The organism is Uliginosibacterium sp. sgz301328, assembly GCF_041807905.1.
Taxonomy (GTDB): domain Bacteria; phylum Pseudomonadota; class Gammaproteobacteria; order Burkholderiales; family Rhodocyclaceae; genus JBGVSA01.
In genome coordinates, this window is the sequence record NZ_JBGVSA010000017.1 from 54,621 (window position 1) to 98,575 (window position 43,955).

Below are 43,955 nucleotides of genomic sequence, written 5' to 3' on the forward strand. Positions count from 1 at the left end.
GTGGGCTGGCTGGTTTCCTGCGGAATCATGTCTCTACTGGTCCCGACGGGAATCCTGGCGCCGATGTTCGCCAAAGGCGTTGCGGCTGCAGGCTCGTTCTTCTGCAATTACGGGCTGCGCAAAATCCTGCTATTCAAGGGAAAGTAAATGGAAAAGACCTTCGACGTCGTGGTCATTGGCGCGGGGCCCGCAGGGCTGACCGCAGCATATGAACTCGCGCGCGGCGGAATGATCAACATCTTGGTGCTGGAGTCAACGAACGACATTGGCGGCATCTCAAAGACGGCCAATTACCAGGGCAATCGCATCGATATTGGTGGGCATCGTTTCTTTTCCAAATCGAAATGGGTCATGGATTGGTGGCAGGACATCCTGCCAATCGACGCTGATGCCGAACTGGAAATCGCCTACCACAATCGCAAGACCGTCGTGCAAGGGCAGGGGCGTCAGGCGCCCGATGACGACAATGTGATGCTGGTGCGCAACCGGCTTTCGCGTATCTATTTCGACGGCAAGTTCTTTGACTATCCGCTGAAGGCATCGCCCGCGACGGCCATGAATCTTGGGCTCGCCCGTTGTGCGCAGTTCGGGCTGGGCTATGCCATGGCTCGTGTGAGTCCGATTAGGGAAGAGTGTTCTCTAGAGGATTTCATGATTAACCGCTTCGGGCGGCCGCTATACAGACAATTTTTCCGTGATTACACCGAAAAAGTGTGGGGCTTGCCGTGCAACCAGATCAGCGCGGAGTGGGGCGCTCAACGCATCAAATCGCTGTCGATTGGCAAGGCGCTGCGTCATGCGATGACCGCTCCGGTACGGATGCTGAAAAAGGACCGCTTCTCGGCAAAGGAAACCTCGCTTATCGAGCATTTCCTGTATCCGAAGTTTGGCCCGGGGCAGATGTGGGAGCAGGTTGCCGAGCGCGTGCGCTCGTTCGGTATCAGCATTCGCCATGGGGTCTGCGTCGATGGTGCGGTATTGTCGAGCGGCAAAGTGACGTCACTACGCGTGAGGGAAGCGGGCGGGGTGACCTATGAGATCAAGGCGCGCAACGTCATCTCGACCATGCCGGTGCGTGATCTGATCGGCGGTCTCCAAGGGGAAGTGCCGGAGACGGTGCGCGACGTCGCCAGCGGTCTGCTCTATCGCGACTTCATCACCGTGGGGTTGCTCTACAAGCGCCGTCTTGATGGTGCCACTGACGGAATGAAGCTCGTGCCGGACAACTGGGTCTATATCCAGGAGCCGGGTGTCAAGGTCGGCCGCCTGCAGTTCTTCAATAACTGGTCTCCGTACATGGTTGCCAATCCCGATACCGTTTGGGTGGGCATGGAGTACTTTTGCTCTGAAGGCGACGAGCTGTGGGGCATGAGCGAATCGGATCTGCTCGAACTGGGCCGCCGCGAGATGCAGAAGCTCCGGCTCGCTTCGGCGGCGGATTGCCTGTCGGGCACGGTCCTGAAAATGCCCAAGGCCTATCCGGGTTATTTCGGCAGCTATGATCGTTTCCAGGAAGTACGCGACTGGACTGACACCATATCCAACCTGTATCTGGTCGGCCGCAATGGCATGCACCGCTACAACAATCAGGATCATTCGATGCTGTCGGCCAAAGCCGCGGCCGATGCGATCCTGACGCAGTCGATGGCTAAGTCCGACATATGGGCGATCAACGTCGACGATGAGTATCACGAAGAACAGAAGGTCTCTGCCTGATCATTTGCCCGCAGTGGTACCCCGTGCGCAGTCCGCACCGCCTGCCCTATGCGGTCGCCCGGCCTCAAATCATGTCCCGCGATGTCGCCTGACCGCCGCCGGCCCCTGATCCGCACCTGCGGGCAGCCTGCCCCTCATTGAGCGCGGTCAAGCGAAACGATTACGCTAAGATGCGTGCTCTCGGCGACCGCCATTCCCGCACATCGGTTTACTGAATCACCCATGCTCTCCCGCCTCCATCGCCCGCTGTTGCTGATCGTCCTTGCCGTGGCCTTGCTGGTGCCGACCTTGCTGCCCCAGCATCGTTATCCGCAGACGGTCTTCTTTCACGAGTGGGGCGCGGCGCTGGGGGCGGTGGTGTTGTTTGGCCTGGCTGCGTTGAGTCGCGAGGGGCTGCGCTGGAAGCTTTCCGGGGCCACCGGTGCGATCGTACTGTTGATGATCTGCATGCTGCTCAACGTGGTGGTCGGGCCGTTCTGGTCGGTGGCGCTGGCGCAGTTCTGGATGGCGGCCTTGTTGCTCGCGGTGGCATGGGCAGTGGCAGAGATCGTCCGGCGCCACGGCGCGGAAGTCGTCGCGCGCGCGGCTGCCACGGGCATCCTGACCTGCGCGGTGGCGCAGACGGTCATATCGGTCGCGCAGCTTGCCGGCTGGGATGCTTTTGGGCTGGTCATGCCCAAGCTGCTCAATTCCACTTACGGCAACATCGCGCAGCCCAACCACTACGGCAATCTGCTCTGGCTGGGGATGGCGTCCGGCATGTACCTGTGGCTGCGCGGGCGCCTGCCGGGCTGGCTGGCGCTGATCCTCGCCATCGATCTGTCGATCTTCTCTGCCTTGTCGGCGTCCCGCGCGGTGCTGCTGTACACGGTCAGCCTGCCGGCGCTGGCTCTGCTGTTCTGGCGCGGCTCGGAGCGTGAGATCTACAGGCGTGTCGTGCACGGTGCGGTCGTCATCTTCGTCCTGTCTTGCCTCGCGCAGACATGGGTGGCCTTTGGCGGGGCCTCGCAATTGCTTGGCGTGGCGTCGAGCTTCGGGCGGCTGGACGATCCGGGTTCCAACACGCAGCGGCTCTTCGATTGGGCGGTGGCGGTAGATACCGCCTTGCATCATCCGCTCACCGGTTCGGGCGTCGGCTCGTTCGCGTGGCAGACCGCGGAGCGATCCGTCGGGCTGTCGCCTGCGTTGTTCGTGCGCGTGGGTGAAAACGCTCACGACACGCCGCTGCATTTTGCTGCCGAACTCGGCTTGATCGGTGCCGCGTTGGTGCTCGGCTGTTTCCTGGTCTGGTTGTGGGGTCGCTTGCGCGAGGAGGCTACGGAAGAACGCTTCTGGGCGCTCGGTCTGCTCGTAGTGATCGGGGCGCACAGCCTGGTCGAATACCCCCTGTGGTACGCGTATTTCTTGCTGCCGTTGGGTGTGGTGATCGGCGTGCTGGATGGCCAGGATGACTCGCTGCCCACGTTCGAATTCTCGCCCTTGCTGGCCGCCTTGCCGCTGGTCGTGGGCATAGCGTTGTTGACAGGGACGATGCAGGATTACCTTGCGCTGGAAAAAGGCTACGCGATCATCAACAGGGATGTGACGGTCACGCCCGAGGACCAAGCGCAGGTCCGTGCGCTGGCGGATGGCGTCAGCTCGTATTCGATGTTCGCCACGCACGCCGGCATCCTCAAACTGCGGGCGTGGCAGGGTGCCGATCCTGGCTCGGCCCGCGAGATGGCTGCGTTGTGCGACAGCGCAGCGCGTGCCAAACCGTCGTACTCGGTGCTCGAAAAATGTGTGGGCGCGTACGCGTTGCGCATGCGGCGGATCGACGCTGCGCACACGATCGATGTCATCTGTGGTGCGTATCCCGCACCGGTTCGACGGAATCTGCCCGCCATCGCGCAGTACTACTGGCAACGCAACGGCTGGACGCCGCTGAATCTTCCCGGCTGCGTCTGAATGCGCATGCTTTGCCGGTGGCTGGGGCGCCCGTATACTGGCGGGCGCTCAGACCTTTCCATCCCGACCTCTCATGGCGTTCATCGATAAATCCGGCGCGTTGTCGTCCCTCGGACGGGGCGAGCGCAATGCGTTGGAACTGGGTTGCGGCGCTCGCAAACGGCATGCGAACGCCATTGGCGTAGACGCGCTGGACTATCCTGGCGTCGATCTGGTCGGCGACGTCTTTGCCGTGCTCGAAGCGATTCCGGCGGGGACGGTACGGACAGTGCATGCGTACCATTTCTTCGAGCACGTTGATGATCTGCCGCGTTTGTTGTCGGAACTCGCGCGCGTCATGGCGCCGGGTGCGCTGCTCGACGTCGAGGTGCCGCACTTCGCCAACCCGTATTTCTATTCGGACCCGACGCACGCCAAGTTCTTTGGCTTGTACACCTTCAGCTATCTCGCGCGCGAGACCCTCTTCCGCCGCAAGGTCCCGCAGTATGGCCTGGAGCCTGCCTTCGAGCTGCGCGATGTGCGCTTGCAGTTTGATTCGCCGTTCCCCTTTCGCGGTCTCTTCAAGCGTGCCGTCGGGCCGATCTTCAACGTCACGCGCTGGCTGCAGGAATTCCACGAAGAGAACCTGTGCTATCTCTTTCCGTGCTACCAGCTACGTTTCGAGCTGATACGCCTGTGACGCGGGCGGGTATTCACCCATGAGCGCGCGCGCCAGCGTCATGTACCTGCTTGCACGGGTGTTCTCGGGTGTGCTGTCGGTGGCCACCATCAGCCTGTTCGCGCGCGGCATCGGCCCCGAAGGCTATGCGTGGCTCACGTTGGTGACGGCGGGCAATTCGTTGTTCTCGGCCGTGTTGATGCAGCCGGTCAATCAAAGCCTTGCGCGATTCCTGCCGCGCGCGGGGTTTGGCAATCTGCTGTCGACACTGGTGCGCGTGGTGGGTGTGGCGAGCTGGCCCTTTCTGCTGCTGGCGCTGCTCATCGAATGGTTGCGCCCGGGCTGGTTGCCGCCCGGCGTGGCGTTCGGCGTGTGGGCACTGCAAATGGCCCAGGGCCTGTTCGATCTCGCTTGCCAGCATGCCAATACCACGTTGCACGCGCGTCGCTATGCGTGGCTGTACATTGGCAAGGCGGTGCTGGTGTTCGCGTTGGGTGCATTGATCCTCCAGGTTCCTGCGCGCGCCGACGGCATGCTCGGCGCAATGATTGGCGGCTTCCTTTTCTCTGCATTCATCATTGGCTGGCCGACATGGCGCGAAGCCGTACGCGGTGCATGGCAGCCGTCCCTGCTGCGCCAGGTCAGGCCGTACGCGCTGCCGCTCACCGGCACCTTGTTCCTTGGCGCGGTGCTGTCGTGGTCCGATCGCATTCTGCTGACCGCCATGTCCACGCCGGAGCAGACCGGCGGCTTTGGTGCTGCGTCGGATCTCGTGCTGCAAGGGCTGGTGCTGATGAGCAGCGCTTTTTTCCTGGCGTGGTATCCGCGCATGGTGATCGCCGCCGAACACAAGGATGCTGCCGAAGTCGAACGCCTCGCCGGTCGTTACCTGTTGCTGGCATTGTCGCTGCTGGTGCCCGTGGCGCTTGGCTATGCGCTGGTGCGGCACAATCTCGTCACCGTGTTGCTGGGACACGAGTATGCCGATGTATCGACGGGCGTCATGCCGTGGCTGGCCTTGTCGGCATTGCTCGCGGGTGCGCGTTCGTATCTGTTCGACATTGCCATCCATCTGGGCGCACGTATGCGCGCCCAATTGCGCAACCAGGCACTGTGCGCGGTGTGCAGTCTGGTGCTCAACGTCGTTCTGATTCCGCGCTTCGGTGCGATGGGCGCAGCGCTGGCTTCGGTCGCCACGCAGGCATTCGGCTGTCTGTTGTCGCTGCACGCCGGCCACGGCGTGCTGCGCTGGCGGATTGACGGGCGCGGTCTGTCGATGGTGGCGCTCGGCTGCATTCTGATGACGGTCGCCGTGATGGCCGTGCCGCTCACCGGACTGCTCGGGCTACTTGTGCAGTCGTTCGTCGGCGCAGTCGTGTATTTGGTCGTCATGCTGGCGGCTAACGTCGCCGGTTGCCGCGATGTCATCGCCAATCGATTGAGGAGGGCGCATGCCGGCTGACTTGCGGGTGGCCGCGTTCACGCAAGGACTCGACGTGCCATCGGCGCGTTTCCGCGTGCGTCAGTACGTTTCCGCACTCGCCGAACGTGGCGTGGCACTGGATGAATACCCCGCAGCTTTCGGAAGCTATCCGCCGCCCGGTCTGTTGGAGCGTCTGCAATGGCTGCCTCGCGCGGTGATCGAGCGCCGGCGTACCGTCGCGCACACCACAGCGGACGTGGCGCTCGTGCAGCGCGAAATGGTTTCCACGCTCGCTACCGCCGAATCGGTCTGGCGGGGGCCGATGCTGTTCGACGTCGATGACGCGGTATGGCTGCATCAGCGCCTTGGTGGCGCAGACCGCATTGCCCGTCGCAGCAACGCTGTCATCTGCGGCAACGCCTTCATTGCCGAACATTTCGCACCGTTTGCCCGCACGGTCATCCTGCCGACGGCGGTGGATACCGGGCGATACGTGCCGGGACCGCGCGCAGCCTCGCCAGTACTGTGCTGGTCCGGCAGTTCGAGCGGTTTGCCCTATCTCGAAGCGCTCGCGCCTCAACTCAGACAGCTCATGCAGGCCATACCCGACGCCACGCTGCGCGTGATCAGCAACGCGCCGCCCCGGCTGGAAGGCGTGCCGCGCGTCGAGTACGTTCGCTGGTCTCCCGAGACGGAAATCACCGCCTTGCAGGGCGCATGGTGCGGGTTGATGCCGATGCCCGACACGCCATGGACGCGCGGCAAATGCAGCTACAAGATGCTCACTTACATGGCGTGCGCGGTGCCGGCCGTCGTGTCCCCGTGGGGCATGAATGCCGAGGTGCTGGCGCAGGGCGACGGGGCCGTGGGCGCCCGGGATCACGAATGGGCCGATGTCCTCACGTCGTTGTTGCGCGATCCGGCACGCATCGCGCCGATGGGGCAGGCCGGCCGCGAAATCGTGCAGCGCTCGTACGCTGTCGACACGCTTGCAGGGCGGCTTGCGCAGACGCTGCGCGAGGTCGCTGCCGAAGGAGCCGCCTGATGCGCGTGCTGCTCTTCGCGAACACCGATTGGTTTCTGTTCAACTTCAAACTGTCGCTCGCGCGCGCGTTGCAGGCGGCCGGGCATGAACCCGTGCTGGTCAGTCCGCCGGGGCTGTTCGGCCCGAAGCTGCGCGAGATGGGCCTGCGCTGGGAACCTTTCGAACTGTCGCGCAGCGGCATCAATCCAATGATCGAAGCCAGCGCGATTGCGCGGCTGGCGAAACTCTATCGACGGATCGCTCCGGACGTCGTGCACCACTTCACCATCAAGTGCGTGATCTACGGCTCGTTCGCCGCGCGCCGCTCGCGTGTGCCCAGGACCGTCAATTCCGTGACGGGGCTGGGGTTCGCTTTGCTGGCCGACACCTTTAAGGCACGGCTCATCCGGCCGGTCGTGGTCGCGCTGTATCGGCGTGCGTTGATGGGCACGCACGTTGTCTTCCAGAACCACGACAACATGGCCACGCTGCGCGCGCTCGGCGTGCTCGAGCGCAGCACGGTGGAGGTCATCCCGGGCGACGGTATCGATACGGCCCGCTTCACGCCGCCGATCGATCGCCCACCCGGGCAGACCGTGCTGATGATGGGTCGCCTGCTGTCTTCGAAGGGCGTGGGTGACTTTGTCGAGGCGGCCCGTCTCGTGCATCAACAAATCCCGTCGGCGGCGTTCCAGATGGCGGGTGCGCCGGACCCAGGCAACCCCGAAAGTATCGATGAGGCGACGCTGGCAGGCTGGCGTGCGGCGGGCGACGTGGAATTCCTCGGCCAGCGCAGCGACGTGCTGGCCTTGCAGCAGGAGTGTGATGTGGCCGTGCTTGCCAGCACGCAAGGCGAAGGCATGCCCCGCGCGTTGCTTGAAGCGGCTGCCTGCGGCAAGCCGATGGTGGCGACCGATGTACCAGGCATTCGAGAACTGGTGCAGGACGGTGTCAACGGCATGCTGGTGCCGCCGGGGCAACCCGTGGCGCTGGCCGAGGCCATCATCGCGCTGCTGCGCGACCCGGCGCGCGCGCTCGCCATGGGGCGCGCCGCACGGCGGGCCGCGGTGGACGAATTTGCCGATGAGTGTATCGTTGCGCGCACGCTCAGCGCCTACGGCTTGGCTCCCCGCCCGTGACCCTCAAATACCTGCTTTTCCCGTTCGTCTGCTCGCTGCTGGCGTGCCTAGCGCTGGCACGCCTGGCGCCATGGCTGTCGCTCATGGATCGGCCGGACGCGCGCAAGCAGCACGGGCGCGAAGTGCCCGTGGTCGGCGGGATCGCGATACTGATTTCGTACGTGTTGGCGCTCAAGCTGCGAGGCATTGCCGGCAACATGGTCGATGCCATGTTGCCCGTCGGACTGATGCTGACGGTCGGGCTGATCGACGACGCGCGCCCCATGCCGGCGCGCTTCAAGCTGTTGTGCCAGATTGCTGCCGCATGGATGCTGGTGCGAACCACCGGCTTCGTGGTGCAGGGCATTCCCTTGCCCGGCGTTCCGGGGGGCATCGCGCTCGGCGAGCTTGCCATGCCGTTTACGGTGCTGACTTTCGTGGCGGTGACCAACGCGATCAACATGTCCGACGGCGCCGACGGCCTGGCCGGCGGGCATGTTGTCGTCGCACTCGTATTCTTTGCCCTGATTGCCGTGGCCACGGGGCAGGCGGTCACGCTGCTGCTGATCGCAGGGCTGATTTCTGCGGTGCTGGGTTTTCTGGCCTGCAACGCACGCCATCCTTTGATGCCGCAGGCACGGGTATTCCTGGGCGACGCCGGTGCGCTGTCGCTTGGCGTGCTGTTGTGCTGGATCGGACTGACCCTCGTGCGCGGCAGCCAGGGTACCGTGCCGGCAATCATGATCCTCTTTGCCGTGGCGCTGCCGGTGTTGGACATGTTTACGGTTTCCATCCGCCGCGCGCTCCGGGGCACAAGCCCGTTCACCGCCGATCGCACGCACCTGCATCATTTGCTGTGCCTGCGTGGCATGTCGATCGAATTGAGCGTGCCGCTGCTGTGGGCGCTCAACGTCGGCATGGCAGGACTGGGCCTGCTGCTCTGGCGCAGGGGCGTGACGCCTGCAGCCATGACGGGCGTGTTCTTCGCGTTGCTGCTCGCCAAGATCGTCTGCCTGCGGGTGTGGAGCGTGTCCAGTGCGAGGTCGGATGGGTAAGGACAATTCCGCCAGCGGCCCGTTGCGCGTCTGCTTCATCATCACCGCGCTGGGCATCGGCGGCGCGGAACACGCGTTGCTGCGCATCTTGTCGCGACTGGATCGCACGCGGATCCAGCCTTCGTTGATCGTGCTGGGGCGCGAAGATGCGCTGGCCGAGGCATTCCGCGAGATTGGCATCGAGCCGGTCATGTTGGGGCTGCATGCGGGCCAATGGCCGCTCGGGCAGATCGCGCGTTTCGTGGATGAAGTGCGGGCGACAAGACCGGACATCATCCAGGGCTGGATGTACCACGGCAACCTGGCGGCATCCTTTGCCGCGGCTCGACTCGGCGTGCCGGCCTGCTGGAGCATCCATGACACGCCCGACGCTGCCCATGCGCACAGCTTTTTCACGCGAGCAGTGATCCGGCTGTCCGGCTGGTACGTCGGGCGGGTGGCGCGCATCTTCAATGTCGCTGCGCGCAGTGCCGATTATTGCGCCGCTCATCTGGGCTGGCCGCGCGAACGCACTACCTTGCTGCCCAACGGTGTCGATACGGAGCGCTTCCGGCCCGACGCCGCGCGTCGGCGCGCTGCGCGTCAGCGCTGGGCGGTGAACGATGCGCAACCGGTCATCGGCATGGTGGCGCGCTGGGCGCCGGTCAAGAACCACGCCCTGTTCATCGAAACCGGACGCCGCTTCGCCGACATGCACCCGGATGCAGTGCTGGTGCTGGTGGGCAAGGGGCTGGATGACGCCAACACAGAGCTTGCCGCCTTGATAGCCTCCCAGGGGCTCGGCGGGAACATGCGGCTGCTCGGTGCGCGCAACGACGTGGAGGCGCTGGTGCCTGGCTTCGATATCGCCACGCTCACGTCGCGCAGCGAAGGTTTCCCCAACGTTCTGCCGGAAGCCATGAGCTGCGGCGTGCCGGCGGTCAGCACCGATGTGGGCGACGCGCGATTGATCATCGGTGATACGGGCCGCATTGCCGACGCCACGCCCGAGGCGCTCGCTGCCGCATGGGATGCCGTATGGGCGTCGGATCGGGCAGCGCTGGGCGAGGCTGCAAGAGCGCGTGCGATCGAATTGTGTGCGCTGGATTCGATCGTTGCCCGTCTGCAGGATGCGTATCTATCGATCAGCAACGAGCGGGCGGGGTGACCGAACGCATCTTCGCGCGCAGCCGCCGCAAGGCGCTCAAAGTGCTGATCATGGGGATCGGCATGACGGCACTGTCGGCGTGGCTGATCGCCAGGCACCCTTGGGTTGGCTGGATTGGCAGCATCGCCGGCGCAGGCGCCAGTCTTGCCATTCTGTGGATGGCAGTCCGGCCTGACTCGCTGGCGCTGCGGCTTGACGAACAAGGTTTCGCCACGCTCAGGGGAGGGCGCCCGACCCAGGTCACGCGGTGGAGCGACATCGAAGGATTTGGTTTCGTGCGGCTGCACGGCAGTCGCATGATCGGCGTGGTCTATCGGCCCGGCTACCAGCACCAGCGTGCGGCGCGGGGCGTAGTGCGAGCGCTGGCAGGCGTCGAGGGCGCCATCGGAGACCATTACGAGGTATCGCTGGACGAAGTCCTGAACGAGCGGGTCTCGTGGCACAAGCGGTACGGGGCGGTGGAGCAGGGCTCTCGGGTATAATGCCCGGCTGACCCCAAACCCCTCAGAAGCTTAGTCATGAACGCCCTGACCGCACTTTCCCCCCTCGACGGCCGCTATGCATCCAAAGCCGAAGCGCTGCGCGAGTATTTCAGTGAATACGGCCTGATCCGCAATCGCGTGCGGGTGGAAATCGAATGGCTCAAGGCGCTGGCCGCCAATCCGCAGATCGCCGAAGTGGCGCCGTTCTCGGCCGCGACGGTGGCTGAGCTGGATGCCGTGATGGCCGGGTTTGCCGTGGCTGACGGCGAGGCGGTCAAGGACATCGAGGCCACCACCAATCACGACGTCAAGGCGATGGAGTACTGGCTCAAGCGCCGCTTCGCCGCCAATATCGAAGTCTCCAAAGCGTCGGAGTTCATCCACTTTGCCTGTACGTCGGAAGACATCAACAACGTCTCGCACGCGCTGATGTTGCGCGACGCTCGCGACGGCGTGCTGCTGCCGGCGCTCGACAAGGTGCTGGCGCGCTTTGTCGAACTGGCTCATCAACTGGCCGACCTGCCGATGCTGTCGCGCACCCACGGCCAGCCGGCCAGCCCGACCACGCTGGGCAAGGAGATGGCCAACATCGCGTATCGCCTGCGCCGTGCGCGCCGCCATATCGCCGATGTGGAACTGACCGCCAAATTCAACGGCGCCGTGGGCAACTACAACGCGCACCTGTCGGCGTACCCCGAGCTGGACTGGGCGGCGTTCAACCAGCGCTTCATCGAATCGCTGGGCCTGGCGTTCAACCCGTACACCATCCAGATCGAGCCGCATGACGCGATGGCCGAGCTGTTCGACGCCGTCGCCCGCGCCAACACCATCGTGCTGGACGCCTGTCGCGACATCTGGATGTACATCTCGTTCGGCTACTTCAAGCAGAAGCTCAAGGCCGGCGAGGTAGGCAGCTCCACCATGCCGCACAAGGTCAATCCGATCGATTTCGAAAACGCCGAAGGCAATGTCGGCGTGGCCAACGCTCTGCTGCGCCACTTCTCGGACAAGCTGCCGGTCTCGCGCATGCAGCGCGACCTGACCGATTCGACCGTGCTGCGCAACATGGGCGTGGCCTTCGGACACTCGCTGCTGGCGCTGGAATCCTGCCTGCGCGGCCTGAACAAGCTCGAAGCCGAGCCGGCACGTCTGGCAGCCGACCTGGACGCCACGTGGGAAGTGCTGGCCGAGCCGATCCAGACCGTCATGCGCCGCTACGGCGTCGAAAACCCGTACGAACAACTCAAGGCGCTGACACGCGGCCAGGGCATCACCCGCGAAGCACTGCAGACTTTCATCGGCACGCTGGCGATTCCCGAAGCAGAAAAGACGCGCCTGCTGGCCATGACGCCCGCAAGCTACATCGGCACCGCCGCCGAGCTGGCCCGCAAGATCTGATCAAACCCCTCACGAGGAAGCGAGCAACACTGCCATGAGCGATCCACGCCCCGTCGGAGTATTCGATTCGGGTGTGGGCGGCGTGTCGGTGTTGCGCGAAATCCGTTCGCTGCTGCCGGGTGAGGATTTGTTGTACGTGGCCGATTCCGGCCACGCCCCCTACGGCGAAAAATCCGCCGATTTCATCATCGCCCGTTCGCGCGCCATTGCCGGCCATCTGCTGGAGCAGGGGGCCAAGGCGCTGGTGATCGCCTGCAACACAGCGACCGCCGCCGCCGCCACCGAGCTGCGTGCGCAATGGCCGGACCTGCCGATCATCGGTATGGAGCCCGCTGTCAAACCCGCCGCCGCGGCGACGCGCAGTGGCGTGGTCGGCGTGCTGGCGACCGTCGGAACCCTGCATAGTGCGCAGTTTGCTGCTTTGCTCGATCACTTCGGCCGTGGCGTGAAAGTCGTCACCCGGCCGGGCGTCGGGCTGGTGGAATGCGTGGAGCGCGGCGAGCTGGACTCGCCCGCCACCCGCGATCTGCTGGCCCATCACCTCGAACCCCTGCTGTCGGCCGGGGCGGACGTGGTGGTGCTGGGCTGCACGCACTATGTTTTCTTGCGCCGGCTGGTCGAAGACATCGTCGGCCCGGACGTGCGCGTCATCGATACGGGCGCCGCGGTGGCGCAGCAACTTCGCAGGCGGCTCGGCAGTCTTTTGTCCGATGCCACGACAGGCGCCGCCCGCTTCTGGGCCAGCGGCGACAACGCCGTCGTCTCTCGCACCATCGGCATGTTGTGGCGGGCCGATATGCCCGTTGAGGTTTCCCCTCTGCACGTCTGATTATTCTGACGTTATGCTGCGCGCTGTGTTCGTCACGCGCGGCAGGGTGTCATGAATATCGCCTTTCTGTGTGTTCTGATTGCATCCGTCATGCCTTTCGTGCTGTCGGCGTCCGCGCGCGCGGGGGCCATCGGCGCGGGCATGACTTTCGACAACCATCGACCGCGCCAGTCGGCCGAACAGCTCGCCGGCTGGCCGCAACGGCTGGACTGGGCACAGCGTAACGCCCTGGAGACGCTGCCGATGTTCATCGGCGCGGTACTGATGGCGAGCTACGCCCGCGTACCGCAGGCAACCATCGATCTGTGGGCGATGCTGTACGTGGCGATCCGGGCGGTCTACGCCGCGTGCTATCTCTTCGACCTGGCGACGCTGCGCTCCATGGTGTGGGCAGCGTCGATGCTCGTTGTGCTGCGGCTCATGGTTGCCGCGCTCTGAGGCCCGACATGCCGAACGCATTACCGTGGTTCGCCGAGCATGACGGCCAGTTCAACGAGGTCCGCGCCGAGGCGCTGATCGCCGATCTGCTGGCGGCCTTGCCACCGGACTCCGTCGTACATGATCGGGAAGGGCTGCGCACCTTCGAGTGCGACGGCCTTACCGCCTTCCGGACGACTCCACTGGTCGCCGTCTTGCCCGAAACCGAGGCGCAGGTACAGGCGGTGCTGCGCATCTGTCTGGCGCATGGTGCGCCCATCGTCGCGCGTGGCGCCGGGACGGGGCTTTCCGGCGGGGCGATGCCTCATGCGCAAGGGGTGCTCTTGTCGATGGCGCGTCTCAAACGCATCGTGCATATCGATGCCCTGGCGCGCACGGCGACCGTGCAGCCCGGCGTGCGCAACAAGGCAATCTCGGAGGCCGCAGCGCCCTTCGGCCTGTACTACGCACCCGATCCGAGTTCGCAGGTCGCCTGTTCGATCGGCGGCAACGTGGCCGAGAACGCCGGTGGCGTGCATTGCCTCAAGTACGGACTGACCGTGCACAACGTGCTGCGGCTGCGCGCGCTGACCATCGATGGCGAGATTCTCGACATCGGATCGGAGGCGCTCGACGCTCCCGGCTACGATCTGCTGGCGCTGCTGACGGGCTCCGAAGGTCTGCTCGCTGTCATCACGGAGATCACTGTCCGGTTGCTGCCAATTCCGCAATTGGCGCGCTGTGTCATGGCCAGCTTCGACAGTGTCGAGCAGGCGGGCGAGGCGGTGGCAGCCATCATTGCGGCGGGGTTGATTCCCGCCGGGCTGGAGTTGATGGATCAACCCGCGACCGCCGCCGTCGAAGACTTTGTCCACGCGGGCTACCCGCTCGACGCGGCGGCGATCCTGCTGGTGGAGGCCGACGGCACGCCCGAATCGGTGGCCGAAGAGATCGGGCGCATCGAAGCCGTCCTGCGCGCGCACGGCGCGACGCGCTGCCAGGTGTCGCGCGATGAGTCCGAGCGGCTGCGCTTCTGGGCCGGACGCAAGGCCGCGTTCCCCGCTGCCGGGCGGCTCTCGCCTGATTACTACTGCATGGACGGCACGATTCCGCGCAAGCGGCTCGGCCGCATGCTGCAGGACATCGCCGCCATGGAGCACACATACGGACTGCGGTGCCTCAACGTATTCCATGCGGGTGACGGCAATCTCCATCCGCTCATTCTCTTCGACGCCAACGATGCCGACCAGCTCGCGCGTGCCGACGCATTCGGCATTGCCATCCTCGAACGTACCGTCGCGCTGGGCGGGACGATCTCTGGTGAACATGGCGTCGGCATCGAGAAGATCGGCGTGATGTGCGAACAGTTCAGCGTTGGCGAGCGCACGTTGTTCTTTGGTCTCAAGGCGGCGTTCGACGCCTACGGACTGCTCAATCCTGCCAAGGCCATTCCCAGCCTGCACCGCTGCGCCGAGTTCGGCCGCATGCACGTGCACGGCGGACAATTGCCGCATCCTGACCTGCCGAGGTTCTGACCATGACAGGCGACATCGAAGATGCGTTGGTCGAACAAGTGCGGGTGGCGTGCGATGGCCGCACTCCACTGCGCATACGGGGTGGCGGCAGCAAGGACTTTCTCGCTCAGTCTCTGGCGGGCGATATGCTCGACACGAGCAAGCATCGCGGCATCGTGGCCTACGAGCCCTCTGAACTCGTCATCACCGCGCGTGCCGGCACGCCGCTGGCCGAGATCGAAGCGGCCCTTGCCGAGCACGGACAGATGCTGGCTTTCGAGCCGCCGCACTTTGGTCCGGCGACGCTTGGCGGCTGCGTGGCGAGCGGCCTATCGGGGCCGGCGCGCGCGACGTCGGGGGCAGTGCGCGATTTCGTGCTCGGCGTAAAGATCATCGACGGGCAGGCGCGGGTGCTGCGTTTCGGCGGCACGGTCATGAAGAACGTTGCCGGCTTCGATGTATCGCGCCTGATGACGGGGGCATGGGGTACGCTGGGCGTGATGCTCGAGCTTTCCATCAAGACGCTCCCGGCCGCGCCGGCGACCGAAACCCTTGTCCTCGATGTGCCGGCCGCGTCGGTCGTGCATTGGATGAACCGGCTCGCCGGGCGACCGTTGCCCATTTCGGCCACGTTCTGGCATCGGGGTGTGCTGCATGTGCGGCTCAGCGGCGCGGCGACGGCCGTGGCAGCGGCCCGACGGGAAATCGGTGGCGATGCGCTGGCGGCGGATGCTGCCGCTTCGCTGTGGCAGCAGGTGCGCGAACAGAAGCATCGCTTTGCCACCGACGCGGCGCCGTTGTGGCGCCTGAGCGTGCGGTCCACGGCGGATTTGCCGCAGGGGACCGACATGGCGCTGGAGTGGCTGGGCGCGCAGCGATGGTGGGGGACGTCGTTGTCGCCGGATCAGGTGCGTGCGGTCGCGCAGGCGGCGGGCGGGCATGCGACGGCGTTTCGTGGCGCGCCGCGCGGCTATTCGGTATTCCATCCGCTGACCAGCGCCATGCTGGCCGTGCAGCGCCGGATCAAGCAGGCATTCGATCCGGCGGGCATTTTCAATCCGGGGCGCATCTACGCGGAGCTGTGAGCCATGCAGACCGAGCTTGCCGATTTCATCCGCGATACGCCCGCCGGGCATGAGGCAGAAGCCATCCTGCGGCGCTGCGTGCATTGCGGCTTCTGCCTTGCGACCTGCCCCACATACCAATTGCTGGGCGACGAGCGCGACAGTCCGCGCGGGCGCATCTATCTCATCAAGCAGATGCTCGAAGGCCAGCCGGTCACGGCAACCACGCGAACCCACCTCGATCGCTGCCTGACCTGCCGCGCCTGCGAAACGGCGTGCCCCTCGGGAGTGGAATACGGACATCTTGTCGACATCGGTCGCGCGGTACTGGCCGAGCGCGGTCCCGAACGTCCCGCGCAGGAACGCGCCGCCCGTTGGGCCTTGCGCGCCGGTTTGCCGAACAAGGGATTGTTCGGCTCGGCGATGGCCCTGGGCAAGTTGGCGAGACCCGTGTTGCCGCGTCCGCTGGCGGCCAAGGTGCCGGCGCATTCAGCACATTCGGCAATGGTGGCGCCGCGCCACGCCCGCCGCGTGCTGGCGCTGGCCGGGTGCGTGCAACCGTCGATGGCGCCGTCGATCAATACTGCCGCCAGCCGTGTCCTCGATGCGCTCGGTATCTCGTTGGTCGAAGTGCCCGGTGCGGGGTGTTGCGGGGCCATGCGCTTTCATCTCGATGATCAGCACGGTGGGCTGGATGACGCGCGCCGCCTGATCGACCGGTGGATCGGGCCGATCGAGCGCGGCGAAGCAGAAGGCATCGCGATGACCGCGTCCGGCTGCGGTGCGTTCGTGCGCGACTACGCGCACCTGTTTGAAAACGACCCCGACTACGCGTCGCGCGCGGCGACCGTGACGCTCAAGACCCGCGATCTGGCGGAAATCGTGGCAGCCGAACTGGACCGCGCGCCACAGATATGGCGAGCGGAGCCCGCCGGGACGCTGGCGTTTCATTCGCCCTGCACCCTGCAGCATGGACAGAAGGTGGTGGGCACCGTCGAGCGCATCCTGGCCGCGGCGGGCTATGCGCTGACGACGGTAGCGGATGCGCATCTGTGCTGCGGATCGGCCGGCGCTTATTCGATCCTGCAACCGGCAATCGCGACCAAACTGCGCGATGCCAAGCTGCTGGAACTGCAACGGCACGGTGCGGCCGGTATCGCCAGTGCCAACATCGGCTGCATCAGCCATCTGGCAGGCAACGCCAATGTGCCGGTCCGCCACTGGGTGGAGTGGGTGGCCGACCGTCTGCGTCCGGCGTGACGATTTCAGGCGACGAGATCGCGCCGTCGCGCCCAGCGCAGCAACCACGCCAGCGCCATGCCGGCGAGCGGCCAGCGCGACCAGGTAATGTGCCCGTGCTGCGAGAAATCGAGCGCAAGCAGGAACACCCCTACGCACAGAGGAACCCAGCCTTGGCGGAAACGGCGATGTCTGCGGACGGGGTCTGCGACGGACATCGGCGCGATCGTTGATTCAGGTGCGGGTGCCCCGGTTTCGGGCGCCGTGAGCCGGGCGGCGTCGATGCCCAGTGCGGCGGCCAGCGCCAGCTTCGATTCGGGCGAGCAGGCGCCGCTCGCCTCGATCCGCTGGACCGTGCGCAGGCTGAGTCCTGCAGCCTCGGCAAGATGTTCCTGCGACCAGCCGCGTATTTCGCGCAGTTGGCGCAAGAGCGTGGTGTCGATCTTCATATCCATGATGGGGCGTCAGCGTGAGTCGGGTTGGACTCACTGTGCCCGCGTCGGCCAATTCCGGCCACGACAGAGATGCGCCAACTATACGACAGGCGCACGCCACGACGCGCGCCGTTGTCGGTTGGCCCGCACGCCACGCTGCCGCCGGTCCGAATCCTGTTGTGGGGGGATTGCGAAGCGTTAAAAATCCGAAATTCGACAAGTTCCCGCAGCGACCGACATCCCATGCCAATCAGCATTGAGACCTGTGCCGCCATGCACCAGGGTGACCGCAACGAGCAGCAGGACCGGGTCAGCATCTTTCCGCACCCGAACAAGCCTGGCTGTCTGCTGGCGGTACTGGCCGACGGTATGGGGGGGCACAGTGGCGGCGCCATCGCGGCCGAACAGGTCCTGCTCAAGGCGCGCCAGAATTTCTCCGCCTACATCCCCGGCTCGGAGGCGCCACACGAATTCCTGCATGGCGTGATCGACGAGGCGCATGTCGTCATCAAGCTCACGCGCTTCACCAGCGAGCAGGACCCGCACAGCACGGCCGTTGTTTTCGTGCTTCGTCCGGGGCACGCCGACTGGGCGCATTGCGGGGATTCGCGCTTCTATCATTTCCGCCATGGCCGCCTGATCAATCGTTCTCAGGACCATTCCCTGGTGGGCGAATTGATCCGTGCCGGCCGCATTACCGAAGAGCAGTCGCTGGTGCACCCGCAGCGCAACCTGTTGCTGTCCTGCCTGGGGGCGGAGCGCGAGCCGCGCGTCGAGTTCGGCGGCACGCCCGCGCTGGAAGCGGGGGATGTCTTTCTACTGTGTTCGGACGGGCTGTGGGCGTATTTCGACAACGACGAACTGGGCCGCACGCTCAATGACCTGGACGCCCGTAGCGCCGCGCGGGTGCTCATCAATGCTGCCCGCGAACGCGCGCAGGGGCAGGGGGACAATCTCTCGCTAGCCATCATCAAGGTCGTGCCAGCCTAGTTGCCGCGGCACCCAACAAAAAGCCGGGCATTGCCCGGCTTTTTTGTGCTCGATCGCGACTCAGTCGAAGTCCGGCCCGTCCTTGTTGAGCTTGACCGACATGCGCTTGCGCAGGCGGATGTTGATCATTTCGACGGCCACCGAGAAGGCCATGGCGAAGTAGATGTAGCCCTTCGGCACGTGGGTCTCGAAGCCTTCGGCGATCAGCGTCACACCAACCATCACGAGGAACGACAGCGCCAGCATCTTAATGGTCGGGTTGGCGTCCACGAATTCACCGATCGGCTTGGCCGCGACCATCATCATCGCCACTGACAGCAGGATCGCGCAGATCATGACCGGGATCTGGTCAACCAGGCCCACGGCCGTGATGACCGAGTCGAGCGAGAAGACGATGTCGATCACCGCGATCTGGGCCAGCACGCCCATGTAGCTGACTTGCTTCTTGCTTTCTTCGTGGTGTTCTTCCTGCACCGGGTAGGTGAGGGAATGGTGGATCTCGTGGACGCTCTTCCACAGCAGGAACAGGCCACCGACGATCAGGATGATGTCGCGGCCCGAGATTTCGTTGCCGAGTATTTCGAACAGCGGCGCCGTCAGGCGCATGATCCAGGCGAGCGAAACGAGAAGTGCGATCCGCGAACCCATGGCGAGCAGCAGCCCGAGGCGGCGTGCCGAGTTGCGCTGTGTTGCCGGCAGGCGGCCGACGAGGATGGAGATGAAGATGATGTTGTCGATGCCGAGGACGATTTCCAGGGCAGTGAGGGTTGCCAGAGCAACCAGGGCGTTCGGATCAAGTAGCCATTCCATGGTCTTGGGAGAGTATGTGCGTCTTAAAGGTAAAGGTAAGAAATATAGATCTTATGCGACGGACTATTTTCAGTAGCTTGACGATATTTCGTAAACCGATTTGAGCAAACCTTCTTTTGGTATTGGGTGCGAGGTTTGGTTCCCTGTTTAGTAACGCAAATTCGTTGTGTTGACCAAGTTCTATTTTGTTTCCGGTAACAATCATCGATAGCACATGGTTTTGGCACATATGAGGTGCATACGAGTCATCTCGTTTGCCTGCAAAAAGAAAGAGCCACGGTTTCGTGGCTCTTTGTCGTGCGCGACAGCGTCGTTCACTTGGGCGCGCACAGTTTTCGCGTGACGGTTTCCATTGCCGAACCGGGCGTAATCGCAGAGATGGTCTGTGCCGCCTCCGCAATCTCTCCCTTGCTTGCGAGTTCTTCGTTGTGCGTATTTTCGTAGCGGAGGAGCGTGAAGTTCATCTTGTTGCAGTCGATCAGGCGTTGGGTGAAAGCTTTGTCGACCGTCGCTGGCCCGATCGTATCGGCGCGTATCCACACGACGACGTACGGCGGTTGTTTTACCAATGCCGTCTGGTTGTAGAAAAAGCGCGCCGTGTTGTCTTCATTGGCGGCATAAATCTTCCATGGACCGTCGTCCGCCGCGCCCCGCTGGCGTTCGCGTTGTGCGCGGAAGCGGTCGAACACGTCGCGGATGCCGCCGAGGCTCGCCGTGTTGTGCGCGTAATTGAGCAGATCGGAATTGGTGTTCTGGCCGTACTTGCTTTGCAGGAAGGGCTCCCAGCCTTTGTCGTTCACGAGGATGTCGAAGTCGGGAATGCTCTCTTGCACGACGGCGACGAAGCCGGGGTCCTGTCGTTTGACTGGCCGTTGCTGGGCACCGGCCGCGGCAGCCAGGCACAGGGCAACCACGGCGCAGCAGGCGCGCAGCAAAGAGGTGGATGGGTTCTGCATGATGGTTCCTTGCCGATGGGGGTGCAGGAACCTTAGTGAAGGCATACGACGTGCTGCTTGGCGTGAATCAAGCACTACATCGAAGATGCATATGTTTGCTGCGGTTGGTGTAAGTCCTTGGTGCGGTTTAAGAAAATTCTCAAGCGCGTCCTACAGAAAATCTAGGCCGGCTCGAAGTGCTCCAGCATCAACTGCACCGACGACACGCCGTTGTACTCGTTGACTGCCAGTCGATATGCCGCCCGGATGCGATCCGGCGCCACCTCGGCGCAATGGAAGCGCACGGCATCGAAACTGGCATTGCCCTTCCTGAGCCTCAGCTTGAGGTGGCGTTCCTTCAGCAGGCGCTGGTTTTCGACGTCGAACACGTCGTCGAACAACGGCGGAGCAAAACCCTGTCCCCAGATGGCGCGATCGAGCAGGCGCGCGACTTCGAGCGACATGTAGCCGGACTCGAGCGGGCCGTCGGTCTCGATGCGCCGCATGAGGTCGGATTCGCTCAACAGTTCGCCCACGGTGCCGGCAAAGGTGTCGGCAAAGAAAGAGAAATCGCCCTCGCGGATCGTCAGGCCGGCTGCCATGGCATGACCGCCGAACTTGAGGATGAGCTGCGGATGCCGCTTGCTGATGAGGTCCAGCGCATCGCGCATGTGCAGCGCCGGGATCGAACGCCCCGACCCCTTGATGGTGCCGTCCTCGCCTGCACGCGCAAAGGCGATGGTGGGGCGGTGGGCGCGTTCCTTGACGCGGCCCGCGACGATGCCGATCACGCCCTGGTGCCAGTCCGGCTCGAACAAGGCGATGGCGGCGCGCTCTGCGATGTCGGTGAACTCCAATGTGGCAAGCGCGGTGTCACGCATCTCCTCTTCGATGTTGCGTCGCTCGCGGTTGAGGCGGTCGAGCTCCTGCGCCAGGTTCATCGCGCGGGCCAGGTCATCCGTGACCAGACATTCGATGCCCAGCGACATGTCCGACAGCCGCCCGGCGGCGTTCAGCCGCGGCCCCAGTGCGAAGCCCATGTCGAAGGTGCTGGCGCGGACGGGATCGCGCCCGGCCGCGACGAACAGCGCGCGCACGCCCGGCTGCATACGTCCGGCGCGCATGCGCGCGATGCCTTGGGCAACCAGCAGACGGTTGTTGGCGTCCAGTCGTACCACGTCGGCGACCGTACCCAGCGCGACGAGGTCCAGCAACTCGCCGAGCTTTGGCTCGGACCGGCCGGTGGCGGCAAACCAGCCGCGTGAGCGCAGTTCGGTGCGCACCGCGCTGGCGACGTAGAACATCACGCCGACGCCCGCCAGATGCTTGCTGGCGAAATTGCAGGCAGGATGATTCGGATTGACGATGACGTCGGCATCCGGGAGCGAATCGCCCGGTAGATGGTGATCAGTGATGACCGTCCGCATGCCGGCGGCACGCGCGGCCGCGACTCCGTCGACGCTGGCGATGCCGTTGTCGACGGTGATCAGCACATCGGGGCGCTTGCTCGCCGCGAGCTCGACGATGGCCGGCGTGAGGCCGTAGCCGTACTCGAAGCGATTCGGCACCAGATAGTCGACCTCGCCGCCCATGGCGCGCAGCGCGCGGATGCCGACGGCGCAGGCCGTCGCGCCGTCGCAGTCGTAGTCGGCGACGATCAGCATGCGAGCGCCGGATTCGATGGCGTCTGCCAGGATTCGCGCGGCTTCATCGATGCCGCGCAGGCCGGTCGGCGCGAGCAGGCCCGCCAGATCGCCGCCCAGTTCCATGGCGCTTGCCACGCCGCGTGCGGCATAGAGCCGGGCGAGCAGGGGATGCTGGCCACCATCGACGAGAATCTGGGCCATCCGCTGCGGGACGTTGCGCCGGATGATGATCGTCATGCCTGTACTCGCCGTTCAGGGCGCATCAGGCGCTGCGCGAGTTCCGCCGGCGCCAGGTCGCGCCGCCAGAATTGCCAGCGCGGGCGCGGACGGATATCCGCGATGACAACCGCGTGATCGCAAGGCGATACGAGCGTTGCTCCTTCCCACTGACCCGACGACAGCGCCTGTGCGAGCGGTGCGAAGACGCGAGCGTCCACATCCTGCAACGCCGTCAGCCAGGCATGGGGGTCGCGCTGCAGGGCGGGCGCCTGGAGATCGTCGTGGAGTTGCCATGCGGCGCCGTGCTCGGCGATGTCCAGCCCGGCCAGGCGCGCCAGGCCGCGCAGCATCGGATGACTGCCGCCAAGCGCGGCAGCCGGCGCACGCAGCGGCGCCTGCGGCAGGCGGCCGTTGCCCCACAGCCAGAGCGCATTGAGCGGCGGCTTGCCGGCGGATTCCCGCGTGGCATTGACCGGATGGTTGTAGCAGAAGACCTGCAATTCATTGGCGAGCCGCGCCCAACGAGGGGCGTCCGGGCCTTCTGGCTGGAACAGCGCCACGGGCCGTCCGACGACATCGTCCAGCGGCGGCAGCACGACGTCATCGGCGCGCCCCCGGTTTTCGGCCAGACGCACGTACCAGCGCGTCGGCGTGGCGGCGTAGAAGCGGCCGACGTCGGCAAAGTCGTGATTGAGGGCGTCGATGAGCGCAGAGGTCTCTTCATCGGTGATGTCGAGACTCGCCGGATCGGTCAGCAAGAGGTTCTCGCGCGCAAAGGTCAGCGCGACGGGGTCAGCACACAGCCACGCGGCGCCGGTATCGAGTCCGGGTGCTTCGCCGACGAAGTGAGACTCCCCCGCCAGCCGCATCAGCGCCAGCGGAGCGTCTTGCGCGATGCCGAACTGTTCGGCCAGCCATGACTCCAAGGCTTGCGCCGGCGCCTCACGCAATGTTGCCTGCGACAGCAGCGCCGCCAGTCCCGGCAGGCGCGCGCGGGCCAGTTCGTCGGCCAGCCCGACGCTGGGCCAGACAAGGGCCGGGACGACACATACGGGAGTACTCATTGGACAAAGCAGGGCGGGGCCGCCATGGTGCGGAAAGCGGGGGCAGTGTAGCATGCAGCCCGATATGAATTTCGAGCTACTCGTCGGCCTGCGGTACGTCCGCGCCAAGCGTCGCGCCAAAAGTGGCGGCGGCGGTTTCGTCTCCTTCATTTCCTTCGTCTCGATGGCGGGCATCGCGCTGGGCGTGGCCGCGCTGATCGTCGTGCTGTCGGTCATGAACGGTTTCCAGGAAGAGTTGCGCGCTCGTATCCTGGGCGTGGCGTCACACGTTCAGATATCGGCCTACCAGGGTGAAATGGGCGATTGGCAGCGCTACACCGAGCTTGCCCGCCAGAGCCCGGACGTGCTCGGCGCAGCCCCATTCGTGCAAGAGCAGGGCATGTTCTCGCTGGACGCGCAGGTACGTGGCGCGCTGGTGCGCGGCATCGATCCCAAGCTCGAACAGACGGTGTCCGACCTCGGGCAAGTGATGAAGGTCGGCAAGCTCGAAGACCTCAAGCCGGGCGAATTCGGCGTGGTGCTCGGCATTGAACTGGCCCGCGCGCTCGGCGTGCAGTATGGCGACAAGGTCACGCTGATCGCGCCGCAAGGCCTGGTGACGCCGGCCGCCGTGCTGCCGCGACTCAAGCAATTCACGGTGGTGGGGGTGTTCGAGGCCGGCATGTTCGAGTACGACTCGGGCCTGGCACTCATCAACATTCAGGACGCCCAGCGTCTCTACCAGCTTGGCGATGGCGTCTCCGGCATCCGACTCAAGCTCAAGGATCTGTTCAACGCACCGGTGATCGCCCGCCAGGTTGCGCGTGAGCTGCCGCCCAACCTGTATGCCACCGACTGGACACAGAGCCACGCCAACTTCTTCCGTGCCGTGCAGATCGAGAAGAACGTGATGTTCATCATCCTCTCGCTCATCGTCGCGGTGGCCGCTTTCAACATCGTGTCGGCGCTGGTCATGGCGGTGCAGGACAAACGTGCCGACATCGCGATCCTGCGCACGCTGGGCGCGAGCCCGCGCTCGATCATGTCGATCTTCGTGGTGCAGGGCGCGATCATGGGGCTCATCGGGCTGGGCGTCGGGGTGATCGGCGGGGTTGCGCTGGCGCTCAACATCGACGTGGTGGTGCCCTTCATCGAGCGTACCTTCCACGTGCAGTTCCTCGCCAAGGACGTGTATTACATCTCGGAGCTGCCCTCCAAACTGATCTGGTCGGACGTCACCACCATCGTGGGGCTGGCCTTCGTACTGACACTGGTCGCCACGCTGTATCCGAGCTGGCGCGCCTCGCGCATCAATCCGGCGGAGGCGCTGCGCTATGAGTGACATCATCCTGTCCTGCCAGGGACTGGCAAAGGTCTATGGCAACGGCACCGGTGGCGTGCGCGTGCTGGAGTCCATCGATCTGACCGTCGAGAAAGGCGAAACGCTGGCCATCATCGGCGCCTCCGGTTCGGGCAAGAGCACGCTGCTGCATCTGCTCGGCGGCCTCGACACGCCCAGCGGCGGCAAGGTGTCGTTGATGGGGCGCGAGCTGACGTCGGTGTCGGATGCCGAACGCGGCCACATGCGCAACCGTTCGCTCGGTTTCGTCTACCAGTTCCACCATCTACTGCCGGAATTTACCGCAGTCGAAAACGTCGCCATGCCGCTGACGATTCGCCGCTTGCCACAGGCAGAAGCGCACGAACGCGCGGCAAGGATGCTCACCGCCGTCGGACTGGGACATCGTCTGGATCACACGCCGGGCGAACTGTCGGGTGGCGAACGCCAGCGGGCCGCCATCGCACGCGCGCTGGTCACCGAACCTGCGTGCATCCTGGCCGACGAGCCTACCGGCAACCTCGACCGCCTGACCGCCGCGACGGTGTTCGATCTCATGCTCGAACTCAACGCCCGTCTCGGCACGGCGCTGGTGGTGGTCACGCACGACCCTGACCTTGCCAAGCGTGCGCAACGCGTGCTGGTGCTGCGCGACGGCCGGCTGGCCAACATGGACGACTGACGGATCGTCGCCGCGCGCACAGAGACCCGGCGCTTGCCGGGTTTTTTTTCGCTTGTCGCGCGTGAGGGCCCAAAAGGAAAGGCCGGGCGTTGCCCGGCCTTCTCATTCCGACGTGAGCGGCGCGTCAGTTGGCGCTCACCTTGCCGGACATCTTTACCTCGTACAGGCCGAGGTACTTGCCGGTGGAGCCGGCCGTATTCCACGGATAGATACGCAGGCGCAGCGTGCTGGCGGCGGGCACGACGATCGTGACGCCGTATTCGACCTTGCTCATGGTGTCCTTGCTGAAGGACAGTGCAGCGTCCGCATTCAGCTTGGTCCAGGTCGCGCCGTCGATCGACCATTCCATGTCGGCCTGCACGGTCGAACCGCCGCTGCTGGTCAGGTAGGCAGAGATGGCGTCGACGCTGAATTTGCCGGTCGGCGTGACGGCAAATTCGATGTACTTGCCGTTGTCTCGCGTGGTCCAGGTGCTGACTGTGTACCGCGCCACCGTCGTGTCCTGGCCGTTGACGGCGATGACCTTCGACGAACCGATGTCGATGCCGGTCGCGGCAGCGTCGGCGGCGCTCACCAGACCATCGGTGACTGCCTTCAGGTCGGAACCGGCCGTGAACCACTTGGCATACGAATCGATACCCGAACCTGCCGCTACACCGGTGCCGGTGACCGTCACTTTGCCGATTGCCGTGGCGCCCAGCGTGAACGAAATCGCCGCGTTGTATTCCTGAACGGCTGCCGGGGTGAAGCGCACGTACACCGTCTTGGTGAAGGCACCATTGGTGTAGTCGAGCGCCAGTGAGCTGCTCCAGGTGGTCTGGTCGGTGGACAGTTCAAACGCCGACGATGGCGAAGTCACCGTCACCGTGCCGGCAGTCGGCACCAGGTCGAAGGCCGAAACCGTCACTGTCTTGGTCGACGGCACACTGACGTAGCGCGTGCTCCAGGACAGCGTATCGGGACTGGTGACCAGCGAGGTCACATCGACCATGTACGGCTTGAGCGCGGCCAGCGAGCTGAGCGCCTTCATGTCTTCGATGGCGCGCTTGGCAATCAGCGTGGCGAAGAGCACTTGCGGGTGCGTGCTGTCGGCTGAGATGTAGAGTTGCGAGGCTGCAGCGGTGTCGCCGTAGCTTTCAACGATGGTCTTGGTGTCGGCAGTGATGTCGAGCAGCGGCACGTTGTACTTGGTCGCCACGGCCTTCATGGCCGCCACGTAGTCGCCACGCGCGTACTTTTCGGTGCCCTTGATGCCGACGTTGTGCTGGCCTTCGGCGGTGATGGTGGTACCGCTGAAGTACTTGCGCACGATCGGCGTTACCAGGATCGGCTTGCCACCGGCCGCCTGGGTTTCGACGACATACTTCTTGATGAACTGGTAGAACGAGTGCTCAGCCTTGTCGACCGTGTTGTCCACGCTGTCGGCGCTGCCCGTGCAGGCTTCGCCATCGGTTGAGCCGTCGCTGCAGAAGGCGTAGGTGCCGTAAGTGGCGTAATCGTCACCGTACTTCTGGTCGTTGTGCGCGAACTGGATGATGACGTAGTCGCCCGCCTTGATCTGCGGCTTGATGGCCGGCCAGCGGGTCGATTCGTAATAGAAGCTGCGCGAACTACGTCCGCCCAGTGCCCAGTTCTTCACCTCCACATTGCTGTTGAAGAACATCGGCACCTTCTCGCCCCAGCCCATCTGCGGGCGGCGGTCTTCGGTGTAGGTGGTCATCGTCGAATCACCCAGCATGTGGATGGTGACGGCCGCGGCAGCCGACGAACTCGAGCTTGAGCTTGAACTTGAACTTGAACTACTCGACACCGACGAACTGGACGAAGAGCTGGACGAGCTGGATGCAGACGGATTGCTGGTGCCGTCGGAACCGCCTCCGCCGCCACACGCGCTCAGGATGAGGGCCAGCAAGCCGGCCGTAAGCAACTGAGATGTTTTTTTCATGTATGTCTCCTGGGTTCCTTTGGATTTGGCGTGGAACGACCAAATCCCGCGGGATCGTATGGGACCCATTCATCTATTTCTTGATCGGTATTGCTGTTTTCCGGTGCGCGCGATTTCGGTCGTCCGATTTCGTGCGATACGCGCACGGCGGCGTGGCGCAAGAGCGCCCGGAAGCGGCCGTCCGCGTGCAGCGCGAAGCTGTCACGTCGCCCGCGCCGCGTTCTTGAAAGGGAAGTGCAAGTAAAGGCGCCCGGTGCATTGACCGGGCTGGTGACAGCTTGCGTCGAGGGCCGGATGTCGTCCGATTCGGCCCGGGGAGGAGGGGTCAGATGGCGACCAGGGAACGCACGTTCTCGGCCTGCATCTCGCTGCCGGGGCCGGCCTTGATGATCTCTCCGCGTGCCATCACGGCATAGTGGTCGGCCAGCGATTGGGCGAAGTCGTAGTACTGCTCGACCAGCAGGATCGCCATTTCGCCGCTGGCGGCCAGCTTGCGGATGGCTCGCTCGATGTCCTTGATGATCGACGGCTGGATGCCCTCGGTGGGCTCATCGAGGATCAGCAACTTGGGCCGCATGGTCAGCGCCCGTGCGATCGCCAATTGTTGCTGCTGCCCGCCCGACAGGTCGCCGCCACGACGGCGCAACATGTCGCGCAGCACGGGGAACATCTCGAAGACGTACTCCGGCACACCGCGCGAGGCCTTGCCGTTGGCGAGCCCCATCTGGATGTTCTCTTCCACCGTCAGGCGCGGGAATATCTCGCGCCCCTGCGGAACGTAGGCCATGCCGAGCGCGGCGCGCTTGTAAGCAGGCAGCTTGGTGATGTCCTGCCCGCTGAGAAGGACCTTGCCGCTGGCCACCGGCAGCAGGCCCATCAGGCACTTCAGGAAAGTCGTCTTGCCCACGCCGTTGCGGCCGAGCAGGGTGGTGACCTTGCCTTGTTCGAGCGACAGCGTGATACCGCGCAGCGTGTGGCTGCCGCCGTAGTACTGGTTGAGGGCGTCGACCGCCAGCAGGCCGGACGACCTTTGGCGATTGAGGAGAAGGCTGGCGCTGTCGTTCTTCATGATTGCATCCTGTCTTGTCGGGCTTACTGCATCAGCGCCCGAGGTACACCTCGATCACGCGTTCATCGTTCTGTACTTGTTCCAGCGTGCCTTCGGCCAGCACGCTGCCTTCGTGCAGCACGGTGACGCGTTTGGAGATCTGCTTGATGAACTCCATGTCATGCTCGACCACGACCAGCGTGTATTCGCCCGCCAACGACAGGAACAGCTCGCCGCTGCGTTCGGTTTCTTCATCCGTCATGCCGGCGGCGGGTTCGTCGAGCAGCAGCAGTTGCGGTTCCTGCATCAGCAGCATGCCGATCTCCAGCCATTGCTTCTGGCCGTGCGATAGCAGCCCCGAGGCGCGCGCGGCCTGGTCCGTGAGGCGGATCAGTTCGAGTGTCTTGTTGATCTTGTCGCGCTGTTCGCCCGTGAGCCTGGCGCGCAGGCTGGCCCACACGCCCTTGTCGGTCTTCATCGCCAGTTCGAGGTTTTCAAACACCGTGAGCTGTTCGAACACGGTCGGTTTCTGGAACTTACGGCCGATACCGGCGTGCGCGATCTGCGCCTCGTTCAGGCGCGACAGGTCGATGGTCTGGCCGAAGAACGCGGTGCCTGAATCGGGGCGTGTCTTGCCGGTGATGACGTCCATCATCGTCGTCTTGCCGGCACCGTTCGGGCCGATCACGCAGCGCAGCTCGCCGCGATCAATGGTCAGCGTGAGCGCATTGAGTGCGCGGAAGCCGTCAAAGCTGACCGTAATGTCTTCCAGATAGAGGATGGGGCCCTTGGTGGTATCCAGTTCGCGCGAATCGATCGGGCGTTCGAGCCCGACGGCGCGATCGAAAAGCCCCTCCGCTCCGGACAGGCGTTGCGTGGCAGTGCTTGCGGCGGCAGTCATGCGCGCGATTCCTTGCGTTGCAGAAGTCCGACCACGCCACGCGGCAGATACAGCGTGACGAGGATGAAGATGAGTCCGAGGAAGTACAGCCAGTACTCGGGGAAAGCCACCGTGAACCAGCTCTTCACGCCGTTGATGAGGCCGGCGCCGATCAGCGGGCCGATCAGCGTGCCGCGTCCGCCCACCGCCACCCAGATGGCGATCTCGATCGAATTGGCAGGCGACATTTCGGACGGGTTGATGATGCCCACCTGCGGTACGAACAACGCACCGGCGATGGCACAGATCACTGCCGACAACGTCCAGATGAAGAGCTTGTACGGCAACGGGTTGTAGCCCGAGAACATGACGCGTGATTCGGCATCGCGGATCGCCGCCAGCACGCGGCCGAGCTTGCTCGTGACCACGTAACGCCCGAGCAGCAGGAAGCCGATCAGGAAGGCCGCCGTCACCGCGAACAGCACTACGCGCGTTTCGTCGGAAGCGATGTGGAAGCCGAGGATGCGTTTGAAATCAGTGAAGCCGTTGTTACCGCCGAAGCCGGTTTCGTTACGAAAGAACAGCAGCATCGCGGCAAACGTCAGGGCTTGCGTGATGATCGAAAAGTACACGCCCTTGATACGCGAACGGAAGGCGAAGTAACCGAACACGAATGCCAGCAGCGCGGGTACCACCAGCACTAGCAGCATCGCCCACAGAAAGTGCTCCGTGCCTTGCCAGTACCACGGCAGTTCTTTCCAGTCGAGAAAGACCATGAAGTCCGGCAGGTCCGACTGGTAGTTGCCTTCGCGGCCGATGGCGCGCATCAGGTACATGCCCATGCCATAACCGCCGAGTGCAAAGAAAATGCCGTGACCCAGGCTGAGGATTCCGGTGTAGCCCCACACCAGGTCCATCGCGAGCGCGACGATGGCATAGCACATGATCTTGCCGATCAGCGACACCCAGTACGTCGACATATGCAGCGCGCTGTCGGACGGCACGACAAGGTTGAGGACCGGCACCAGTACCAGCGTGGCGATGGCGAAGGCCAGCAGCAGGCCCCAGGCACGGGGACCGAAGAGGCGGGCGGTCAGGGTTTTATCGAGCATGATCAGCAATCAACCAGCATGGTGTTGAATGGTTGGCCTTGTGTGAGAGAAAGGCCCCGGACTGCATACCGCTTCGGTCTATCAGCCATTTGGCATGGTCTGGCGTCATTGGCCGGGAATCGCCCCGGCGGGCGACCTACTTTCTTGTGCGAACAAGAAAGTAGGCAAAGAAGTCGCCCCGCTGCGTCGTCGGCCTGCGGCCGATCCCCTGCGCTGCGCGGTCGAGAAGGCGGCTGCGGAACTCGCCCTTCGGGCTCAGACAGTCCTCGCCGACGGCTTCGCCGCGACCTTCTCGCCCTGTGCTGCTCGGCGACGCAGAAGGGGATGTCCACAGCAAGCACCTGCGCAATGCGAGAGGCCGATAGAACCCCTTGTGACTTAGGCATCGACAAACCGTCCCTTCACCGCGAACAGACCCTGCGGTCGCTTCTGGATGAAGGCGATGATGATCACCAGCACCACGATCTTGGCGAGCACCGCGCCGGCCCAGCCTTCCAGGAACTTGTTGACGATGCCCAGCCCGAATGCGGCGTACACCGTACCGGCCAGTTGCCCGACACCGCCGAGCACCACCACCATGAACGAATCGACGATATAGCTCTGGCCCAGGTCCGGACCGACGTTGCCGACCTGCGCCAGCGCCGAGCCGGCCAGCCCCGCGATGCCCGCGCCCAATCCGAAGGCCATGGTGTCGACGCGTGGTGTAGCCACGCCCACGCAACTTGCCATCGAACGGTTCTGCGTCACGGCGCGTACGAACAGCCCCAGCCGCGTACGGGTGAGGATCAGCGACACACCGACCACCACGCTGGCGGCGAACACGAGAATGGCGAGACGGTTGTACGGCAGGATCAGATTGCTCATTACCTGCACGCCGCCCGACAGCCATGCCGGGTTTTCCACCAGCACGTTCTGTGCGCCGAAAATCGTACGTACGAGTTGGATCAGCAGCAGGCTGATACCCCACGTGGCCAGCAGCGTTTCGAGCGTGCGGCCGTACAGGTGACGGATGACGAGCCGTTCCATCGCGACGCCGACCAGCGCGGCGGCAAGGAAGGCGACCGGCACGGCCAGCAGTGGATACCATTCGAACAACCCCGGCGCATAGCTGCGCACAAGGTTCTGCACGACGAAAGTGGCGTATGCGCCGATCATGATCAGCTCGCCGTGCGCCATGTTGATCACGCCCATCAGCCCGTAGGTGATGGCAAGCCCGAGCGCGGCGAGCAGCAGAATGCTGCCCAGCGACAGGCCGGTGAAAAGGCTGCCCAGCCATTCGCCGCGCGCCAGGCGGCCGTCGATGGCCTTGATGGCGCGTTGAGCCGCAGCGCGCACGTTCTCGTCGGATTCGGCGTAGGTGTTGCCGTCCTTGGCGAGCAAGGCAAGCAGCAGTTGTTTGTTGGCGGGGTCTGAGGTCTGTCCCAGCGTTTCGACCGCCGCGAGGCGCGTCTTCACGTCCTGGGCATGCAACTGGATGCCGGCGCGCGTCTGTTCGATCAGCTTGCGAACCGAGGCGTCTTTCTCGGCAGCCAGCGCGCGGTCGAGAAGGGGCAGCATTTCTTCGGTGGCGCCGCCTTGCAGCGTCTTGACCGCTTCGAGCCGCACGGCCGTGTCCGGCGACGAAATGCGCAGCGCGGCGACGGCAGCGCCGATGGCGCCGCGCACCCGGTTGTTGACCATGACGTCTTCCGCGTTGTCGGGGATGGCGGCGAGCTTTTCGCCAGTGACGGCGTCGATGGCGGTCTCGCCGTCGATGATCAGCACGCGCTTTTCATTGACCACCTTGAGCGCGTCATCGTCCATCGCCTGCAGCAACGGCAGCACGTCTGCGTCGCTGGAGGCGCCGAGCGCATTGAGCGCAGCGATCTTCTCATCGTTGTCGCCCGTGGCGAGTTTGAGCACGAGGTCGGGGGCCGGACGAGCAAGGCTGGCGAAGCTCGTCAGGCTCAACCCGAGAGCGAGGATTACGGCTTGCGCGCGATGGCGGAGAGTCATGGCGTCGGTTCTTCGTGGTGGCGTTGGGCGGTGCTCGAGCGCACCGTCCGGGCAAAAGGTGAAAGCCGTTTCTTGCGTGCTGACCGGCGTGCGACCCCTCAGCACGCAAGAAAGGGCTCTGCGATGAAGCGGAGACATACCCGGCCAGCATCTGCCGGCCGGGTGCCTCGTGCGTCGTGCTTACATCTTTTCCGGGCCGTCCTTCTTCTTGTCGTTGCCGGGGATATACGGGCTCCACGGGTTCGCGCGAACCGGGCCGGGGGTCTTCCAGACAACGTTGAACTGGCCGTCAGCCTTCACTTCACCGATGAACACCGGCTTGTGCAGGTGGTGGTTCTTCTCGTCCATCTTGATGGTGAAGCCGTCCGGTGCCTTGAAGGTTTGGCCGGCCATGGCAGCGATGACCTTGTCAGTGTCGGTGCTCTTGGCCTTTTCGACGGCCTGCGCCCACATGTGCATGCCGACGTAGGTGGCTTCCATCGGGTCGTTCGTCAGCGGCTTGGAAGCGGAGGGCAGCTTCTTGGCCTTGGCATAGGCGGCCCACTTCTTCTTGAACTCGTCGTTGACCGGGTTCTTCAGGCTCATGAAGTAGTTCCACGCGGCCAGGTGGCCCACCAGTGGCTTGGTATCCACGCCGCGCAGTTCTTCTTCACCCACCGAGAACGCCACCACCGGCACATCGGTCGCCTTCAGGCCCTGGTTGCCCAGTTCCTTGTAGAAAGGCACGTTGGAGTCGCCGTTGATGGTCGAGACCACGGCCGTCTTCTTGCCTTCGGAGGCGAACTTCTTGATCTTGGCGATGATGGTCTGATAGTCGCTGTGACCGAAAGGCGTGTACTCCTCCATGATGTCGGCATCGGCCACACCCTTGCTCTTGAGGAAGGCGCGCAGGATCTTGTTGGTCGTGCGCGGATACACGTAGTCGGTGCCCAGCAGCACAAAGCGCTTGGCTTCGCCGCCGTCCTTGCTCATCAGGTATTCCACCGCGGGAATCGCTTGCTGGTTGGGCGCAGCGCCCGTGTAGAACACGTTCTTGGAGAGTTCTTCTCCTTCGTATTGCACCGGGTAGAAGAGCAGGCCGTTGAGTTCTTCGAACACCGGCAGCACCGACTTGCGCGACACCGACGTCCAGCAGCCGAAGGTCACGGCGACCTTGTCCTGCGAGATCAGTTGCTTGGCCTTTTCGGCGAACAGCGGCCAGTTGGAAGCCGGGTCGACCACCACTGGCTCGAGCTTCTTGCCCAGCACGCCGCCCTTGGCGTTGATCTCATCGATCGTCATGAGGGCCACGTCCTTGAGCACCGTCTCCGAGATCGCCATGGTGCCGGAGAGCGAATGCAGGATGCCCACCTTGATGGTGTCCGCGGCGTGGGCGGCGAACGGGGTCAGGCCGGCGACAGCCAGCGCGGCGGACAGCGCTGACAACTTGATGAAGCTGCGACGTGTTTGCATGAGAGGCTCCCTTGAAAGTGTGTGCGGTAGTGCCGGTTTGGTAGGTCAGGCGCGTGTTTCGAATTGACCGGACAGCCGCAATTTAGGTGTGCGCCGCCGCACGAGGAATACGCCAGATTGCGTACATGGCGCTCCCGCCTGCAATTGCCGGCCGCCGTGGCATGGCGTGACTACACTGGAATGCAGCAGCACAGCATTACGGGCCGTGGGTGCTGTGCCGGCAGGCCGAACGCGGCCCTGTGTGCGAGCCCGCCCGGCGGGGAAAGGAGGTCCGATGTCCCGCAGGTATATCGATTGCCGTGACTACCCGAGCGATATGCACTGCTCGGTCGCGCTGGCGGCGGACAGCGACGACGAACTCATGGAGATCGCCGTGCAGCACGCCGTACAGACACACAAGCACACCGACAGCCCGGAATTGCGCACCCAGTTGCGCGCGTTGTTCCACGACGGCACGCCGCCCGAACAGCACGCGTGACATGCCGCGCCACGCCATGGCGGCGTGCGTCGGCGCAGGCTGCTTGATTGCCGCCCCCGGTAGAATCGGGTGGCGGCATTTGTTTGTTGGCGGAAAAGGTGGGTACACGATGCGACGGCTGTTCCGGACGATCCTGGCGTCGATCACTCTTGCGAGCTGTACGGCGGCGCACGCGGATTCGAGCGTGAGCATCGGCTTTGGCATGGGGTTCGGCGGCTACGGGCCGCACAACACCTACGGCGCCGTCGGAGTGAGTTCGGGGCCGTATTACCCCCGTGGCGGCTGGGGGGCGCCGTATTGGGGCCCGGCGTGGGGGCCGTGGTGGGACTGGCCCTACGGTCCGTACGGCTACTATCCGCCCGATCCCCCGGTGATCACGCCGCGCGTGGTCGTGGCGCCGGAAGAGGGGGCCATCGTGCCGTACCTGCCGGAGCGCTTCGAAGCGCAGGTCATCGACGGCACCACGTATTTCGTGGCCGACGGCGTCTACTACAAGGCGGTGGCCGAGGGCTACCGCGTCATGTCCGCTCCACCCGGCGGTGGCTCCGGCCGGCTCGATGACATCGTTGCCGTGCCTGCGCTGGGGCAACGCCCGCCGCAACAGCAGATCGACCGCGACGATTGCCAGGCGCAGGCGCGGGACGCCATGGGGCCGACGGGCGACGGCTTTCGCCGCGCGGTGCAGGCCTGCCTGGCCGCACGCGGCTACAGCATCCGCTGAACTGGGCGAGAGCCGCGAACCACATGGCCGACTCGATGTCCCTCTATGAGCCCCCTGGGCGATCGAATCCACTGACGACGAGAGCACATCGATGAGCGACATCACCGCGACCCCCGTGGCCGGCTTTGCGATTCGCAAAGCGGTCGCAGAAGACGTCTCCCTGATCCTGCGATTCATCCGCGAACTGGCCGAATACGAACAACTGCTCGACGAAGTGAAGGCCGACGAAGCGCAACTGGCCCGCACCTTGTTCGGCGAGCATCCCACGGCCGAAGTGCTGATCGGCGAATACCGCAACGAGCCGGCCGGCTTCGCATTGTTCTTCCACAACTACTCCACCTTCCTCGCCAAGCCGGGCCTGTATCTGGAAGATCTCTATATCCGCCGTGAACTGCGCGGCCTGGGCCTGGGCAAGGCCATGCTGGCGCATCTGGCGAGCATCGCCGTGGCGCGCGACTGCGGCCGATTCGAATGGTCGGGGCTGGACTGGAACCGGCAGGCGATCGATTTTTACCGCAAGCTCGGCGCTGAGCCGATGGACGAATGGACCGTGCAGCGCGTGACCGGCCATGCGTTGCACAAGCTTGCCGAGAAGGCGCGGGTCGGCTGAGGCATTGCAGCAAGGCCTGGCCAGCGCTCACACACGGATTGGCCGACGGGCTCGTAAAGTGCTGATCCCCTGCGCGAGCCCGGGCGCTCAGTCCGGCATGCCGTCGGCGCGGGGGCGCCATAGCATCGGCGCATAGCGCCAGAGATACAGCGCGAAGGCCGCTGACCAGGCGGCTGCGGCCAGCCACAGGCCATGCAGATACTGCTCCGGCCACACGAGCGGCGGCACGACGCGGGCCAGCACAGCGACCACGATCGACGAGTAAATGGCGGTTTCCGCTGGCCCGGCGCGCAGCATGCGGCCCGTGTGGCCCAGCGCGGTGCGGGTGATCATCGCCAGGATCAAGCCTGCCATGGCGCCGACGGTGAGCGTGTGGGTGACGACCGAATCGTTCACGAGCCCCAGCCCCTGCGACGCGATCAACAGCAGTGCCGCCGCGATCCAGCCGTGCGAGACATGCAGTGACCACAGCAGCGGATGGCGCAATGTTGCCAGTGGCCGCCACAATGAACTGCGCCAGATCTGCAGCAACGCCGCCACGACAGCCAGGATGCCGGCGATCTCCGGTGCCACCTGCAAGGCCCAACCCAGCAATGCCAAGGCCGTAAAGAGGATCGCCGCCTGATCGAGCGGCGCGTGTCGCGCCGTCGTCTGCTTGGTGGCGTTGGCCGTAAAGCCGGGGATGATGCGTCCGCCGATGACCGTTTCCAGCAGTGTGATGACCGCGATGGCCGCGTGCAGGATGTCGAGAAATGCCATGTCGACCCAGCCGAAGAACGTGCCGAACAGCGTCGCGTCCGCCAGCCACAGCGCGGTGAGGATTCCCAGCACAAAGTAATTGCGGCGCGCCCGTGCCCGGATCAACACGCGCGCCAACGGAATGGACGCAGCCGGCAGGAACGCCAGGTTGACCGCCGCCGCCAGCCACAATGGCCCGGTCAGCATCGTTACCCGGCCCGCCAGCCACAGCAGGCAGAGGGCCGCCAACGCACCGTTGCGCGGCGTGGCAAGTCCGGTCCAGTTGCGCGCTGCGGTGTATAGAAAGCCAATGATCACCGCGACGGCAAAGCCGAAGACCATCTCATGTCCGTGCCAGACAAGCATGGGCACGGCTGGCGAGAACGCCAGCGCGCCACTGACGCCTGCGACCCAGGTTGGTATGAGCAGCAGGGCGCCGATGGCCGCGAGTAGATAGAACGGCCGGAATCCCAATGCGAACAGGGCGCATCCGCCGGCTGGTGGTGAAGTCTTACGGCGGGGTTCCTGCAGGACGATGACAGCCATGGGCAATTCGTATCCAATCGACGGACGGGTGAGTGTGCCCTGTCGTAAATGGCTTACAAATTGATCTGCGTCAATAACGAAATTGGCTATGAATGAGCCCTGAACAAGCTTCACAACGGCTTGGGTCGGCTCGCGTCATGTGACGACCGAGGTTTGCATTGTCTTCGCCGCGCCCGTCGCAGGCAGGCGACCGGTCGCCACGTTCGGTGCCCGGACCGCCAGGGATCAGGGCACCGATTGCGAGCATTTCCGCAAGCTCCGGGAAGATGGCCTTGTGTCTGTTTCCCGACCCGTTCGTCCGAATCCGCAGCGTGACCCTAGGCCTGGCCGAATGAGTCCCGCCATGCAAGGTGCAGCAGGCGGCGGCCCTCCGCCTGTACGTCGGCCGTGACGGCGTAACCCTGGACGGAGATGGGGCGACATTCCTGCGCCGGCAGTTCGATGGTCAGGGTGTCTTGCCGGAAGCTTGCGCTGCCGTCGAACGCGACACTGACCTGCAAACGGTCATCCAGGGCATCGACGGCGATCTGCCAGTGCCCGCAATGCCCCCGACGCCAGGCAATCGATTCGCCATCGTCTTCGAAGGCCGATCCTGTGGCTCGTCCGTTGCGGGGAGGGAAAATGACGAAGCCGCGCCGGTCTTCGGTATCCCCAAAATGTGCGTCCGCGCGGTTGACAGGGATGATTGCCCCTGCCCGTGCGAACAGCAGCGGCTGTTGCAGCGAAGCGGGCATGGCATGCCATCGACCGCCTTCGTATCGCGTTCCGGAAAAGTAGTCGAACCAGTCCGTGCCGGCGGGCAGATAAACCGATCGTGCGCGGACGCCGGGGGCGGCAACCGCGGCATGCAACAGATGCGGGCCGATCATCATGTCGTCGTTCTCTTCGAAACACGTGTCGTCATGTGAGAAGTCGTAGTACGTCGGCCGCACGATAGGCGCGCATTCAGTATGGGCATGCCAAAGGAGATCGTAGAAATACGGCTGGAAGCGGTGCCGCAATGCAAGCAGCGCTCGCACCGTCGGCGTCCATGCCGGATACATCCACGGTTCGGTCACAGTGCCGTCGCTGTTCTCGGAGTGGATCGAAAAGCGCGGCATGAAAATGCCGAACTGCACCCAGCGCACGAACAGTTCCTGATCGGGGGCCGGTCCGAGAAAACCGCCGACGTCATGCCCCGTATTCGATACGCCGGACATCGCCAGTCCAAGCCCCATGCGGATGTTGTACTTCAGCGTCTCCCACGAGGTGTAGTTGTCGCCGGACCATGTCTGCACATACCGCTGCATGCCCGTCACGCCCGCGCGCGATACAGCAAACGGCCGTATCTGCGGAGCGCTGTCGCGCTGCGCGCCGACCGAGGCCTTGAGCATGAGCATCGTCAGCAGCGGTTTGATCTCGGACGCCGGAACGGGCTGTCCGTGGCCGAACGCGCGTGCGGCAACCTCGGCGATTTCGAACTCATTGTTGTCGTTCCAGGTGCCGGCAACGCCGTAGTCGAGCAAGTGCTCGCGCACGCATTGTTGCCACCAGCGCACGGCTGCCGGTCGCGTGAAATCCACGTAGCTGGCTTGCCCGCCCCAGAATGGCACCGTCAGGGCGTGGTGATCGGCGTTGGTCACGAACAGACCTTGCGCGCGTGCTTCTTCGTAGCGGGGATGGTCGGTGAGCAGGGCGGGCTTGATGTTGGCAATCACGCGCACGCCGGCCGCCTTGTACTCAGCAATAAAGCGACGCGCATCGGCAAACTTGCTGGTGTTCCAGTGGAACACGTAACGCTTGTTGCCGATGCTCGTGTAGCCCGATGAGAGGTGAAAGGACTGGCAGGGGATATCGTGAGCGCGGCACTGGGAGATGAACTCCGCCATGCGCGCTTGCGCGTCCGGCGCGTCGGTGTAGCTCATCGTCGAGCCCGAGTAGCCCAGCGTCCAGCGAGGCGGAAACGCCGGCAGGCCGGTCAACCAGGTAAAGCGGGTCACCACCTGCCGGATCTGCGGCCCGGCGATGAAGTAATAATCCAGGTCGCCTGCCTCGGCCATGAAATAGCGGTACGGCCCGTGATAGTTGCCGATTTCGCGCCCCATGTCGAAAGTGCAGTCCGAGTGCGTGTCGTAGAACAGTCCGAATGCTGCGCCATGCCTGGAATCGTGGGTGATGTAGAACGGGATGTGCTTGTAGAGCGGGTCGGACGTGCGTGCGCTGTAGAAGGCGCCGTCCACGTTGCGCATGCGATACGACTGACCGGCCCGGTTCGCGTCGCCGGATTTCTCGCCGAGGCCGAAGTAGCGCTCCGTCGCAGAGCGCACCAGATAGTGGCAAACGCTGCGCCCCCATTGCCCGAAATTGTAGGCCTGCGTCGGACGGTCACGCGCCACCTCGATCCAATCGTTGTCGACGCGAAGCTGCCAACGGCACACGAATCCATGCAGTTCGACGATGAGCCGAACGCATGCCGTTTCGACGGTAAGCAGGTCATCGCGCGTGACAGCCGAATAGGGCACGGGATCGAAGGCAGAGAGGTCGGATTTGTCGACCCCTTCGAAGGGGACATCTTCTTTGCCGGGCGCGATCGCCCAGGTGCGAGTGGTGCGTTGAATGCCATCAGGAAGCAGCGTTACACGGAGCAACCATTCCGTCAGAACGAATAGATGCACGACATGGCCTTGATCGCTTTGCAACGTCAGTCGCTTGTCATCGCGCTGACGGAGCGCAAACAGGGGCCCACTACGCTGCGTGGTGTCGTAGAGCGGGGTATCGTTGGCGATCGCGATGTCGGTCATGTGCAGTCCTTTGTACAAATTGGCGGCAAGGTCGAGAAATTGTGATGAGTGCCATTGGGCAGTGCCTTTCGGGCGCTGCCGCACACCGATCGCCACCGGCGTTCGTTCAAAGAACGCCAGTCGTGCGCGGCGGCAACAAAGTCTGGTTCTGGAGAATCCTCATGATCCTGCTGCGCCCGGAGGAACGATTCCGTTCGCATCGTCAGACCATCGCAGTCGAATACTGCAATCCGCAGGGCACGTTTCCTGAGCACAGCCACGACTTCGATGAGATTGTTCTGGTACAGGGTGGCAGCGGCGTGCATGTGCTCAATGACCGTCCCTGCTCGGTCGGCGCCGGCTCGGTGCTGTGGGTGCGCGCCCGGGATGACCGCCACGCCTTCGAATACGTGGCCGATCTCCAGCTATGCAACATCCACTACCGACGCAACGGACACGCGGGGCCACTGGCCTGCCTCGAACGACACCTGCCGGCCAACGCCACGGGGCATTGGCAGATCGGACCGACCCTGTGCCGGCGCATCGAAGGACTGCTGGCGCGCATTGGCCAGTGCAATGACACGACGCCCGCCGGCGCGTGCATGCGCGAAGCGCTACTGCTGCAAGCCGTCGCGCTGATGCTCGAAGGTCTCTACCACGAAGACCCGCAGGAAGACATCGAAGATCGTACGCATCATCTGATCAACTACCTGCGTTCGAACTTCCAGTCTCCGATCGACTGGAGTGCGCTGAGCGCACGTTACGCAATGCCATTGCGGACGCTGCACCGGCGCATCAAGGAGCGCACCGGCCTTCCTCCGCAGTCGTATGTCACGCACCTGCGCCTGGCTTATGCGTGTTCGCTGCTGCGCACGACGACCTTGCCGGTGACATACGTGGCCTACGAATGTGGCGCCGAAGACAGCAACAATTTCTCGACCTTGTTCAAGAAGGTGTATGGCATTCCTCCGCGAGAGTACCGGCGGCGTTGCCTGTTGAACGCTCAGGACGAGTGACAGGGAGGGTGCCCCGTGCGGGGCGCCCTCCGCAGCGTTACATCAACCCGAATAGTCGCGGCAGGAACAGCGAAAGAGACGGTACGTAGGTCACGAAAGCGAGCAACACCACTTCGATCAGAAAGATCGGTACCAGTGGCCGGATGACGTCGTTCATCTTCACCTTCGCCACGCTGCACCCGACAAACAGCGAACTGCCCACCGGCGGCGTGAAATTGCCCAACGACAGGTTGAAGGCGAACATCACGCCGAAGTGGATCGGGTCCATACCCAGGTTGACCGCCACCGGATAGAAGATCGGAGTGAAGATCAGCAGCGCCGGGGCCACGTCCATGAATGTTCCAACGATCAGTAGCGTGACGTTCATGATCATGAAGATCACGATGCGATCGTCCGACAGCGACAACAGCAACTCGCTCACGGAATCGGGAATGCTCAGGAAGGCCATCGCCCAGGACATCAGCGACGATGCGGCGATGAGGAACAGGATCATCCCGGATACCGCTGCCGATTGACGAAGGATGTCCGGCAGATCCGCCAGGCGGACCGTCCGATAGAAAAGCGACAGGGCCAGCGAGTAGAGCACCGCGATGGCACCGCCTTCCGTCGCCGTGAAGACTCCGGCCACGATACCGCCGATGACCACCACGATCATGATCAGACTCGGGATCGACTCGAGCACGATGCGAACGGCTTCCGCCGCACTCTTGCCGGGCTCGACCGGATAGCGCAGGCGACGGGCGGCGATGTAGGCATAGACCATCACCCCCAACCCCATGATGATGCCGGGAATATATGCCGCGATGAACAGCGTGGCGACCGAGGCCCCCGTCATCAGCGAATAGATGATGAACATGCCGGTGGGCGGAATGATCAATCCGGTCGGTGCCGACGCGATGTTGATCGCGGCGCAGAGCTTCGGGTCGTAGTTCTTCTCGCGCTGCAGAGGACCCATGAAGCCGCCGACGGCCGAAGCCGCAGCCACGGCCGAGCCGCACACGCAACCGAAGAGCATGTTGCTGATCACGTTGGCATGCATGAGCGCCCCGGAGATGCGCCCGCCCAATAGCAGGGCGAGGTTGATCAACCGTCGCGCGATGCCGCCTCGATTCATCAGGTTGCCGGAAAGGATGAAGAACGGCGCAGCCAGGAGCCCGAAACTGTCGATGCCGGAGAACATCTTCTGGCTACCGGTGTAGAGGATCTCGCTCAACGGAAGGGAATAGACCAGCGCGATGATCGATGAGAGGGCGATACCCATCGCCACCGGAACACCGAGCGCGAGAAAGCCGATGAACGCGCCGAACAGCAATGCGCAGGCCTGGAGCACTTCAGGATCCATCAACGCGCCTCCTTGCGGTAGTCATCGACGATGCTCGCGGTATGCGCAATGCCAAACACCACCATGAGCACGCCTGACAGTGGCAGGATCAGGTACACCCAGCTCATCGATATGCCCAGTGTGGGCGACAATTGCGCGCCGTTGGCGACCACATAGCGGTAACCGCCGAAGATCATGATGGCGACGAGACCGGCATTGACGAGCAGGCTCTGCAACAGCTTCAACATGAAGCGGCTGCGTGTGGATATGCTGTCTTCGAGCAGTGTCAGCGACAGATGCGTTCCGTCGCCGAAACAATAGGCGGCACCCAGAAACCCCATCCAGATCATCAAATAGCGCAGCAACTCTTCCGTATACGTGCTTGGCGAATTGAGCACGTAGCGCGAAAACACCTGCCATAGCGCGATGGCTGACAACATGGCCAGCAACATGCCGGCCGCAACGCCGCAGGCTTGGCGCGCGACGTTCCTGATCGAGTGAATAGAAGACACGTCAACTCCGCAAGGTGAATGTCGATGCGGCGGCGTGAGCGTCGTGGCCCGGGCCGCCGTAGAACGGGAGATCGCGTGGTCCTGTCAGAGCGCACGGATCTTGTTGACGATGTCCACCTGGGCCGGCGGCAGCTTTTGGTACATCGGCTGAACCAGATCGCTGAAGGGTTTCTTGTCGACGGTGTAGAACTTCACGCCCATCTTCTTTTCAGCCGTGTCGCGCGCCCGTACCAGATCTTCGATGAACAGCTTGTTCTGGACGTCGAGCGACTTCCTGGCGTTGCTCATGATCGCCGCCTTTTGCTTGTCGTTGAGCGTGTCCCACTTCTTCTTGCTGAACACGACAATGTCCGGCAGCAACGTGTGCTCGTCGAGCGAGAAGGCCTTCGTCACCTCTCCGTGGCTGCCGTGCGTGAGCACCGTGACGGCGCTCTCCGCACCATCCAGCACGCCTTGCTGGAGGGCACTGAACACTTCCGAGATGGCCATGGGCGTGGGTTGGCCTTTGAGCAGTTTGACCATCTCGATGGAGTCGGGATCGCTCATCACCCGGATCTTCAGGCCCGAGAGATCCTCCGGCTTGAGGATTGGTTTGTTGCGCGTATAGAACGAACGGAAACCGTTGGTGTAGAGCGTCAAGCCCACGAAGCCGCTCTTCTCGAGCGATTTGAGCATGTCGGCCGCGATGGGGCTGTCGGCGAATCGCTTGAAGTGCTGCATATCGCGGAACAGGTAGGGCATCGACAGAACGGTGAACTCCGGCGCGAAGTTCTTGATCATGCCGACGGATACGCGCGCCATTTCGATCGTGCCCTGTTGTACCAACTGCAACACTTGAGCCTCGTCGCCGAGCGTGCCGTTGGGGAACACCTTGATGCGGATGTCGTTGCTCGTTTCCTTGCGCACGTTGTCCGACATGTACTGCAGCGCTCTGACCGTCGAGTCTTCCTTGACGTGTCCGTCAGATGCCTTGAATTGCGCCGCGTGGGTTGTGGCAGACCATGCCATGCAGAGCGCGACGGCCAACGTTGGAACGGCGTATCTCATGTTCTTCCTCCAAAAGGTGTCGTACCCGCAGCGACACTCCGCGGGCGTGATGACAGCGTAGGGAAGAGCTTCCTGGCCAGCCTTTACGCCCATGCCGGGGATTACCGGCAAGCGGCTGAATTGCAAAGATGAGATGACGACACGAATGAGCGGACGCGGGCCGGGCGTGAGCGCACAGGCCCGACCTGCAAATGAAGCCCGCCGTCTTCTCGTCGGTTCGTGTCAATCATGGCCGGCACCATCCTGATCGCGGTGCGGGGGCAAAGATCAGATGAAGTGGTTGAGGTATTCGGTCAGCGCGAGGATCGCCATGGATTGGCCGAAGGGCATCGAGGTGAGCTTGATGTCCTTGTAGAACTGCAGTGTCGCACCCATGGGCGTGCCGAACGAAACCTGTGTCAGTTCGCCTTTGGCATCGATCTTGGCGATGACTGCGTCGATGGCCTTCACGGCAACCGGCAGGTAGGCGGACGACAGATAGCGTTTGCGGATGCCCTTGAGCATGCCGAAGGCGAAACCTGCCGTGGCCGAAGCCTCGAGATACGAACTCCGGTCGTCGAGCAGCGTGTGCCACAGACCGCTGTTCGTATCCTGCAGGCGTGCCAGCGCATTGACCTGGGCCCGCAGTGTATCCAGCAGGAATTCC

At 63.9% G+C, this 43,955-nt stretch carries 40 protein-coding genes (1 of these 40 only partly in view); 23 read left to right on the forward strand and 17 right to left on the reverse strand.

The window, feature by feature from the left end:
* The 16 genes from ACDA63_RS13830 to glcF all read left to right on the forward strand — a co-directional run.
* Positions 1-147 carry the end of a GtrA family protein gene (locus ACDA63_RS13830; protein WP_373663851.1) on the forward strand. 297 nt of this gene lie to the left of the window's left edge, so 147 of the gene's 444 nt are visible here — the last part of the coding sequence; its start codon lies beyond the left edge, outside the window; the stop codon is at positions 145-147.
* On the forward strand, positions 148-1,716 hold the full coding sequence (locus ACDA63_RS13835) for an NAD(P)/FAD-dependent oxidoreductase (RefSeq protein WP_373663852.1): 1,569 nt from the start codon (positions 148-150) through the stop codon (positions 1,714-1,716).
* 222 nt (positions 1,717-1,938) lie between these two features.
* Positions 1,939-3,663 (forward strand): Wzy polymerase domain-containing protein, encoded by a 1,725-nt coding sequence (locus ACDA63_RS13840; RefSeq protein ID WP_373663854.1) that lies wholly within the window; start codon positions 1,939-1,941, stop codon positions 3,661-3,663.
* Between the two features lie 73 nt (positions 3,664-3,736).
* The gene (locus ACDA63_RS13845) at positions 3,737-4,342 is read left to right on the forward strand and encodes a methyltransferase domain-containing protein (RefSeq protein WP_373663855.1); all 606 of its coding nucleotides are present in this window, start codon (positions 3,737-3,739) and stop codon (positions 4,340-4,342) included.
* Between the two features lie 19 nt (positions 4,343-4,361).
* Positions 4,362-5,783, forward strand: coding sequence for a polysaccharide biosynthesis C-terminal domain-containing protein (locus tag ACDA63_RS13850; RefSeq protein WP_373663856.1), 1,422 nt, complete (start codon positions 4,362-4,364; stop codon positions 5,781-5,783).
* Positions 5,773-6,789 carry a glycosyltransferase family 4 protein gene (locus ACDA63_RS13855; protein WP_373663857.1) on the forward strand — a complete coding sequence of 339 codons (1,017 nt, stop codon included), beginning with the start codon at positions 5,773-5,775 and terminating at the stop codon, positions 6,787-6,789. The genes ACDA63_RS13850 and ACDA63_RS13855 overlap by 11 nt, the downstream gene beginning before the upstream one ends.
* Entirely contained in the window at positions 6,789-7,907 is a 1,119-nt protein-coding gene (locus tag ACDA63_RS13860; RefSeq protein ID WP_373663858.1) for a glycosyltransferase family 4 protein, read from the forward strand. The genes ACDA63_RS13855 and ACDA63_RS13860 overlap by 1 nt, the downstream gene beginning before the upstream one ends.
* The gene (locus ACDA63_RS13865; RefSeq protein ID WP_373663859.1) at positions 7,904-8,941 is read left to right on the forward strand and encodes an MraY family glycosyltransferase; all 1,038 of its coding nucleotides are present in this window, start codon (positions 7,904-7,906) and stop codon (positions 8,939-8,941) included. The genes ACDA63_RS13860 and ACDA63_RS13865 overlap by 4 nt, the downstream gene beginning before the upstream one ends.
* The gene (locus ACDA63_RS13870) at positions 8,934-10,088 is read left to right on the forward strand and encodes a glycosyltransferase (RefSeq protein ID WP_373663860.1); all 1,155 of its coding nucleotides are present in this window, start codon (positions 8,934-8,936) and stop codon (positions 10,086-10,088) included. Before ACDA63_RS13865 ends, ACDA63_RS13870 begins: the two co-directional genes overlap by 8 nt.
* Positions 10,085-10,570, forward strand: coding sequence for a hypothetical protein (locus tag ACDA63_RS13875; RefSeq protein WP_373663861.1), 486 nt, complete (start codon positions 10,085-10,087; stop codon positions 10,568-10,570). Before ACDA63_RS13870 ends, ACDA63_RS13875 begins: the two co-directional genes overlap by 4 nt.
* A gap of 36 nt (positions 10,571-10,606) precedes the next feature.
* Entirely contained in the window at positions 10,607-11,968 is a 1,362-nt protein-coding gene (gene purB, locus ACDA63_RS13880; RefSeq protein WP_373663862.1) for an adenylosuccinate lyase, read from the forward strand.
* 34 nt (positions 11,969-12,002) lie between these two features.
* The gene (gene murI / locus ACDA63_RS13885) at positions 12,003-12,797 is read left to right on the forward strand and encodes a glutamate racemase (RefSeq protein ID WP_373663863.1); all 795 of its coding nucleotides are present in this window, start codon (positions 12,003-12,005) and stop codon (positions 12,795-12,797) included.
* A gap of 51 nt (positions 12,798-12,848) precedes the next feature.
* The gene (locus ACDA63_RS13890) at positions 12,849-13,235 is read left to right on the forward strand and encodes an MAPEG family protein (RefSeq protein WP_373663864.1); all 387 of its coding nucleotides are present in this window, start codon (positions 12,849-12,851) and stop codon (positions 13,233-13,235) included.
* An 8-nt stretch (positions 13,236-13,243) separates the two neighbouring features.
* The gene (locus tag ACDA63_RS13895; protein WP_373663865.1) at positions 13,244-14,749 is read left to right on the forward strand and encodes an FAD-linked oxidase C-terminal domain-containing protein; all 1,506 of its coding nucleotides are present in this window, start codon (positions 13,244-13,246) and stop codon (positions 14,747-14,749) included.
* A 2-nt stretch (positions 14,750-14,751) separates the two neighbouring features.
* Positions 14,752-15,813, forward strand: a complete 1,062-nt coding sequence (glcE, locus tag ACDA63_RS13900; protein ID WP_373663866.1) for a glycolate oxidase subunit GlcE — start codon at positions 14,752-14,754, stop codon at positions 15,811-15,813.
* Positions 15,814-15,816: 3 nt separating this feature from the next.
* A complete protein-coding gene (gene glcF / locus ACDA63_RS13905) occupies positions 15,817-17,052 on the forward strand; it encodes a glycolate oxidase subunit GlcF (RefSeq protein ID WP_373663867.1) in 1,236 nt (411 codons plus the stop codon).
* A 5-nt stretch (positions 17,053-17,057) separates the two neighbouring features.
* Here the strand turns inward: glcF and ACDA63_RS13910 are convergent, their stop codons facing one another.
* Positions 17,058-17,486 carry a helix-turn-helix transcriptional regulator gene (locus ACDA63_RS13910; RefSeq protein WP_373663868.1) on the reverse strand — a complete coding sequence of 143 codons (429 nt, stop codon included), beginning with the start codon at positions 17,484-17,486 and terminating at the stop codon, positions 17,058-17,060.
* A gap of 222 nt (positions 17,487-17,708) precedes the next feature.
* On the opposite strand from ACDA63_RS13910, the gene ACDA63_RS13915 reads away from it, so the two are divergent.
* Positions 17,709-18,455 (forward strand): PP2C family serine/threonine-protein phosphatase, encoded by a 747-nt coding sequence (locus ACDA63_RS13915; protein WP_373663869.1) that lies wholly within the window; start codon positions 17,709-17,711, stop codon positions 18,453-18,455.
* A 60-nt stretch (positions 18,456-18,515) separates the two neighbouring features.
* Here ACDA63_RS13915 and ACDA63_RS13920 read toward each other — a convergent pair whose 3' ends face one another.
* The 4 genes from ACDA63_RS13920 to ACDA63_RS13935 all read right to left on the reverse strand — a co-directional run bounded on the left by ACDA63_RS13920 (position 18,516) and on the right by ACDA63_RS13935 (position 23,129).
* The gene (locus ACDA63_RS13920; protein ID WP_373663870.1) at positions 18,516-19,265 is read right to left on the reverse strand and encodes a TerC family protein; all 750 of its coding nucleotides are present in this window, start codon (positions 19,263-19,265) and stop codon (positions 18,516-18,518) included.
* A gap of 314 nt (positions 19,266-19,579) precedes the next feature.
* Positions 19,580-20,221 carry a hypothetical protein gene (locus ACDA63_RS13925; protein WP_373663871.1) on the reverse strand — a complete coding sequence of 214 codons (642 nt, stop codon included), beginning with the start codon at positions 20,219-20,221 and terminating at the stop codon, positions 19,580-19,582.
* A 161-nt stretch (positions 20,222-20,382) separates the two neighbouring features.
* Complete coding sequence (gene recJ / locus ACDA63_RS13930; protein WP_373663872.1) at positions 20,383-22,083, reverse strand: single-stranded-DNA-specific exonuclease RecJ; 1,701 nt, start codon at positions 22,081-22,083, stop codon at positions 20,383-20,385.
* Positions 22,080-23,129 carry a hypothetical protein gene (locus ACDA63_RS13935; RefSeq protein WP_373663873.1) on the reverse strand — a complete coding sequence of 350 codons (1,050 nt, stop codon included), beginning with the start codon at positions 23,127-23,129 and terminating at the stop codon, positions 22,080-22,082. The genes recJ and ACDA63_RS13935 overlap by 4 nt, the downstream gene beginning before the upstream one ends.
* A 64-nt stretch (positions 23,130-23,193) precedes the next feature.
* On the opposite strand from ACDA63_RS13935, the gene ACDA63_RS13940 reads away from it, so the two are divergent.
* Together ACDA63_RS13940 and lolD are read left to right on the forward strand one after the other, a co-directional pair.
* A complete protein-coding gene (locus tag ACDA63_RS13940; RefSeq protein ID WP_373663874.1) occupies positions 23,194-24,450 on the forward strand; it encodes a lipoprotein-releasing ABC transporter permease subunit in 1,257 nt (418 codons plus the stop codon).
* Positions 24,443-25,129 carry a lipoprotein-releasing ABC transporter ATP-binding protein LolD gene (lolD, locus tag ACDA63_RS13945; RefSeq protein ID WP_373663875.1) on the forward strand — a complete coding sequence of 229 codons (687 nt, stop codon included), beginning with the start codon at positions 24,443-24,445 and terminating at the stop codon, positions 25,127-25,129. The genes ACDA63_RS13940 and lolD overlap by 8 nt, the downstream gene beginning before the upstream one ends.
* Before the next feature lie 124 nt (positions 25,130-25,253).
* Here the strand turns inward: lolD and ACDA63_RS13950 are convergent, their stop codons facing one another.
* From ACDA63_RS13950 to urtA, 6 genes are all read right to left on the reverse strand, one after another.
* Positions 25,254-27,074, reverse strand: a complete 1,821-nt coding sequence (locus ACDA63_RS13950) for a GDSL-type esterase/lipase family protein (RefSeq protein WP_373663876.1) — start codon at positions 27,072-27,074, stop codon at positions 25,254-25,256.
* A 325-nt stretch (positions 27,075-27,399) separates the two neighbouring features.
* Positions 27,400-28,143, reverse strand: a complete 744-nt coding sequence (urtE, locus tag ACDA63_RS13955) for an urea ABC transporter ATP-binding subunit UrtE (protein ID WP_373663877.1) — start codon at positions 28,141-28,143, stop codon at positions 27,400-27,402.
* 31 nt (positions 28,144-28,174) lie between these two features.
* A complete protein-coding gene (gene urtD, locus ACDA63_RS13960) occupies positions 28,175-29,023 on the reverse strand; it encodes an urea ABC transporter ATP-binding protein UrtD (protein WP_373663878.1) in 849 nt (282 codons plus the stop codon).
* Complete coding sequence (gene urtC / locus ACDA63_RS13965) at positions 29,020-30,114, reverse strand: urea ABC transporter permease subunit UrtC (RefSeq protein ID WP_373663879.1); 1,095 nt, start codon at positions 30,112-30,114, stop codon at positions 29,020-29,022. The genes urtD and urtC overlap by 4 nt, the downstream gene beginning before the upstream one ends.
* Before the next feature lie 378 nt (positions 30,115-30,492).
* Positions 30,493-32,109 carry an urea ABC transporter permease subunit UrtB gene (urtB, locus tag ACDA63_RS13970; RefSeq protein ID WP_373663880.1) on the reverse strand — a complete coding sequence of 539 codons (1,617 nt, stop codon included), beginning with the start codon at positions 32,107-32,109 and terminating at the stop codon, positions 30,493-30,495.
* A 180-nt stretch (positions 32,110-32,289) separates the two neighbouring features.
* Positions 32,290-33,561 (reverse strand): urea ABC transporter substrate-binding protein, encoded by a 1,272-nt coding sequence (urtA, locus tag ACDA63_RS13975; protein ID WP_373663881.1) that lies wholly within the window; start codon positions 33,559-33,561, stop codon positions 32,290-32,292.
* 274 nt (positions 33,562-33,835) lie between these two features.
* On the opposite strand from urtA, the gene ACDA63_RS13980 reads away from it, so the two are divergent.
* From ACDA63_RS13980 to ACDA63_RS13990, 3 genes are all read left to right on the forward strand, one after another.
* On the forward strand, positions 33,836-34,039 hold the full coding sequence (locus ACDA63_RS13980) for a DUF1059 domain-containing protein (protein ID WP_373663882.1): 204 nt from the start codon (positions 33,836-33,838) through the stop codon (positions 34,037-34,039).
* A gap of 109 nt (positions 34,040-34,148) precedes the next feature.
* Positions 34,149-34,760, forward strand: coding sequence for a hypothetical protein (locus ACDA63_RS13985; protein WP_373663883.1), 612 nt, complete (start codon positions 34,149-34,151; stop codon positions 34,758-34,760).
* Positions 34,761-34,851: 91 nt separating this feature from the next.
* A complete protein-coding gene (locus tag ACDA63_RS13990) occupies positions 34,852-35,370 on the forward strand; it encodes an N-acetyltransferase family protein (protein WP_373663884.1) in 519 nt (172 codons plus the stop codon).
* Positions 35,371-35,457: 87 nt separating this feature from the next.
* Here the strand turns inward: ACDA63_RS13990 and ACDA63_RS13995 are convergent, their stop codons facing one another.
* Entirely contained in the window at positions 35,458-36,654 is a 1,197-nt protein-coding gene (locus tag ACDA63_RS13995) for an NnrS family protein (RefSeq protein ID WP_373663885.1), read from the reverse strand.
* Between the two features lie 317 nt (positions 36,655-36,971).
* Positions 36,972-39,434: a TIM-barrel domain-containing protein gene (locus tag ACDA63_RS14000; protein ID WP_373663886.1), complete on the reverse strand. Its 2,463-nt coding sequence runs from the start codon at positions 39,432-39,434 to the stop codon at positions 36,972-36,974.
* A 161-nt stretch (positions 39,435-39,595) separates the two neighbouring features.
* Between ACDA63_RS14000 and ACDA63_RS14005 the strand changes: the two genes are divergently transcribed.
* Complete coding sequence (locus ACDA63_RS14005) at positions 39,596-40,429, forward strand: helix-turn-helix domain-containing protein (protein WP_373663887.1); 834 nt, start codon at positions 39,596-39,598, stop codon at positions 40,427-40,429.
* A gap of 37 nt (positions 40,430-40,466) precedes the next feature.
* Here ACDA63_RS14005 and ACDA63_RS14010 read toward each other — a convergent pair whose 3' ends face one another.
* The 4 genes from ACDA63_RS14010 to ACDA63_RS14025 all read right to left on the reverse strand — a co-directional run.
* Entirely contained in the window at positions 40,467-41,771 is a 1,305-nt protein-coding gene (locus tag ACDA63_RS14010) for a TRAP transporter large permease (protein ID WP_373663888.1), read from the reverse strand.
* Positions 41,771-42,262 (reverse strand): TRAP transporter small permease, encoded by a 492-nt coding sequence (locus tag ACDA63_RS14015; RefSeq protein WP_373663889.1) that lies wholly within the window; start codon positions 42,260-42,262, stop codon positions 41,771-41,773. The genes ACDA63_RS14010 and ACDA63_RS14015 overlap by 1 nt, the downstream gene beginning before the upstream one ends.
* 84 nt (positions 42,263-42,346) lie before the next feature.
* Positions 42,347-43,309, reverse strand: a complete 963-nt coding sequence (locus ACDA63_RS14020; RefSeq protein WP_373663890.1) for a TRAP transporter substrate-binding protein — start codon at positions 43,307-43,309, stop codon at positions 42,347-42,349.
* Between the two features lie 267 nt (positions 43,310-43,576).
* Positions 43,577-43,955 (reverse strand): glycoside hydrolase family 88 protein (locus ACDA63_RS14025; protein ID WP_373663891.1); only part of this gene is annotated, 379 nt, incomplete at its 5' end.

Bases quoted from the DNA above. Each gene is read 5' to 3' on its own strand.
- ACDA63_RS13840 (WP_373663854.1), top strand. From the start codon at position 1,939: ATGCTCTCCCGCCTCCATCGCCCGCTGTTGCTGATCGTCCTTGCCGTG.
- ACDA63_RS13935 (WP_373663873.1), bottom strand. From the start codon at position 23,129: ATGAGTACTCCCGTATGTGTCGTCCCGGCCCTTGTCTGGCCCAGCGTC.
- ACDA63_RS13870 (WP_373663860.1), top strand. From the start codon at position 8,934: ATGGGTAAGGACAATTCCGCCAGCGGCCCGTTGCGCGTCTGCTTCATC.
- ACDA63_RS13920 (WP_373663870.1), bottom strand. From the start codon at position 19,265: ATGGAATGGCTACTTGATCCGAACGCCCTGGTTGCTCTGGCAACCCTC.
- ACDA63_RS13860 (WP_373663858.1), top strand. From the start codon at position 6,789: ATGCGCGTGCTGCTCTTCGCGAACACCGATTGGTTTCTGTTCAACTTC.
- ACDA63_RS13895 (WP_373663865.1), top strand. From the start codon at position 13,244: ATGCCGAACGCATTACCGTGGTTCGCCGAGCATGACGGCCAGTTCAAC.
- ACDA63_RS13890 (WP_373663864.1), top strand. From the start codon at position 12,849: ATGAATATCGCCTTTCTGTGTGTTCTGATTGCATCCGTCATGCCTTTC.
- ACDA63_RS13985 (WP_373663883.1), top strand. From the start codon at position 34,149: ATGCGACGGCTGTTCCGGACGATCCTGGCGTCGATCACTCTTGCGAGC.
- urtA (WP_373663881.1), bottom strand. From the start codon at position 33,561: ATGCAAACACGTCGCAGCTTCATCAAGTTGTCAGCGCTGTCCGCCGCG.
- urtD (WP_373663878.1), bottom strand. From the start codon at position 29,023: ATGACTGCCGCCGCAAGCACTGCCACGCAACGCCTGTCCGGAGCGGAG.
- ACDA63_RS13990 (WP_373663884.1), top strand. From the start codon at position 34,852: ATGAGCGACATCACCGCGACCCCCGTGGCCGGCTTTGCGATTCGCAAA.
- urtB (WP_373663880.1), bottom strand. From the start codon at position 32,109: ATGACTCTCCGCCATCGCGCGCAAGCCGTAATCCTCGCTCTCGGGTTG.
- ACDA63_RS13940 (WP_373663874.1), top strand. From the start codon at position 23,194: ATGAATTTCGAGCTACTCGTCGGCCTGCGGTACGTCCGCGCCAAGCGT.
- ACDA63_RS13925 (WP_373663871.1), bottom strand. From the start codon at position 20,221: ATGCAGAACCCATCCACCTCTTTGCTGCGCGCCTGCTGCGCCGTGGTT.
- glcF (WP_373663867.1), top strand. From the start codon at position 15,817: ATGCAGACCGAGCTTGCCGATTTCATCCGCGATACGCCCGCCGGGCAT.
- urtC (WP_373663879.1), bottom strand. From the start codon at position 30,114: ATGCTCGATAAAACCCTGACCGCCCGCCTCTTCGGTCCCCGTGCCTGG.
- ACDA63_RS13995 (WP_373663885.1), bottom strand. From the start codon at position 36,654: ATGGCTGTCATCGTCCTGCAGGAACCCCGCCGTAAGACTTCACCACCA.
- glcE (WP_373663866.1), top strand. From the start codon at position 14,752: ATGACAGGCGACATCGAAGATGCGTTGGTCGAACAAGTGCGGGTGGCG.
- ACDA63_RS14005 (WP_373663887.1), top strand. From the start codon at position 39,596: ATGATCCTGCTGCGCCCGGAGGAACGATTCCGTTCGCATCGTCAGACC.
- ACDA63_RS14010 (WP_373663888.1), bottom strand. From the start codon at position 41,771: ATGGATCCTGAAGTGCTCCAGGCCTGCGCATTGCTGTTCGGCGCGTTC.
- purB (WP_373663862.1), top strand. From the start codon at position 10,607: ATGAACGCCCTGACCGCACTTTCCCCCCTCGACGGCCGCTATGCATCC.
- lolD (WP_373663875.1), top strand. From the start codon at position 24,443: ATGAGTGACATCATCCTGTCCTGCCAGGGACTGGCAAAGGTCTATGGC.
- ACDA63_RS14020 (WP_373663890.1), bottom strand. From the start codon at position 43,309: ATGAGATACGCCGTTCCAACGTTGGCCGTCGCGCTCTGCATGGCATGG.
- ACDA63_RS13835 (WP_373663852.1), top strand. From the start codon at position 148: ATGGAAAAGACCTTCGACGTCGTGGTCATTGGCGCGGGGCCCGCAGGG.
- recJ (WP_373663872.1), bottom strand. From the start codon at position 22,083: ATGACGATCATCATCCGGCGCAACGTCCCGCAGCGGATGGCCCAGATT.
- ACDA63_RS13845 (WP_373663855.1), top strand. From the start codon at position 3,737: ATGGCGTTCATCGATAAATCCGGCGCGTTGTCGTCCCTCGGACGGGGC.
- murI (WP_373663863.1), top strand. From the start codon at position 12,003: ATGAGCGATCCACGCCCCGTCGGAGTATTCGATTCGGGTGTGGGCGGC.
- ACDA63_RS13915 (WP_373663869.1), top strand. From the start codon at position 17,709: ATGCCAATCAGCATTGAGACCTGTGCCGCCATGCACCAGGGTGACCGC.
- ACDA63_RS13855 (WP_373663857.1), top strand. From the start codon at position 5,773: ATGCCGGCTGACTTGCGGGTGGCCGCGTTCACGCAAGGACTCGACGTG.
- ACDA63_RS13980 (WP_373663882.1), top strand. From the start codon at position 33,836: ATGTCCCGCAGGTATATCGATTGCCGTGACTACCCGAGCGATATGCAC.
- ACDA63_RS13850 (WP_373663856.1), top strand. From the start codon at position 4,362: ATGAGCGCGCGCGCCAGCGTCATGTACCTGCTTGCACGGGTGTTCTCG.
- urtE (WP_373663877.1), bottom strand. From the start codon at position 28,143: ATGAAGAACGACAGCGCCAGCCTTCTCCTCAATCGCCAAAGGTCGTCC.
- ACDA63_RS14000 (WP_373663886.1), bottom strand. From the start codon at position 39,434: ATGACCGACATCGCGATCGCCAACGATACCCCGCTCTACGACACCACG.
- ACDA63_RS13910 (WP_373663868.1), bottom strand. From the start codon at position 17,486: ATGGATATGAAGATCGACACCACGCTCTTGCGCCAACTGCGCGAAATA.
- ACDA63_RS13950 (WP_373663876.1), bottom strand. From the start codon at position 27,074: ATGAAAAAAACATCTCAGTTGCTTACGGCCGGCTTGCTGGCCCTCATC.